Source organism: Salinivibrio proteolyticus, assembly GCF_001996165.1.
GTDB classification, from domain to species: domain Bacteria; phylum Pseudomonadota; class Gammaproteobacteria; order Enterobacterales; family Vibrionaceae; genus Salinivibrio; species Salinivibrio proteolyticus.
On record NZ_MUFP01000012.1, the window covers coordinates 57,672 to 98,166 of the forward strand.

General features: G+C 49.9%; 42 protein-coding genes and 1 pseudogene (1 of these 43 running past the window's edge). 18 read left to right on the plus strand and 25 right to left on the minus strand.

Features of this window, described 5'->3' with window-relative positions; translation table 11 throughout:
* Positions 1 to 872, minus strand: the beginning of a protein-coding gene (gene leuS / locus BZJ19_RS10520) for a leucine--tRNA ligase (RefSeq protein ID WP_077675599.1). 1,705 nt of this gene lie to the left of the window's left edge; 872 of the gene's 2,577 nt are visible here — the first part of the coding sequence; the start codon lies at positions 870 to 872; its stop codon lies beyond the left edge, outside the window.
* Between the two features lie 107 nt (positions 873 to 979).
* Between leuS and BZJ19_RS10525 the strand changes: the two genes are divergently transcribed.
* Positions 980 to 1,465, plus strand: coding sequence for a zinc ribbon-containing protein (locus BZJ19_RS10525; protein WP_077675600.1), 486 nt, complete (start codon positions 980 to 982; stop codon positions 1,463 to 1,465).
* A 55-nt stretch (positions 1,466 to 1,520) separates the two neighbouring features.
* Here the strand turns inward: BZJ19_RS10525 and BZJ19_RS10530 are convergent, their stop codons facing one another.
* From BZJ19_RS10530 to bepA, 4 genes are read right to left on the minus strand one after another with little or no spacing between them, the layout of a single operon-like run.
* Positions 1,521 to 1,931: a DUF2069 domain-containing protein gene (locus BZJ19_RS10530; protein WP_077675630.1), complete on the minus strand. Its 411-nt coding sequence runs from the start codon at positions 1,929 to 1,931 to the stop codon at positions 1,521 to 1,523.
* 36 nt (positions 1,932 to 1,967) lie between these two features.
* Positions 1,968 to 2,558, minus strand: coding sequence for an NAD(P)H:quinone oxidoreductase (gene wrbA / locus BZJ19_RS10535; protein WP_077675601.1), 591 nt, complete (start codon positions 2,556 to 2,558; stop codon positions 1,968 to 1,970).
* The gene (gene arsC / locus BZJ19_RS10540) at positions 2,555 to 2,911 is read right to left on the minus strand and encodes an arsenate reductase (glutaredoxin) (RefSeq protein WP_069587416.1); all 357 of its coding nucleotides are present in this window, start codon (positions 2,909 to 2,911) and stop codon (positions 2,555 to 2,557) included. Before arsC ends, wrbA begins: the two co-directional genes overlap by 4 nt.
* Positions 2,912 to 2,935: 24 nt before the next feature.
* Positions 2,936 to 4,450, minus strand: a complete 1,515-nt coding sequence (bepA, locus tag BZJ19_RS10545; RefSeq protein ID WP_077675602.1) for a beta-barrel assembly-enhancing protease — start codon at positions 4,448 to 4,450, stop codon at positions 2,936 to 2,938.
* A gap of 132 nt (positions 4,451 to 4,582) precedes the next feature.
* Between bepA and BZJ19_RS10550 the strand changes: the two genes are divergently transcribed.
* The 3 genes from BZJ19_RS10550 to BZJ19_RS10560 all read left to right on the plus strand — a co-directional run bounded on the left by BZJ19_RS10550 (position 4,583) and on the right by BZJ19_RS10560 (position 7,435).
* On the plus strand, positions 4,583 to 4,804 hold the full coding sequence (locus tag BZJ19_RS10550; RefSeq protein ID WP_077675603.1) for a sulfurtransferase TusA family protein: 222 nt from the start codon (positions 4,583 to 4,585) through the stop codon (positions 4,802 to 4,804).
* 10 nt (positions 4,805 to 4,814) lie between these two features.
* Positions 4,815 to 5,894: an AI-2E family transporter gene (locus BZJ19_RS10555; RefSeq protein ID WP_069587414.1), complete on the plus strand. Its 1,080-nt coding sequence runs from the start codon at positions 4,815 to 4,817 to the stop codon at positions 5,892 to 5,894.
* Between the two features lie 104 nt (positions 5,895 to 5,998).
* Complete coding sequence (locus BZJ19_RS10560) at positions 5,999 to 7,435, plus strand: FAD-dependent oxidoreductase (RefSeq protein WP_077675604.1); 1,437 nt, start codon at positions 5,999 to 6,001, stop codon at positions 7,433 to 7,435.
* A gap of 81 nt (positions 7,436 to 7,516) precedes the next feature.
* Here the strand turns inward: BZJ19_RS10560 and bcp are convergent, their stop codons facing one another.
* The gene (gene bcp, locus BZJ19_RS10565; RefSeq protein ID WP_077480223.1) at positions 7,517 to 7,987 is read right to left on the minus strand and encodes a thioredoxin-dependent thiol peroxidase; all 471 of its coding nucleotides are present in this window, start codon (positions 7,985 to 7,987) and stop codon (positions 7,517 to 7,519) included.
* 271 nt (positions 7,988 to 8,258) lie between these two features.
* On the opposite strand from bcp, the gene dapA reads away from it, so the two are divergent.
* The 3 genes from dapA to purC are packed head-to-tail and all read left to right on the plus strand — an operon-like array spanning position 8,259 to position 10,957.
* Positions 8,259 to 9,137 carry a 4-hydroxy-tetrahydrodipicolinate synthase gene (dapA, locus tag BZJ19_RS10570; RefSeq protein ID WP_069587411.1) on the plus strand — a complete coding sequence of 293 codons (879 nt, stop codon included), beginning with the start codon at positions 8,259 to 8,261 and terminating at the stop codon, positions 9,135 to 9,137.
* 15 nt (positions 9,138 to 9,152) lie between these two features.
* The gene (gene bamC / locus BZJ19_RS10575) at positions 9,153 to 10,184 is read left to right on the plus strand and encodes an outer membrane protein assembly factor BamC (protein ID WP_077675605.1); all 1,032 of its coding nucleotides are present in this window, start codon (positions 9,153 to 9,155) and stop codon (positions 10,182 to 10,184) included.
* Positions 10,185 to 10,243: 59 nt separating this feature from the next.
* Positions 10,244 to 10,957: a phosphoribosylaminoimidazolesuccinocarboxamide synthase gene (gene purC / locus BZJ19_RS10580; RefSeq protein WP_077675606.1), complete on the plus strand. Its 714-nt coding sequence runs from the start codon at positions 10,244 to 10,246 to the stop codon at positions 10,955 to 10,957.
* Between the two features lie 31 nt (positions 10,958 to 10,988).
* Here purC and BZJ19_RS10585 read toward each other — a convergent pair whose 3' ends face one another.
* Genes BZJ19_RS10585 through BZJ19_RS10600 form a run of 4 tightly spaced genes read right to left on the minus strand, consistent with a single transcriptional unit; the run spans position 10,989 to position 13,403 of the window.
* On the minus strand, positions 10,989 to 11,201 hold the full coding sequence (locus BZJ19_RS10585) for a DUF2897 family protein (RefSeq protein WP_077675607.1): 213 nt from the start codon (positions 11,199 to 11,201) through the stop codon (positions 10,989 to 10,991).
* On the minus strand, positions 11,189 to 11,887 hold the full coding sequence (locus BZJ19_RS10590; RefSeq protein WP_102136131.1) for a M15 family metallopeptidase: 699 nt from the start codon (positions 11,885 to 11,887) through the stop codon (positions 11,189 to 11,191). The genes BZJ19_RS10585 and BZJ19_RS10590 overlap by 13 nt, the downstream gene beginning before the upstream one ends.
* Positions 11,884 to 13,017: a succinyl-diaminopimelate desuccinylase gene (gene dapE / locus BZJ19_RS10595; RefSeq protein WP_077675608.1), complete on the minus strand. Its 1,134-nt coding sequence runs from the start codon at positions 13,015 to 13,017 to the stop codon at positions 11,884 to 11,886. The genes BZJ19_RS10590 and dapE overlap by 4 nt, the downstream gene beginning before the upstream one ends.
* Before the next feature lie 38 nt (positions 13,018 to 13,055).
* A complete protein-coding gene (locus BZJ19_RS10600) occupies positions 13,056 to 13,403 on the minus strand; it encodes an ArsC family reductase (RefSeq protein ID WP_077675609.1) in 348 nt (115 codons plus the stop codon).
* 233 nt (positions 13,404 to 13,636) lie between these two features.
* Here BZJ19_RS10600 and BZJ19_RS10605 point away from each other — a divergent pair, with 233 nt between their 5' ends.
* Entirely contained in the window at positions 13,637 to 13,915 is a 279-nt protein-coding gene (locus BZJ19_RS10605; RefSeq protein WP_025740011.1) for a winged helix-turn-helix domain-containing protein, read from the plus strand.
* Here BZJ19_RS10605 and BZJ19_RS10610 read toward each other — a convergent pair.
* Together BZJ19_RS10610 and BZJ19_RS10615 are read right to left on the minus strand one after the other, a co-directional pair.
* Positions 13,912 to 14,283, minus strand: a complete 372-nt coding sequence (locus BZJ19_RS10610; protein WP_157891181.1) for a DUF1499 domain-containing protein — start codon at positions 14,281 to 14,283, stop codon at positions 13,912 to 13,914. The two genes, BZJ19_RS10605 and BZJ19_RS10610, sit on opposite strands and share 4 nt — an antisense overlap.
* A gap of 71 nt (positions 14,284 to 14,354) precedes the next feature.
* Positions 14,355 to 14,702 (minus strand): DUF2956 domain-containing protein, encoded by a 348-nt coding sequence (locus BZJ19_RS10615; protein WP_077661844.1) that lies wholly within the window; start codon positions 14,700 to 14,702, stop codon positions 14,355 to 14,357.
* Between the two features lie 120 nt (positions 14,703 to 14,822).
* Here BZJ19_RS10615 and BZJ19_RS10620 point away from each other — a divergent pair, with 120 nt between their 5' ends.
* Both BZJ19_RS10620 and BZJ19_RS10625 read left to right on the plus strand, forming a co-directional pair.
* Positions 14,823 to 15,326: a DUF2919 domain-containing protein gene (locus BZJ19_RS10620; RefSeq protein ID WP_077675611.1), complete on the plus strand. Its 504-nt coding sequence runs from the start codon at positions 14,823 to 14,825 to the stop codon at positions 15,324 to 15,326.
* On the plus strand, positions 15,323 to 16,246 hold the full coding sequence (locus BZJ19_RS10625) for a Dyp-type peroxidase (RefSeq protein ID WP_077675612.1): 924 nt from the start codon (positions 15,323 to 15,325) through the stop codon (positions 16,244 to 16,246). Before BZJ19_RS10620 ends, BZJ19_RS10625 begins: the two co-directional genes overlap by 4 nt.
* A 58-nt stretch (positions 16,247 to 16,304) precedes the next feature.
* Here BZJ19_RS10625 and crr read toward each other — a convergent pair whose 3' ends face one another.
* The 5 genes from crr to cysZ form a co-directional block, all read right to left on the minus strand.
* Complete coding sequence (gene crr, locus BZJ19_RS10630; RefSeq protein WP_069587401.1) at positions 16,305 to 16,814, minus strand: PTS glucose transporter subunit IIA; 510 nt, start codon at positions 16,812 to 16,814, stop codon at positions 16,305 to 16,307.
* A 39-nt stretch (positions 16,815 to 16,853) separates the two neighbouring features.
* On the minus strand, positions 16,854 to 18,581 hold the full coding sequence (gene ptsI, locus BZJ19_RS10635) for a phosphoenolpyruvate-protein phosphotransferase PtsI (protein WP_077455596.1): 1,728 nt from the start codon (positions 18,579 to 18,581) through the stop codon (positions 16,854 to 16,856).
* Between the two features lie 50 nt (positions 18,582 to 18,631).
* The gene (locus tag BZJ19_RS10640) at positions 18,632 to 18,889 is read right to left on the minus strand and encodes an HPr family phosphocarrier protein (RefSeq protein WP_069587399.1); all 258 of its coding nucleotides are present in this window, start codon (positions 18,887 to 18,889) and stop codon (positions 18,632 to 18,634) included.
* Positions 18,890 to 19,207: 318 nt separating this feature from the next.
* On the minus strand, positions 19,208 to 20,176 hold the full coding sequence (gene cysK, locus BZJ19_RS10645; RefSeq protein WP_077455597.1) for a cysteine synthase A: 969 nt from the start codon (positions 20,174 to 20,176) through the stop codon (positions 19,208 to 19,210).
* Between the two features lie 191 nt (positions 20,177 to 20,367).
* A complete protein-coding gene (cysZ, locus tag BZJ19_RS10650; RefSeq protein ID WP_077675613.1) occupies positions 20,368 to 21,126 on the minus strand; it encodes a sulfate transporter CysZ in 759 nt (252 codons plus the stop codon).
* Between the two features lie 262 nt (positions 21,127 to 21,388).
* Here cysZ and zipA point away from each other — a divergent pair, with 262 nt between their 5' ends.
* The 3 genes from zipA to gltX all read left to right on the plus strand — a co-directional run bounded on the left by zipA (position 21,389) and on the right by gltX (position 25,958).
* Positions 21,389 to 22,303 (plus strand): cell division protein ZipA, encoded by a 915-nt coding sequence (gene zipA, locus BZJ19_RS10655; RefSeq protein WP_077675614.1) that lies wholly within the window; start codon positions 21,389 to 21,391, stop codon positions 22,301 to 22,303.
* Positions 22,304 to 22,418: 115 nt separating this feature from the next.
* The gene (gene ligA / locus BZJ19_RS10660; protein ID WP_077675615.1) at positions 22,419 to 24,428 is read left to right on the plus strand and encodes an NAD-dependent DNA ligase LigA; all 2,010 of its coding nucleotides are present in this window, start codon (positions 22,419 to 22,421) and stop codon (positions 24,426 to 24,428) included.
* A gap of 105 nt (positions 24,429 to 24,533) precedes the next feature.
* Entirely contained in the window at positions 24,534 to 25,958 is a 1,425-nt protein-coding gene (gene gltX, locus BZJ19_RS10665) for a glutamate--tRNA ligase (protein ID WP_077455601.1), read from the plus strand.
* A 64-nt stretch (positions 25,959 to 26,022) separates the two neighbouring features.
* Here the strand turns inward: gltX and BZJ19_RS10670 are convergent, their stop codons facing one another.
* The gene (locus BZJ19_RS10670) at positions 26,023 to 27,273 is read right to left on the minus strand and encodes a uracil-xanthine permease family protein (protein ID WP_077675616.1); all 1,251 of its coding nucleotides are present in this window, start codon (positions 27,271 to 27,273) and stop codon (positions 26,023 to 26,025) included.
* A gap of 251 nt (positions 27,274 to 27,524) precedes the next feature.
* Here BZJ19_RS10670 and BZJ19_RS10675 point away from each other — a divergent pair, with 251 nt between their 5' ends.
* Positions 27,525 to 28,679: a DUF2066 domain-containing protein gene (locus BZJ19_RS10675; protein ID WP_077675617.1), complete on the plus strand. Its 1,155-nt coding sequence runs from the start codon at positions 27,525 to 27,527 to the stop codon at positions 28,677 to 28,679.
* 92 nt (positions 28,680 to 28,771) lie between these two features.
* Here the strand turns inward: BZJ19_RS10675 and BZJ19_RS10680 are convergent, their stop codons facing one another.
* The 6 genes from BZJ19_RS10680 to miaB form a co-directional block, all read right to left on the minus strand.
* Positions 28,772 to 29,350 (minus strand): lipid-binding SYLF domain-containing protein, encoded by a 579-nt coding sequence (locus BZJ19_RS10680; protein ID WP_077675618.1) that lies wholly within the window; start codon positions 29,348 to 29,350, stop codon positions 28,772 to 28,774.
* Positions 29,351 to 29,421: 71 nt separating this feature from the next.
* A complete protein-coding gene (gene lnt, locus BZJ19_RS10685) occupies positions 29,422 to 30,987 on the minus strand; it encodes an apolipoprotein N-acyltransferase (RefSeq protein ID WP_077675632.1) in 1,566 nt (521 codons plus the stop codon).
* Positions 30,983 to 31,855, minus strand: a complete 873-nt coding sequence (corC, locus tag BZJ19_RS10690) for a CNNM family magnesium/cobalt transport protein CorC (RefSeq protein ID WP_069587389.1) — start codon at positions 31,853 to 31,855, stop codon at positions 30,983 to 30,985. Before corC ends, lnt begins: the two co-directional genes overlap by 5 nt.
* Positions 31,856 to 31,873: 18 nt before the next feature.
* The gene (gene ybeY, locus BZJ19_RS10695; RefSeq protein ID WP_069587388.1) at positions 31,874 to 32,344 is read right to left on the minus strand and encodes an rRNA maturation RNase YbeY; all 471 of its coding nucleotides are present in this window, start codon (positions 32,342 to 32,344) and stop codon (positions 31,874 to 31,876) included.
* Positions 32,341 to 33,417: a PhoH family protein gene (locus BZJ19_RS10700; protein WP_077675619.1), complete on the minus strand. Its 1,077-nt coding sequence runs from the start codon at positions 33,415 to 33,417 to the stop codon at positions 32,341 to 32,343. The genes ybeY and BZJ19_RS10700 overlap by 4 nt, the downstream gene beginning before the upstream one ends.
* Before the next feature lie 54 nt (positions 33,418 to 33,471).
* Complete coding sequence (gene miaB / locus BZJ19_RS10705) at positions 33,472 to 34,896, minus strand: tRNA (N6-isopentenyl adenosine(37)-C2)-methylthiotransferase MiaB (protein WP_077675620.1); 1,425 nt, start codon at positions 34,894 to 34,896, stop codon at positions 33,472 to 33,474.
* Between the two features lie 304 nt (positions 34,897 to 35,200).
* On the opposite strand from miaB, the gene BZJ19_RS10710 reads away from it, so the two are divergent.
* From BZJ19_RS10710 to BZJ19_RS10725, 4 genes and pseudogenes are all read left to right on the plus strand, one after another.
* A complete protein-coding gene (locus tag BZJ19_RS10710) occupies positions 35,201 to 36,361 on the plus strand; it encodes a 2-octaprenyl-3-methyl-6-methoxy-1,4-benzoquinol hydroxylase (RefSeq protein WP_077675621.1) in 1,161 nt (386 codons plus the stop codon).
* A 27-nt stretch (positions 36,362 to 36,388) separates the two neighbouring features.
* Positions 36,389 to 37,000, plus strand: coding sequence for an HAD family hydrolase (locus BZJ19_RS10715; protein ID WP_077675622.1), 612 nt, complete (start codon positions 36,389 to 36,391; stop codon positions 36,998 to 37,000).
* 452 nt (positions 37,001 to 37,452) lie between these two features.
* Entirely contained in the window at positions 37,453 to 38,382 is a 930-nt protein-coding gene (locus BZJ19_RS10720) for a DUF2971 domain-containing protein (RefSeq protein WP_077675623.1), read from the plus strand.
* A gap of 52 nt (positions 38,383 to 38,434) precedes the next feature.
* Positions 38,435 to 38,614 (plus strand): annotated as a pseudogene (locus BZJ19_RS10725) (IS5/IS1182 family transposase); the annotation flags it as partial.
* 106 nt (positions 38,615 to 38,720) lie between these two features.
* Here the strand turns inward: BZJ19_RS10725 and BZJ19_RS10730 are convergent.
* Entirely contained in the window at positions 38,721 to 40,274 is a 1,554-nt protein-coding gene (locus BZJ19_RS10730) for a helix-turn-helix domain-containing protein (protein ID WP_077675624.1), read from the minus strand.
* Positions 40,275 to 40,495: the final 221 nt, after the last annotated feature.

Below are 40,495 nucleotides of genomic sequence, written 5' to 3' on the forward strand. Positions count from 1 at the left end.
GCAACCTTGGTGTTACGGCACTCCTGTACAAATTCAGCCAACGCTGGATTTTGTTTGGAAGCGGCATCCGCGAGTGGGTGACCAGCGGCAATGCCAACATAGGTGACGCCCATCAGGGTATCAGGACGCGTGGTGTACACATCCAGCGCAGGATGATCGCCTTCTACGTCAAAGGTCAGTTCCACCCCTTCAGAGCGGCCAATCCAGTTGCGTTGCATGGTTTTAACCATTTCTGGCCAACCATCCAATTTATCGATGTCTTGGAGCAGCTCTTCTGCATAGTCGGTGATTTTAATAAACCACTGCGGGATTTCTTTTTGCTCAACCGGTGTGTCACAACGCCAACAGCAGCCTTCGTGTACCTGCTCATTGGCCAAAACGGTTTGGTCATTCGGACACCAGTTTACCGACGAGGTTTTCTTATATACCAAGCCTTTGTTGTAAAGCTTGGTGAAGAACTCTTGTTCCCAGCGGTAGTAATCTGGACTACAGGTGGCGACTTCACGGTTCCAATCGTAACCAAAGCCCAGCATTTTCAGCTGGCCTTTCATGTAATCAATGTTTTCGTAGGTCCAAGGTGCCGGTGCGGTTTTGTTTTTAATCGCCGCGCCCTCAGCGGGTAGGCCAAAGGCGTCCCAACCGATAGGCTGCATCACGTTTTTACCTTGCAGGCGCTGGTAGCGTGAAATGACGTCACCGATGGTGTAGTTGCGCACATGTCCCATGTGCAAACGACCACTGGGGTATGGGAACATAGAAAGACAATAAAATTTTTCTTTGTTAGGGTCTTCATGAACCACAAAGGTTTTATTTTCGTCCCAATGGGCTTGAACTTTTTGTTCAATATCTTGCGGGCTATATTGTTCTTGCATCGATGGCTTCCGAGATTCTGTGAGAAAGGTAAAACCTGAAAGAGAAATATCGTCATAGAATAACGAAAGGCAAAGACCGCAACAACACTTGAATCAGGAGCAGGACGATGAATAAAGAGAAAGATACCCAACAAAGCATCATCGAGCGCGTTAAAGAGGCGCTGGAAAACAGTCCTGAATCCCTTGCGCGCTGGGTGGAGTTGTCGGAGCAATACCTTAAGGCCGCAGCGGATTTAACCAAAGATGAGTGGGCATTGATTGAGGCGTATTTCAAACGTGATGTGAGAGCGTTTGGCGCGCAATATGACAAATCACAGGCCGATGAGATAGACAGTGAGGTTTTTAACGACCTGATTGCTGACACCATTTGGGAACAACTGGCGGAGATCACCGACCGAACGCAACTGGAATGGCGTGAAGTGTTTGATGATTTGCAGCATCAAGGGGTGTATGAAGCTGGGGAGATTGTGGGGTTAGGTATATTGCAATGTGAACAATGCCAGCACCAGACCCGCCATAATCGCGTGGATGTGATTCATCCTTGTGTGAAATGCGGGCATCGCTTTTTTACCCGTCGCGCTTACCCAGCCTAAATCAAAAGCGGGCCGGCAATCCCGGCCCTCGCGTTATCAACGCCCCGAAGCAGACTTATTCTTCACTTTTTTTGGCACCTTCAAAGCGTGCTTTTTCTTCTTTCTCAACCTGTGATAATCGAGGCAACTTGAGTCCTTGCGCTTTTCCCATCCAGCGAGCAAACACAATATTGCTCCAAAATGCACAGCTGACCAGCACAAGCTCGGCTACCGCTAGCCAGCGTTCGCCTTCATCGACATATATCAGGGTTAGGGCATGTAAAAAGTAAAACATTAAAATAAAGTTGGCCCAGGCGTGGGTGAACGCTTTGCCCTTAATCAATCCAGGCAGTGGCAACAGCAAAGGCACCAGCCAACCGATCGTGACCGCCCACGCGTTTAAGTGCGGGTGAGGAGACAGGTAGGCGTGCCAAATCGCTACCCAAGCGATTAGGCCAAGGTTGCTGGCAAGCGAGAGTTTACGCATCAATGCAAGACGAGGGTCAGTCACTGTGATGTCCTTTTACGAGCAAGTGGAGTTGAGCGTGCGCGCGAGTGAAGCGAGCCGTTGGCCGAGCGCATTGGCTATTTTTTTCTCATCGGCGAGCAAAGGGGTTTGAGCGTTGCTCACACTCGAGGCACCATAGGGCGAACCACCGCCTTGGGTGGTGTGCAGTGCGCTTTCACTGTGCGGCACGCCAACAAGAATCATACCGTGATGTAGCAGGGGCACCGTCATGGTGAGCAGGGTGGTTTCTTGTCCTCCATGAAGCATAGAGCCGGCCCCAAACACGGCGGCAGGTTTATCGATTAAGGCCCCAGATAGCCACTCGGCACTGGTACTGTCGATAAAATGCTTGAGTGGCGCGGCCATATTGCCGAAACGCACCGGACTCCCCAAGGCTAACCCATCACAGTCGACCAAGTCTTGGCGAGTCACAAAAGGATCGCTGGCTGAATCGGCCGGTGTTTTTCCGTCTGTGTAACTCGGCAATTCTGGTACCGTACGTAACACGGCCTCCACGCCCTGAGATTCAATGCCTCTTGCTAGCTGTTGCGCTAATTTGCGGGTATTGCCTGAGCGACTGTAGTAAAGCACCAGTACTTTTGTCATGCCAAAAGATCCAAAACGTTTTCCGGTGGACGACCAATAACGGCACGCTCAGCCTTAACAGCGATAGGGCGCTCAATGAGTTTAGGGTTGTTGACCATCGCGTCGAGCAGTTGCGCTTCCGTCACGCTGGCATCACCCAGCTGCGCGGTTTTATAGTCTGCTTCCTTGGTTCGCATCATGTCGCGAAATGAGCGGATGCCGAGCTTATCTTTCAAGGCGGTCAGGGTGTCGGCAGACGGAGGCGTTTCCAGATACTTAACGATGTTTGGTTGCACGCCATTAGATTCGAGCAGTGCAAGTGTTTCACGGCTTTTGGAACAACGCGGGTTGTGATAAAGCGTAATAGTGGTCACGACAGATATCCTTATTTGAATGAATTAACGATCTTTTAGGGCGTTAAAGCGCGCTTGCTGATGACGAAGCTGATCAAGCCGCGCATCATAGCGTGCTTGTGCCAAGCTTCCCAACTCGACAAGTTGGCTGGCTTGGGTGTAATTACGAATGGCTTTTGACCATTGACCACGCAACGCGTAGCGCTCGCCTTGGGCGGCAAGCTCGCCATCCCGATGCGTACCGGTACTCTCGTACGCTTGTTGTAACAAAAACCAGCCGTTACTGTCATCGGGATATTGGTGGGTATAACGCTCGAGCGCCGGAATCGCATCCTGACCACGTTGGGCTTTGACGTAGGTATAAGCACGGTTCAGGAGTAGGACGCGGTTGTCGGGCTGATTGGCGAGTGCATCATTCAGCCGTGAAAGTGCTTTGTCAAAGTGCTTCTCGCCGATATCAAGATCTGTCATTGCATCGATAAAAAAGCGATTGTTCGGTTGCGCTTGGATAAGTGGCTTCAGCAAAGCGCGTGCTTCATCAAAGCGGTGCGCATCAATGTGCAAGAGTGCCACGCCATAGTTGAGGCTTTGTTTTTCCGCCGGTGATGCTTTTTTCAGCTTACGCTCGAACCAATCCATTGCCGATTCAGCGGCGATGCCGCTATAACGGGCCACAATGCGAGCTCGTGCCAAGTGGTAGTCGGGCGACAGAGGCACACGCTTTTGAGGATATTGCAGCGCTCGAGCCCGAGAGTCGGTGATACGTGATTCGGGTAACGGGTGAGTGCTGAAATATTCCGGCATCTTGCTGGCGTAGCGATACTCATCGGCCAGTCGGGTGAAAAAGCGAGGCATTGCGCTGACATCGAAGTCGGCGCGAGCTAAGGTGTCGATGCCGATCCGATCGGCTTCTTCTTCGTTACGGCGCGTATAATTGATACGGCTTTGAATGGTGCCTGCTGTGGCAGCATGGGCAGCGGCAATACCGGCCTCTGGTGCGGCAATGGCGAGCATCAGCGACCCCACCAGTGCGGCCACTGTCAGTGGGGATTTCTTGGCTTGGTCTTCCATGCTGCGGGCCAAGTGGCGTTGGGTCACATGGGCGATTTCATGCGCCATGACGGACGCAAGTTCACTCTCGGTATTGGCATGCAAAAACAAGCCAGAATGCATAGCGACATAACCGCCGAAGAACGCGAATGCATTAATGGCTTGGTTATTAATGAGAATAAATTGAAACGGCGTGCGCACATCATTGGCATTGGCGACAAGACGATGGCCGAGCGCATTCACATACTCAGAAAGCAATGGGTCGCTGATAATGGGTTTACTGGCGCGCAGCATCCGCATATAGGCATCACCAAATTCCTTCTCTTGCGCAATGGTCAGCGTTCCCGCAGCGGCGGTGCCGATATCCGGTAAATCGAATCCATATTGCTCGGTGCTGGCGGTAGCGGGGGCGGTAGCCAAAAGGCCCGCTAAAAGATAGACCAACAAGCGGCGACCCGACCGTTTAGACGGCAGAAGAGAGTGTGAATGGCGCAAAGCACGTAGCGGCATGATAGCGTGAACCTTTCGTTAGCAAACGGAATGTAACCTAGGATACAGACCAATAAAATGCGTGTGGGTTTCGTTGGCGTTCTGTCTAATGTCCATTACAATGCAGGCGATAATACCTACCGGTGAGACAGAATGGAATGTCAAACGCTTGATTTACGTGAGCATGTCTGCCCGATGGCATTACTGCTTGCCAAACGTGCTACCGCACAGTTAGGACATGGTGATCAGCTTATCATTTTGCTGGGGGATGCTGGCGCGCAACAAGACATTCCGCGCTATTTTGAACAGCAAACCTTTACCATCGAGTGGCTGGATAGGCCGCAACAGGCGCGCTTGAAAGTAACCAAAGAATAACGGATCGATTATGTTTGATATGTTAAACCGCTGGTATCGGCGGCGCTTCTCCGACCCACATGCAGTGAGCTTGGTTGCCATCTTGCTGGTTGGCTTTATCACTATCTATTTCTTTGGCAATTTGCTGGCGCCGTTACTGGCTGCCATTGTGATTGCTTACTTACTGGATTGGCCTGTTAATCGCTTAACCCGTATTGGTTTGCCGCGCACCTTGTCGGTGATGGTGGTCAGCACCCTGTTCGTGGGCATGACCATGATGGCGGCCTTTGGTTTGGTGCCGACCATTTGGAACCAAGGGGTGAACTTGGTGGCGGATGTGCCCAATATGTTTAATAACGTCCAGGCGCTGATGCTGAGCTTGCCTGAACGCTACCCTGAATTGATCAAGCCTCATATGATCAACACCTTTGTCGATACGCTGCAAAATAACGTGCTGCGCATGGGCGAAACCTTGGTGAAAGGATCCCTGTCTTCGTTAGTGAACTTGGTCGCTTTGGCGGTGTATCTCGTGTTAGTGCCGCTGTTGGTATTTTTCCTGCTCAAAGATAAGCAAGAAATGTTGGCCATGTTTAAAGGTTTATTGCCCCGTAATCGACGCTTAGCCTCGCGTGTGGGTCATGAAATGAACCAACAAATCTCCAATTATATTCGTGGTAAGGTCACGGAAATTTTGATCGTAGGCAGCGTGAGCTATGTGACGTTCAGCGTGTTGGGGCTCGAGTATGCCGTGCTGCTTAGCGTAGCGACCGGGTTCTCAGTGCTGATCCCCTATATCGGCGCGGCGGTTGTCACCTTACCGATCGCAATTGTGGCGCTGTTTCAGTGGGGGCTCACGCCTGAGTTTTGGTACGTCATGATTGCTTATGGCGTGATTCAAGCGCTTGATGGCAATGTATTAGTGCCTGTGCTGTTTTCTGAGGCTGTTAACTTGCATCCCGTTGCCATCATAATAGCCGTACTGGTTTTCGGTGGACTCTGGGGCTTTTGGGGCGTATTTTTTGCTATTCCATTGGCGACCTTGGTGAAGGCGGTTTGGCAGGCGTTGCCTGTGATTGAGCTTGAGGACGATCCGAAACCTGATGCTCAGTGATCCATCCCACGTTCGCCGCTCTAATAAACAAGGTTGAGCGGGGAAGCGCGTGCCTTTTCCGCACCAGTTTGGCCCAGAAAAGCAGTACATAGAAAAGAGTTGGCATGGAACAACAAAGGCAACAACAAACACAGGTAAATCGGTTTCGTGTCGCGGTCATTGGTGGCGGTGTCGCGGGAACAACGGCGGCGATGCGGCTGGCAGAGCGTGGCATCGACACCCAGTTGTTTGAAGCAGGCACTGGGTTAGTGAATGGTCCACCTATCTGCCACTTGCATGCAGGGGGTAACCTCTACCGCGAGATTTCACTCGATCAGTGCTTAACCTTGCTCGAGCAGTCCATCGCGACAGTGCGCATGTATCCACACTCAGTCAACCGCCGTCCTACGGTTCTGGCAGTTCCTCAGCAAGATAAGGGTTCACTGGATAGCGTGGTTGCGCGCCTAGAGACCCTTCAAGCACGCTACGCACAACTTGTCGAGATGGATAATGCTAACAAGGTGATGGGCGAGCCCGAAGATTATTTTCGCCTCTTCCATCAAGCCGATTTAGCTGCGCTGAAACAGCGAGACTATGAAAGCTTAACCGACGCGGCCGAACGCTGGATGTGGCCCGTTGCACAGTCCTTGCGCCTCGATAGCATGAAGTATCCGCTGGTATTGGTACAAGAGTATGGTTTGAGTGTTTTCCGCCTTGCCGCTGAAGCGCAACTCGCCCTTGCCGATGTTTCGCACTGCCAGCTCGCGTTTAATCATAAAGTGATTAACACCCAAGCAAATGGCGCGGGGTGGACAGTCACCTACCAAGATGCACACGGGCAAGTTCAATCAACGGATGTGGATTATCTGATTAATGCGGCGGGTTTTAGAACCGGCACCATTGATGATCAAGCGGGCTTTGCGCGTCGTCGTCTTGTCGAATACAAAGCGGCTTACATTGCCCATTGGCCAAGCAGTACTTGTCAGTGGCCAGAAATCATTGTTCACGGTGAACGCGGTACGCCACAAGGCATGGCGCAGCTGACGCCGTATCCTGATGGCTTCTTCCAGCTCCATGGCATGACTAAAGACATTACTTTGTTCGAAGGGGGCTTAGTCAGTAGCACCCACGACTCGGCGCAGCCGGCTGTGGCTGCCGAGTATGTGAAAAACATCGATCAAGGTTGGTCATGGTCACATGCCTGCGAGCGCACCGAGCGGGCAATTGCGCACTTCGCGCAGTGGCTCCCTGATTTTCAGGGCGCTGAAGTGGGGGGGAAACCACTGTGTGGCGCACAACAGATCCCCGGAGAGGATCCGTCTTTGCGTGCCTCTGATGTGTCGTTCGACGGTGAGCGTTATGCACGTTTAGAGATTGTTAAAGCCTCTTCGGCACTGACTGCTATCAACAAGGTCCTCTCGCACTTTGAAGATGTTGGATGGCTTTCGCCTGACGCCACCTATCCTTTGCCGCGTCCGAGYCACGCGCAGATTGTTGCGACCGCGTGTCAATTAGCGACGGAGCGGGGCTACCCAGAAGGATTAGCCAAACCCGTGGGTTAATGGCGTATTGGCTCCCAAAAAAAGAGCATGGCTTTTGCCATGCTCTATGTCTTTAAGGGAAATGGACGGTGGTAACCGCTATCAGGCTTGCTGTAAGTAGTCCAACACAACTTGGTGATGGTCTTTGGTTTTAAACTTGTTGAACACATGTTCAACATTGCCATCTTTGCCAATCAAAAAGCTGAGGCGATGAATGCCATCGTACTCTTTACCCATGAATTTCTTCGGTCCCCAAACACCAAAAGCATCCGCGACAGCGTGGTCTTCGTCGCTTAACAAGGTGAAATTCAGTGAGTCACGCTCAACAAAGCGCGCCAGTTTTTTTACCGGATCGGGGCTTATCCCCAACACCACGGTGTCCAACGCATCCAGTTCTGCTTTGGTATCACGCAGTGAGCAAGCTTGCGTCGTACAGCCCGGGGTCATGGCTTTTGGGTAAAAGTAAACCAGAACACGCTTGTCGCCTTTGAATTGGCTAAGCGTGACCGTATCGCCATTTTGATCTTGTAGTGAGAAGTCAGGCGCGGTGGCGCCAGCAGTCAAGGTTTGCATGCGAGAGGTTTCCTTTTTGTTGTTCGCGAGTTATTCAACGATGATAGGGACTTGACGAATTTACGCAACCCGCTGATGTGGCGATCACTGTGCGCTGACATCCTTTGACCGGAAATTAACCCCATGGTGGTCACCTTGAATGGTACCTTAATCACACGGTCTGGCAGCGACGAAAAAATTTTCTGCTAATCCTGTGTTGCGCGTAGGGTTGTTCTTGTGTTTGCCAGACGCCAAAAGTAACATTGCATCATTAACACGAAGGGAGACAAACATGGTTTCTGGAAGCATTGTGGCGCTTGTCACACCAATGGATGCACACGGCGAAGTTGATTACGTTAGCCTGAAAAAACTGGTCGAGTTCCATATCCAATCGGGAACCGATGCTATTGTCGCAGTTGGTACGACCGGTGAGTCGTCGACTGTTACGGTTGACGAACATATCAAGGTCGTTTTAAAGACCTTGGAATTCGCCGATGGCCGTATCCCTGTTATCGCGGGTACGGGGGCCAATGCCACTCATGAAGCTATTACCTTCAGTAAAATGTTTGCAGGCTCAGGCGTTGCAGCTTGTTTGAGCGTGACCCCTTACTACAACAAGCCCACTCAAGAAGGCTTGTTCCAGCATTACAAAGCGATCGCCGAAGCAAGCGATTTACCACAAATCTTGTACAACGTGCCTGGGCGAACCGCCGTTGACTTACAACCCGAAACCGTGGCGCGTTTGGCACAGTTTGACAACATCATCGGCTTAAAAGATGCCACCGCAGATGTGAGCCGCGTAGCCATTCATAAGGAACTTTGTGGCGACGACTTCCTCTTATTCAGTGGCGATGATTTAACAGGACTCGATTTTGTGCTTGCAGGGGGCCACGGTGTGATCTCCGTGACCAATAACGTTGCTGCGGCACAGATGGCGAAAATGATCCAACTCGCCCGTGCCGGAGAGGCTGACCAAGCACACGCGATTAACGAAACCTTGATCCCATTGCATCGCCACCTCTTTGACGAGGCCAATCCGATTCCTGTGAAATGGGCAGTCCGTGAAATGGGCTTGATTGAGGATGGCCATCTACGTCTGCCATTAACCGAATTAAGCGAACACTTGCGCCCCACCGTGCGCGAGGCCATGCAGGTTGCAGGTGTTGTTTAAGCTGTTGGAGTGCGAATGAAACCAGTATTTAGGCTCGGCCTTTGTGCCATCATGGTAACCGGATTGGTTGCTTGCAGTGGTGGCGCCGAGCAACGTCGTCAGGCGAAAGATGATTTCGACTATTTAAACACGACCCCGCTTTCAGAATGGCAAACGTTGCCAGACCAAGCGCCCTATTTTTCAACCAACTACCAAATCCCATCACAAGGTTTTGAGGGAGAGGTGGGCAAAGACGTAGACATTCGTCCGCCGCGTCAGGTGTTGGAGCTTGTGCCCGGTGCACGCATTGAGCGAGATAGCCGCGGGGTCACCTTAGCGGTGGTGAATGAAAAGCAGCTGTCGTCACTTTGGCAAACCGTGGAGCGCTTGGCGGATGACGGCACCATCCCGGTTGCTCAGCGCGAAGAGAATCAGCTCGAGACGGGCTGGATTGCGTGGGAAAAAGAAGACAGCGAGCATCAGGCGCGCTTTCGTATTGCCCGCCTAGAGCAGGGCCGTCGTTTCGCCCTCGGTGTCAACTTGATTGAATGGCGTGCGCAAAAAGGTGAGCAACCGCTGACCCCCGCGCTAAGCGAGCGTTATAACACCCTGATGACTAATTTGATCACTGTTAGTCATGACGCTGCCTTGCGTGCTGAGGCTCGTCGTATCGCGCAGCAGCAGCAGTCTGATATTCCAATCAGCTTTGGCACTGATCGCAGCGGTTTGCCGGTTATTATTGCCCGTGCGCCGTATGATGTGGTGTGGGAAAAGCTGCCAGCGATTATCAAGCCGCTCGGTTTTTCGATTGAAAGCCGCAATCAATCGCAAGGCACTGTGAAAACACGCCACGTCGCGCCCAGCGATGAAAGCTGGCAAGCGTTGGGCGTTGCGCCAATTAGTTTAAGCGATAATAGCTATACCTTGCTGTTAGGTGATTTGGGGAACCGAACCTCAATCAACGTGACAACCAGCAAAGGGAAACCAGTGAAAGAGGAAACGCTCCAAGCTTTGAGCCCTGCACTGAAAGCGGTTATTGCCCAGCTTGGCAATGCGCCAACCCCATAATCACCCAGGGACGCCTTATGGCGTCCCTCGTTTTTAGCGCCTAATGGAGAGTATAGGTAATGGAAAAACGTGCTGAGTTGTATCGCGGCAAAGCGAAGTCTGTGTATGCAACTGATGATGAAAACCGCTTTATTCTGCACTTTCGTAACGACACCTCTGCGTTTGACGGTGAGCGAGTAGAGCAGCTAGATCGCAAAGGGGAAGTGAATAACAAGTTTAACCACTTCATCATGCAAAAGCTGGAAGCGGCTGGCATCCCGACCCAAATGGATCAGCTACTGTCTGATACCGAAGCGGTGGTAAAAAAACTGGAGATGATCCCAGTAGAATGTGTGGTCCGCAATATTGCCGCCGGCTCTTTGTGTCGCCGCCTAGGCGTTGAAGAAGGCACTGCGTTGACGCCACCGACATTTGAGCTGTTTCTTAAAAATGATGCGTTGCATGACCCTATGGTCAATGAATCGCTTTGTGAGTCGCTAGGATTTGCCTCGCAAGCACAACTGGAGACCATGAAAGCGCTGACCTATAAAGTCAATGATGTGCTTAAAGCCTTGTTCGCTGAAGGTGACTTGTTGCTGGTGGATTACAAACTCGAGTTTGGCGTTGACCATCAAGGTAACATTGTCCTCGGTGACGAGTTTAGCCCAGATGGCTGCCGCTTGTGGGATGCCAACACCCGAGAAAAGCTGGATAAAGACCGCTTCCGTCAAGGTTTGGGTGGCGTTGTTGAAGCCTACATCGAAGTGGCGAAGCGTATTGGCCTGAACCTGTAATTTTTTGGCTTAAAAACGCAAACGTTTGCGTTTATTTAAGAGAAAATAGCGCCATGATGGCGCTATTTTTTGTCGATGGTGTGTTGTCGGGGTGTGTTTCGTCAGTGTCGGTTTTATCGTCAGGTTTATCTTTATATTTAAGCCCAAACTTAGCATTCGCTGTGTACTTAAGCGCCATAATATTGCTGACCACGACCGCGACCACAATCGCGATAATCACATAAGGATTGGTTAGCCATTCCATGAGTGCACCTCGCAGATGTTGGTGACATAGGTTGAATATATCCAATCTAGTTGTTCAAGAATAGCCTGCTGTCCCAGAATGGGCGCTTGCGCAATCACGCGATGCAAGCCATCTAAGGTCAAGGCATTAAGCAGAGGTTGGCTGGTGGTGATATGGCTAATGTGCCACGGCTCGCGAGCGACGCCTCCTTGGTCCTGCGCATAGGGGAAGAAAAATCCGTAGCGCGGCGCATGAGCGTGCAGCCAGGTTGCGAATCGGGCCTGAGGCCCATGATCGTATTCTGCTTGTGTCAGCGCCAACGATTCACCGAGTGCCAATGCCTGTTGGTCAAACACATCCAAATCCGTACCCCAATGGTGACGGCTGGTGCCCGGTAGGGCAGACCAACGCAAGATTGCTCGCACTCGCTCGGTATCCGTGAGGGTGTGAACGTCAATCGGTTGGCCGTGGTCGTCTAAGACCGGCTTTTCGCCTCGGTATTTGCCATTCCAAATTGCCAGTTGTCTGTCAAAAGACCGATGAGCACTGGCAATGGTTAGCGTAAAGCCGGCTTTTTGCGCACTATGGCGCAACGCCTCAAGGTGCTCAAGCACCTCGGGGTGCAAACAAGGCGCATTCGGCCGGGCATTGATAGGCACGAGAAATTGCATATCTTGCCCGGTTAATTGTGCAAGACTTAAGGTCAACGTAGGGCTTTCTCCAGCACTTTTTGGTACATGTCGGTGAGCTTTTCAAGATCGGGAATGCTGACGCACTCGTTCACTTTATGAATCGTGGCATTCACCGGACCCAGTTCAATCACTTGTGCTCCCATTTTAGCAATAAAGCGACCATCAGACGTGCCGCCCGTGGTTAACAGCTGGGGCGTTTGATGATTGACTTCTTCGACCGCTTCGACCACCGCATCGAGTAGGGTGCCTTTGTCGGTTAAAAAGGGATCGCCGCTATGAGTCCATTCAACACGATACTCCAACCCGTGAGCATCAAGGATGGAGTAGACCCGTTGCTTGATGGTTTCGCTATCAAGCTCGGTACTAAAGCGGAAGTTAAATTGTGCATGACACTCGCCCGGGATCACATTCGCAGCCCCAGTCCCCGCTTGAATGTTGGGAATTTGAAAGCTGGTCGGCGGGAAGAAGTCATTCCCGTTATCCCACACTGTTTGCGCGAGCTCAGTCAGGGCTGGCATAGCCTGATGCACGGGGTTATTGGCTAAGTGAGGATAGGCCACATGCCCTTGAGTGCCTTGCACATACAAATCGCCGGTGATCGATCCGCGACGGCCATTTTTGACCACATCCCCCACATGATGGGTACTCGAAGGCTCACCAACAATGCACATATCAATGATTTCATCGCGTGCGACCAGTGTATCAACCACGCGGGTCGTACCATTGATAAATGGTCCTTCTTCATCCGAAGTAATCAAAAAGGCAATCGAGCCGGGGTGATTTGGGTTTTCAGCGACAAAACGCTCAACTGCCACCACCATTGCTGCCAGTGAACCTTTCATATCGGCGGCGCCGCGACCATGGAGATGATCGTCAATCACCACTGCTTCAAACGGTGGCGTGTGCCACTGATCGCGCGGTCCGGCGGGCACCACATCGGTATGACCAGCAAAGGCAAATAATGGTCCTTGGGTGCCACGGCGTGCCCACAGGTTGGTGGTATCTTCAAAGACCATCGGCTCAATGGTAAAGCCCAATGCTTTTAAGCGTGCAATCATTACATCTTGGCAGCCCGCATCCTCTGGGGTGACTGATTCACGGTTGATCAAATCTTTTGCCAAAGACAGGGTAGCACTGTCAGTCATCTTAGTTTCCTTACAACGAGAATGAACGGAATATCACATTACGCAAAAATGTCAGCGTATTGGTTCTCTTTAAAGCCGAGATAGTAGCTACCCTTGTGTACGAGTAGGGGGCGTTTAATGATCGCAGGGTTATCGAGCATGATGGCTATCGCACTGGCTTCATCGAGGCTGGCTTTTTGCCCATCGCTTAGTTGGCGGTAGGTCGTGCCGCGTTTATTCACCAACGCTTCCCAGCCAAGTTCAGCAACGAAGGTGCGCAGCAGCGGTGCGTCTAAGCCATCCTTGCGATAATCGTGATACTGATAGTCGATGCCTTGGTTATCTAACCATTTCAGCGCTTTTTTTAGGGTGTCGCAGTTTTTAATGCCAAATACAGTTGTCATGATTTTTTAGATCGTGTTTTTGCGTGATTAAAGAGTGACACTGGTTGAGAGTGAACGCAATACCTAGCGCGGGATCGATGTGCTGATGAATATCAAGGTAGAGATCTCGCGCAGACTGTGAATTCTCCCGCTAAATACGCCTGCAGCACGTCGATTTGATGGCGTTTTGATCGAACGCAAAACCTCCTATTACCCGACATGAATAATGGGATTAATCAGAACTTTCGGAGGTTCGTATGGAACTAAATCCTGTGTTTGCACGGCGCTTGTATCTCGCCGCGCTTGTTGAAGAAATGGAACGTCCTAATGTACCACGCTTAATTGAAGCGACGGGCTGGCCACGTCGCACCATTCAAGATGTCTTAAAGTCGCTATCGGGCTTGGGAATCGATATGACCTTTATTCAAGATGGCAAGCGCCATAATGATGGGTACTACCAGCTAAAAGACTGGGGCCCCTTCCGCCGCGACTGGGTTGAAGATAAGAAGCGCGATATTCGCTCTTATATCAACTAAGGCGACGGTGTAATGAGTTTGCTATCGCGTAACGCCTGACGAATTGCGTCAGCGCGTCGTCGATTGGCACCAAAATCATAGTAGCCAACACGAGATGCGGATCGCAGCGCCAGTTCTGTGCCGTGCACTGATATTTCGACGTCGTCGACAAAGCGCAGCACTGGGGTCGTGAAGGTTAAGTGGGCATAGCTATCTTGTTGAGAGATAAGCTTCGCGCCCGATAGACTGGCAATGGTGTTGACGATATCGTCAAACCGGACAGACTCACTGGTCAGGGTGAAAGTTGATAATGCAAACTTGGGTCGAGTATCCTTGCTTGATACGCAGTTAGGGCTGTCTCCACAGGCGGTAACCGGCGGCTGTTTCATGATCTTGTCTCCTGTCGAGCACCCTGTAAGCGTCAATGCCACGAGTAACCCCAATGTCAGTGTTCGTATCATTATCCCACCCATAGGTAACTAATAAAGCCAATCCAACTGATCACCAATAATAGCCAAGGTAGACGGCTATCGCTGCGATCGCGCGCAGATGTTGTCGGTTGTGGCGGTGCGCTAGCAGTGACAGTGTCGGTATGCTCACTCGCTTGTTTTTGTTTTTTCTTCCGAGCTTTGTCGTGTGCGCGCGCTTTGGCTTTTTGCTCTTTCTTATATTGCGCAATGCCTTTTTCGATGCCTTGGGCAATCAGTTTGGTTTGGGCTTTGGTTTGTCCTGGCTTTTGTGTCGCTTTGGCTACACGCATGGCTTCTTGCTGTGTTTCAGGCGAGACAGCGTCTGCTTGTTTCCCCATGTTTGCTCCGTACTGCGGATGATATATCAGGTGAATAGAGTAACAAATTCTCATTGGGATCTTGCAGTTTTTCGGTGTGCGCGTCATGTTGGTCAATAGCGCAATAATATTGGCATACACATGGATACACTTCACCATTATGACGAGAAGGGCTTTTTAAAAGCGCCCGTGACTTATCTGATCTGTCTTATTTTATTAAGCCGTGCATGGTGGCTACTCGCGATGGCAGGGGTCAGTCGACAGCAAGGCAGTGAATTGCTGGCACTATTTTATCCGGACAAACCTGCCCTGTACGCCAGTTTGGCGGTGGGCGTGTTGCCTCTCATGCTTCTGTTGTTGGTTGGCAATTGTCACCGTGCACCTTGGTGGGCTCAGCGCCTTTGGCACTGGGGCTATGCCTTAATTTGGCCGGTCTGGGGGTGGGAAGGGGCGCATGTGCTTAGGACATTAATGGCTACTGACGGGCAGTTTGATTGGTTGATTGCATGCCACGGACTATGGGTGGTGTGGGGGAGCTTGTATTGGTTAAGAAGCCGACGGGTGAAACGTTTTTTTTACCAGTTTATCCGTGGCTTACATTTAAGCGCCACAGACAACAATAAGTACAAAGGAGAAGTAACATGACACAGGCACAGTCCGCGATTGTCCCTGATGGTGGACCCTATGCATTGTATGTGATGCTTAAGGTCACTGACGATGCCGCCTTGGTGCTACAGCAATGTCAGCGGTTGGCTGAGATTGCTAAGCAAACGCAAGAGGTCTTCGGTGATGCTCAGATGGGTGTGGCGGTCGGATTTAGCCCTGCTTTTTGTCGTGCCCACGGGTTAGCCTATCCGGAGGACGTGACAGACTTTCGTCCCCGAGAGAGTCGCAAACATCGGGCTCCTCACACTGACTGTGATGTTTTTATTCATCTTCATGGTTTGCGGCACGATTTGAATTTCTATGTTTTTCAGCAATGGTTAACCCGCATTAAGAAAGTCGTGGATGTGGTGGATGAAACAGCCGGGTTCCGCTATCTCGATGCGCGTGATATGACAGGCTTTATCGATGGCACGGAAAATCCGCAAGGTCTTGCGCGTGAAGCGGTTGCTGTGATCCCAGACGGACCGTTTACTGGGGGCAGTGTGGCTTTGGTCCAACGCTATGTCCATGACCTACCGGCTTGGGAGCGGTTACAGCAAGCGGCACAAGAAAAGGTGATTGGACGCACCAAGCCTGACTCCATCGAACTTGAGGACATGCCGGATACATCCCACGTTGGGCGTGTGGACATCAAAGAAAACGGGGTCGGCCTGAAAATTCTTCGTCAGAGCCTGCCATACGGCAGTGTCAGTGGCGAGCATGGGCTATTGTTCCTTGCCTATTGCCAACAGCAACATCCGTTGGATGTGATGTTAGATAGCATGTTTGGTGAACGCGATGGCAAAACTGACATGATGTTAAGCTTTACCCAAGCGGTGACCGGCGCCATCATGTTTATGCCTTCACAGACCACGTTAGCGCAATATGTGGAGCGTCTTAGCCAACCCGGTGTTGCATAACGGGCAATAAAAAACGCAGCCCGGAGGCTGCGTTTTCTTATCGTCGACCAAATTTGAATTACTTGGTCACGCGCAGTACAGGTGTTTCACCCACAGTGACGGCACCAGAAAGCTTAGTCAGCTCTTTGATCTCGTCCATGTTAGAGATAACAACCGGTGTTAGCGTTGATTTAGCTTTTTCTTCCAGCATGCCCAAGTCAAACTCGATCACGGTGTCGCCCGCTTTCACTGTTTGGCCTTCTTCTGCAATACGCTTAAAGCCTTCGCCTTTCAGCTCAACGGTATCAATACCGAAGTGAACGAAAAGCTCAACGCCATCTTCAGACTCGATAGAGAAAGCGTGGTTGGTTTCGAAAATCTTACCGATAGTACCGTTTACAGGTGCTACCATTTTGTCGCCTGAAGGCTTGATCGCAATGCCATCACCGACGATTTTCTCAGCAAACACAACATCAGGCACGTCTTCAATGTTGACGATCTCACCCGATAATGGGGCGATAATTTCAATAGCACTTGCGTCGTTGCTGTCTTCAGACACCAACTTCTTCAGTTTGTCGAACAGACCCATAGTGTTGCTCCTAAGCAGTAATTCTTTGCTGATTGTATATTAGCAGACGGTTTTTTCCGCAATAAATTTTTCGACATAGGCTTCGATTTCTGCCGCAGTTGGCAGATTGAGGGCTGTGTCGGCCATCGCTTTCACATCAGCAAAGTTGGCATTACGGATAATCTTCTTGATGCGAGGGATAGAGATGGCACTCATACTGAACTCATCCAGGCCCATACCCATCAATAGTAACGTTGCTTTCTCATCCCCTGCAAGTTCTCCGCACATTCCGGTCCATTTACCTTCGGCATGTGAGGCATCAATCACTTGCTTGATGACCGTCAATACCGCAGGTGACAGTGGATTGTACAGGTGAGAAATCAGTTCGTTGCCACGGTCGACAGCCAGGGTGTACTGGGTCAAATCGTTGGTTCCGATGCTGAAGAAGTCAACTTCTTTAGCAAGGTGATGAGCAATGGCGGCGGCCGCTGGTGTCTCTACCATCACACCGATTTCTAGTGACTCATCAAAGGTGAGGCCTTCTTCACGCAACTCAGCTTTGTAGGTCTCTAGCGCGGTTTTCAGCTCACGGATTTCTTCAACAGAGATGATCATTGGGAACATCACGCGGACTTTACCGTGTGCAGATGCACGTAAAATAGCACGGAGTTGATCACGCAGAATTTCACGACGATCCAAGCTGATACGCACTGCACGCCAACCCAAGAATGGGTTCATTTCGTCAGGCAGATCCATGTATGGCAGATCTTTATCACCACCAATGTCCATGGTACGGATGATCACTGGATGACCATCAACTGCTTCAGCGACCGCTTTATACGCTTGATACTGTTCTTCTTCGGTGGGCAGTGAATCACGGTCCATGAATAAGAACTCGGTACGATAAAGACCGACACCTTCACCACCGTTACGGTTGACACCGTCACAGTCTTTTACGGTACCTACGTTGCCGCAGACTTCAACTTGGTGACCGTCCAGCGTAATGGCAGGCAAATCTTTCAGTTTCGCCAGCTCAGCTTTTTCCGCTTGGTACTGATCGCGAATGGCTTTAAATTTCGCCAATTCGTCTTCAGATGGGTTCACAACAATCTTGTTGTTTACGGCATCCAGTACCAGCATGTCGCCATTTTTGATTTTCGCGGTCGCATCGTTAGTACCCACCACGGCTGGAAGCTCAAGCGAGCGTGCCATAATCGAGGTGTGAGACGTACGTCCGCCAATGTCTGTGATAAAGCCCAGCACATGGTTCAGGTCGATTTGCGCCGTTTCAGAAGGCGTTAAATCGTTGGCGACCAAGATCACTTGCTCGTTAATTGCACTGAGAGACACCATGTTGATGCCTAGCGCGTTTTTCACAAAGCGTGAGCCAATGTCACGAATGTCTGCGGCGCGCTCTTTCAGATAATCGTCGTCGAGTGACTCAAGTGTCACCGCTTGTTCTTCAATCACGCTGTAGATGGCGTGGTCGGCGGTTGCTAGGTTTGACTTGATGAAGCTGACAATTTCTTCTTCCAGCTCTTCATCTTCTAGCAGCATGATGTGACCTTCGAAGATGGCTTCTTTCTCTTCGCCGAAGGTTTCCCTTGCTTTGTCTTTGATCGCTTCAAGTTGCGTCTTAGACTTTTCGCGAGCATCCAATACGCGCTGAATTTCTTGATCGACTTGAGACGCGGCAATCTTGTTTTTATTGATTACAACGTCTTCTTCTTGCAGCAGCAGTGCTTTACCGAAAGCAATACCAGGTGATGCCAGGATGCCTGAAATCATAGCTTTACCTTACGTTTACCAAACTTAAAACCGATAGAAAAAGAGCCGGATTACTCCAGCTCGCCCATCAGTTTTACTAGGTGATCAACCGCTTCTTGTGCTTGCGCACCTTCAGCAGAGATAGTCACCATGGTGCCTTTGGTCAAGCCAAGGGTTTGAAGTTTGAACAGGCTTTTTGCGCTCGCGCTTTTACCGTTAGACTCAACAGTGATGTCAGCATCATAGGCTTTCGCATCTTTCACGAACTGCGCTGCTGGACGAGTGTGTAGGCCGTTTTCTGCAGTAATTTCAACTTGCTTCTTATACATGATTCACCCCGTATCTCTATTTTTTTAAATCTATGTATTAAATCTAAGATTAGCTTAACCGCTGACGGGCATTTTCGCTATCCGTTGGCGTTAACCTAACCAAGAAATTGACCGTATAGCTTAATCCATGTCAATTTCCTGTCATCTTTTTGCCGTTTTTGACCTTCCGCTCATCAGGTGATGTCGCTTTTATTTTGATGCGGAAAATAAAAAGGCAGACGTTTTTTACTAAAGCTTAATATAAAAATCAAACAAAAAAGGCCCGATGTGGGCCTTTTGTCAGGGGGAGGTAAATGTGCTTTACGCACTAACCTGCTGTTACTGTTCGTTTTCTAGCTCGGTAAACATGCCTGCGAACAGCGGTGAGCTGAGATAACGTTCTGCAGCACTTGGCAAAATTGTGACGATCTTCTTGTTTGCAAACTCAGGAAGCTCAGCAATTTTGTTGGCAGCGACCACAGCCGCACCTGATGAAATACCGGCCAAAATGCCTTCTTCTTCCATCAGACGACGTGCCATTTCGATGGCTTCATCTGAGGTGACGGAAACCACTTTGTCGATCAGGCTGACATCCAAGTTTTTAGGAACAAAGCCCGCGCCAATGCCTTGAATTTTGTGAGGGGCAGGTTGCACATCGTCACCGGCCAAAGTTTGTGCAATCACAGGCGACTCTGCAGGCTCAACGGCGACGGTCGTGATCGCCTTACCTTGGGTGTTTTTGATGTAGCGGCTAACACCGGTCAGTGTTCCGCCGGTACCGACACCCGCAACAAACACGTCAATCTCACCATCTGTATCGTCCCACAGCTCAGGTCCCGTGGTCTTTTCATGAATTTCAGGGTTAGCAGGGTTATCGAACTGTTGCAGCATTAGGTATTTGCCGGGCTCTGCGGCCATGATTTCTTCTGCTTTTGCGATCGCCCCTTTCATGCCTTTCGGCGCTTCGGTCAGCACCAGCTTCGCGCCCAGCGCTTTAAGCAGTTTACGACGCTCTAAGCTCATCGATTCAGGCATCGTTAGGGTGAGTTTATAACCACGTGCGGCGGCAACATAAGCGAGTGCAATCCCCGTGTTACCACTGGTCGGTTCAATCAGCTCAATACCGGGTTTCAAGGTGCCTTTTTTCTCGGCGTCCCAAATCATGTTGGCGCCGATTCGGCACTTGACGCTGAAGCTCGGGTTACGCGCTTCGATTTTGGCGAGCACGTTTGGCTTAGCTACGCGATTGAGGCGAACCAGCGGGGTATTACCGATAGTTTGTGTGTTGTCTTCGTAAATCTTACCCATTGTATCGTTCCTTCATGACACCGATTAGTTTGGCTATAAGCATATCTCTGATGCCTGTTTTGAAAAGGATCAGTTGGTTATATCTTATTGTGACATCGACCAATATATGATTGGCAAATAGAAGAAAAGCCCACTGAAATTGTGAGCTTTTCTCTCTGAGCGTAGAGGCTTTTGGGTAAGGTCACAACCAGCTAGTAACGCCCGAGTCGTGACTTATAAGTGTCGACCCACAATGCAGTGGCGCCACATACGGCAGCAGGCATAACTAACAGGTTCAGGACTGGCGTCATGGTAAACAACATCACCACAGCCCCAAAGCTGAGTGATGTGCCTCTGCGTTGTTTCAGGCTGTCGCGCATGGTGGGGAAGGCCACCTTGTGGTTATCAAACGGATAGTCACAATATTGAATGGCCATCATCCAAGCACTGAATACAAACCACAACACAGGACCGAGTGTTTGGCCTAAGGCGGGGATCCATAATAGCAGCAGCAACCCCAGCGCCTTGGGAATGTAGTACATCAGTTTTTGCCATTCGCGTTTCATTACCCGTGGCAGATCTTTAACCACATCGAGCATGCCGTCATTGGGCGAGGGGGCGCCGGTCAGCTTGGCCTCTAAATGTTCCGCCAATAAACCGTTGAATGGTGCTGCAATCCAGTTAGCTAAAGTGCTAAAGAAGTAGGAAAACACCACTAAGATAGCAATCACGACCAGCGGCCAAAGTACAAACGACAGCCAAGATAGCCATTCTGGGAGGGTCGTAAGCCAAGTATCAATCCAATCGCCAAATTGAGACAACAAATAAGCAAATGCGCCGCCCATCAATAACACATTGACGATAATCGGGATCACGACAAAACGCCGTAATCCCGGTGTCAGCATTAGTGAAAAACCTTGTAACAAATAGCCAGCCCCGCTTCGAGGCTGAGGATGAACACGGTGGGTCATGACATCTCCTTTTTGATTTGTGGTTATACTACTGGCCCAACCGAGGTGCTGACAACGGTCAAATGCGTGGAAACTTTACGCATTTCTGTCGCTGTATTCGTTAAATTCTCCCCAACTTTTGATACAGTTAACTAAGTTGACCGATTACGCATTGCGTTAGTCAATGTGGCCCGCTTATGATCGACAAAGCGTTTGCGTATCTGCGCACGCTATGCCATAAGCTAATCAATACGCTGAACAAACACAGATTTGAGAATCGACGATGCAGGAATTGCGCCTTGTACTGATTGTTTTGGGAGCATTAGCAATTGCAGCTTTGCTGTTGCATGGCCTCTGGACCAATAAGAAAGAAAAGAGCACCAAGTTTGGTGAAAAGCCGCTGGGAAAATTGGATGACAGCAAAGACGACCAAGGGTTTGATCAAGRCGGGATAGGCGCAGTCCGAGTCGTCAAAAGCGCCTCTGGCGACAATCCGAAACCCAGCCGCAAAGAGCCTGCGGTTAGTTTTGGTGATAAGCCCGATGTCGACCCTTTGTTTGCCGACGAATCGGCGAAGACAGACCCCGTCGAGCCTGCTTTTCCATCCATGTCGGCAGCTGACGATGCCCCTGAGCCTGCCGCTAGCGAGCAATCCGCCGCGCCCTTTACCGCCCATCAAGCAGAAGACGGTGAGGATACTGCGCCGGTCAGTGATAACACGCCGCAACCAGACACTGCCGAGCATGACGCTGAGCAAAATGAAGCTGAAGCCGCTGAGACGGAAGATGAAACTGAAGTGCTTGTTTTGCATGTTCATGCCAACAACAATGCCATTTTCAACGGTCTTGAGTTAACCAACAGCCTTGAGCAGCATGGTCTGCGCTTTGGTGATATGGGGATTTATCACCGTCATTCCGATCCGTCAGGCACGGGCAAGGTGCTGTTTAGTGTCGCGAACATGGTAAAACCAGGCACCTTTGATATCGGTCATATTGATGGCTTTGAAACGCCGGGAATTAGCTTCTTTATGACTCTGCCTTGTTACGGTGAGCCAGAACAAAACTTCAAACTGATGCTACAAACCGCACAGCAGATTGCCGATGAGCTTGGCGGGCTGGTGCTTGACGATGCGCGCGCCATGATGACGCCGTCTCGCCTTGACGAGTACCGAGAGCGGGTTAAAGCCTTCTCTGCATAGGTCGAAGTTGGTCGGTGATTGTTCATCGGCCAACCACCTGCTCGCACACATCTCCATCTTCGCCGTTAATACGTATATACTTGCCTGTCACTCAATCAGTCACAACAGATCAATCATGGCTTACAGCAAAGAACAACTGGATGCGTTGAAGCATCAGCTTAACTACCATGCCTATCGCTACTATGTCGAAGACAGCCCTGAGCTGCCGGACGCGGAGTACGATCGTTTAATGCAAACGTTGCTGGCCATTGAAGCTGAGCATCCTGAATGGGTGACGGCTGATTCGCCGAGTCAGCGTGTAGGTGGCGCACCGCTTAGCGCGTTTGAGACAGTGACCCACGAGTTGGCGATGTTATCTTTGGGCAATGCCTTCAGTGATGACGATCTGGCTGACTTTGAACGCCGCGTTAAAGACAGACTCGGTGATGGCGAGCCGGTCACCTATACCTGTGAGCCAAAACTTGATGGCTTGGCGGTTAGCTTGATTTACGAAAATGGTGTCTTGGTCCAAGCTGCGACCCGAGGCGATGGCACCACAGGTGAAAACATCACCCACAATGTGAAAACGATTCGTAACGTCCCGTTGACGTTGCAGGCGGGAGATTGGCCGACGCGCCTTGAGGTGCGCGGTGAAGTCTTTATGCCTAAAGCGGGCTTTGAAGCACTGAATGAAGCGGCCCTCAAGCGAGGGGATAAAACCTTTGCCAACCCGCGCAATGCGGCCGCTGGTAGTCTGCGTCAACTGGATCCTAAAGTTGCCGCCAGCCGTCCGCTTAGTTTTTACGCCTATGCCGTTGGCATTATGTCGACACCGTTTGGCGAGGGGCAGTTCCAACGCCTGCAAAAGCTTAAACAGTGGGGGCTAGCGCTTAGCCCTGAAGTCAAACAGGTGACGGATTTAGCTGGCGTCAAACGCTACTACCAAGACATCTTAGCCCGACGTGATGCATTGCCCTATGAAATTGACGGGGTGGTGATAAAAGTCGACAGCATTGAAAGCCAGCAAACCTTAGGCTTTGTTGCGCGCGCTCCCCGCTGGGCGATTGCTTATAAATTCCCAGCTCAAGAAGAAATTACCACCCTCAACGATGTTGAGTTCCAAGTGGGACGGACAGGAGCCATCACACCGGTCGCAAAACTGGCGCCTGTTTTTGTCGGGGGCGTGACGGTCAGCAATGCGACCCTACACAATGGCGATGAAATTGAGCGTTTAGGCGTTCATATCGGTGATACCGTGGTGATCCGTCGCGCGGGTGATGTGATCCCACAAGTGGTCGGTGTGGTAGAAAGCCGCCGTCCTGAACATGCGCAGCCGATTGTTTTTCCAACAGCCTGTCCTGTCTGTGATTCTGCGGTCACTCGTGTTGAGGGTGAGGCCGTGGCGCGTTGTACCGGCGGGTTAATTTGCCTTGCGCAACGTAAAGAAGCCATCAAGCATTTCTCCTCGCGTAAGGCGATGGATATTGATGGCCTCGGTGATAAAATCGTTGAGCAGCTGATTGAAAAAGAGCTGATTCATACCCCCGCTGATCTGTTTCGCCTCACGGCGGGCCGTGTCACCGCCTTGGATAGAATGGGGCCAAAATCAGCACAAAATCTGATTGATGCGCTAGAAAAAGCCAAAGCGACCACCTTGCCTCGATTTATCTATGCGTTGGGGATCCGTGAGGTTGGCGAAGCCACGGCACAAAATCTGGCCACACATTTTAAAACCCTCGACGCGCTGCGCGCCGCGGATGAAGAAGCCTTGATTGCTGTCCCTGATGTTGGGACGATTGTGGCGGGCCATATTGTTCGCTTCTTTGCCGAGTCCCACAACCAAGATGTGTTGGATGCACTGTTGGAAACTGGGATCCACTGGCCGGAAGTGGCCCAACAAACGGATGCGCAAGCACAGCCTTTGGCGGGAAAAACCATCGTGTTGACTGGTACCTTATCGCAAATGTCGCGCACGGATGCAAAAGCCGCGCTGCAAGCGTTAGGGGCTAAAGTGACCGGAAGCGTCTCGGCGAAAACAGATATCTTGATTGCCGGTGAAGCCGCTGGCTCGAAACTGACCAAAGCGCAAGATTTAGGTGTGACCGTGTTAGATGAAGACGGCATGCTGGCACTGATCAACCAATAAATACCGCGAGGCTTCGGGGGAATCCCGTGGCCTCGATTGTGGAATTTACCTGTACTGGTAAACTAACTGTCACTCATCATTCTCACCACTGGGATAGGGATCCTAATGACTATCAAAACCCGCTTTGCCCCCAGCCCAACCGGCTTTTTGCACGTGGGCGGTGCGCGTACAGCACTCTATTCTTGGCTAGCAGCACGCAGCCAAGGCGGTCAATTTGTATTGCGTATTGAAGATACTGATCTTGAGCGTTCAACCCAAGAGGCCATCGACGCCATCTTAGAAGGGATGGAATGGTTGGGTTTAACGTGGGATGAAGGTCCATATTATCAAACCAAGCGTTTTGACCGATATAACCAGCTTGTTGACCAACTTTTGGCGGAAGACAAAGCCTATAAATGCTATGCCCCGAAAGAGCTGCTCGATGAGATCCGTGAGCAACAAAAAGCAGACGGTCTTAAGCCACGCTACGACGCTGATCATCCAAAAGTGATTGAAGCGAATCAAAACGCCAAGGCGGATGACCCGCATGTGATCCGTTTCCGCAACCCGAAAGAGGGTAAGGTTGTCTTTGACGACAAGATCCGCGGCCGTATTGAAATTGCGAACAGTGAACTGGATGATCTGATTATCCGCCGTACCGACGGCAGCCCAACCTACAACTTCTGTGTGGTTGTGGATGACTGGGATATGGGGATCACCCAAGTTGTGCGTGGTGAAGACCACATCAACAACACACCACGTCAGATCAATATCTACAAAGCGCTGGGCGCACCGGTTCCTGAGTTTGCGCATTGCTCGATGATCCTTGGTGATGACGGTGCGAAACTGTCTAAGCGCCACGGTGCGGTCAGCGTTATGCAATATCGCGATCAGGGCTTCTTGCCTCATGCGTTGCTGAACTATTTGGTGCGCTTGGGCTGGTCACATGGTGACCAAGAAATTTTCTCGCTCGATGAGATGATTGAACTGTTTAGCCTTGAAGCGATCAGCAAGTCAGCCTCAGCGTTTAACACTGAAAAGCTGCTGTGGTTGAACAACCACTACATTAAGCACGCCGACCCGCAAGAGGTCGCGCAGCACCTGCAGTGGCACCTCGATCAAGCTGGTATCGACATTAGCCAAGGCCCGGCCATCACCGACGTGATCCAGCTGGTCGGCGAGCGTTGTCATACCTTGGTAGAGCTGGCGGAGCAAAGCCGTTACTTCTATCAAGACTTTGATGAGATCGATCCAGCAGCGGCGAAAAAGCACCTGCGTCCGGTGGCTCTAGAGCCATTACAAGTGGCGAAAGGCAAAATTGAAGCGCTGCAAGACTGGAGCGTGGATGCCTTAAAAGCGGTGATCGCCGATACCTGTACCGACTTGGATGTGGGCATGGGCAAAGTGGGTATGCCATTGCGTGTTGCGGTCACTGGTGGTGGTCAGTCGCCTTCTGTGGATGCGGTCATGCACCTGATTGGTAAAGACCGTGTGGTCGCGCGTATTGAGCAAGCGATTAAGCTTGTTGAAGCGCGTGCGGCGCAAGGTTAATCAACGCAACCACCTTAGGTGGGAAAATCCAAAAGGGCGCTAGGCGCCCTTTTTCGATCGGGGGTTAGTGCGAGCCTTCTTCCATCTGCGCACTGTCAACAATATGGTTTTCGCCCATTTTACGTGGCAACACAAGGTTGAGCACAATCGCGACCAGACCACACAGGCTAATGCCTTGTAAGCTAAAATCGCCAATGCCGAATGCCATGCCGCCAATACCAAAGACCAAGGTTACGCCGACAATCGCGAGGTTGCGAGAGTCATGCAGATCGACTTGATTGCGGATCAGGGTATTTAATCCCACCGTCGCGATAGAGCCGAATAATAAGATCATGATCCCGCCCATCACAGGCAAAGGAATGGTCAGTAACACTGCGCCCAGCTTGCCGACAAAGGCCAACACAATTGCCGTTAATGCTGCATAGGTCATAATCACTGGGTTAAATGCTTTGGTGAGCATCACGGCTCCGGTGACTTCGCTGTAAGTGGTATTGGGTGGCGCACCGAATAAAGATGCGGCAATGGTAGCGGCACCGTCACCTGCCATGGTGCGGTGAAGACCGGGTTTTTTCAGGTAGTCTTTGCGGGTGACATTTGAGATAGCCAGCATATCGCCCACATGCTCAACAGCGGGAGCGATCGCCACGGGGATCATGAATAAGATAGCGTTGATATTAAATTCAGGCAGTGTAAAGGCGGGCATGGCGAGCCAGCTTGCTTGAGTCACAGCGCTGAAATCGACCACACCCATGATAAGGCTGGCGATATATCCCACCACGATACCCGCCAAGATTGGCACTAACTTAAAGAAGCCTTTAGCAAACACACTGATCACTATGGTGGTCAGCAGCGATAGCAACGAAATCCAAATCGCCACATCACCGGCGATAATTTGCGTGCCGCCATCGCCGCTTTTCCCCAACGCCATATTGACCGCGGTTGGCGCAAGCCCCAGACCAATCACCATAATGACAGGACCCACCACCACAGGTGGCAACAACTTGTGAATAATGTCGACGCCTTTGACACGGATAATGCCGCCCATAATCAGGTAAACCACCCCAGCCGCCATTAGACCGCCCATAGTAGCGGGAATACCAAAGTTGTTAACACCGTAAAGAATGGGAGCGATAAAAGCGAAAGAAGAGGCGAGGAAAATGGGGACGGAGCGACGGGTGATAAGTTGAAAAATCAGGGTTCCAATACCGGCACCAAAGAGGGCCACATTGGGGTCAAGCCCGGTTAATAATGGCACCAATACCAATGCGCCAAATGCAACAAATAGCATCTGTGCGCCTTGTAAAACTTGCATCATAGTCTCACCTCCAAAAAAAATCGCGAGATGTTAGCACAAAGCCAAGATGTGATGCTTGTCATATTTATCAATGTGAGATCGGTAGCAAATAATCGATGTAACGGATTTCATTCTAGTGGCGAGAGGCAGCGTGGTGAGAGGGCTATGTGAACCAACGGTCAGGAATCAGGTCTTTTTTAGGTAAGAGCATTGCTGAGAGAGGACAAGAGCGCTTATGATCCCAACATCCCATCAATCAATGTGGAAAAACTATGATCCGATTTGTAATGGCCGTGATGGCTATGCTGTGGCTACCCAGCGTCTTTGCCAATAATTTGTACCATGCAAGCGTACCATTAGATAACGGCGCTCAAACGTCGCAACAAGCGGCTAAGCAACAAGGCTTGCTGGACGTGTTGGTCAAAGTCTCGGGACAACGTGACATTGCCGATAATCCCAGTGTGCAGAATCGTCTTAATGATGTGGATGGTTTGATCACCCAGGTAGGATATGGTGAAACGGCGCGTACGGAGAACAGTGAATCGGTACGGACCCTTGAAGTGGGCTTTGATAGCCAGCAAGTGCAAGCGCTGCTGCGTGATGCGGGGTTGCCTTTATGGGGTACGCCGCGTCCGTCCGTTTTAGTATGGCTGGTGGACGATCGTGGTGCTGAACGCGAGATTGTGTGGGAACAAAGCGATGTGGCTTTGGTTGACGCCTTGCGAGACAGTGCGGCCAAGCGGGGTCTGCCTGTACTGGTGCCGGTGGGCGATTTTGATGATCTGATGGCTATCTCTGCCAGTGATCTTTGGGGAGGCTTTATCGGCCCGGTTAGCGACGCGAGTCAGCGCTATCAAGCGGACGGTATTGTGATTGCCAAACTGACCCCGCAGGGCATACGTTGGCAATTCTTCCCCGATGCGAGCGACTTGCAATCCGATCAACAGCGCGGGCAAGGCGACAGTGCGGCTATGATCAATGCAGTTGCCGATTATTATGCGACCCGTACTGCCGTGGTGTTTGATCAAGATGATGACAGTCAAGCGGTGACGTTGGCGATTGCAGGCGTGCAAGGTGGGGATGATTACGTCCAGCTAGAGCGCACATTAGCGGGATTAAATGCGCTACAAAGCGCACACCTTGCGGAGCTCGAGGGAGATACGTTGCGATTTACGGTGCGTTTAGCCGCGTCACAACAAGCTCTGATTAACGAGCTGACCGCGAATCGCGAAATCCGTCTGATGACTCCGCAAGAACGGCTCGATTATGCAGGTAGTGAGAAGATGGAAACGTCACCACAGCAGCCAGCCGGTTCAGCATTAGATAGCTCGGACGAGGGCGTTCGACTCAACAATGAGCCGACACTCGAAGGAGATGTTTTGGCTGAGGATGACACGACACTGTGGTTTGTTTGGCAGTCTTCGTAACCGCATGCGACACACGAATAGAAAGGCCAGCGTATGACGCTGGCCTTTTTCGTTTGGCTGTCCCGTTTAAGATAGATGGTTCATCGCTGCGACTACCAGTTGGCCGGGCTAAATTGCTGACCTGCAAGTGCCGCTTCGACCATCAGGCCACCCTTAGCATGGGTAAAGACAGTCAGACCATTAACGTAATAGGCTTTTGATTGACGGTTGCTGGCTGACGCCGAGGTGCCTGCGGTGCCGGCTTGCGCAGAGGCGCCTTCGGTTAAGGCAGTTGCGGAGGCTTGTGCGCCCAGCTCTACTTGTCCTTTCATAAAGCGGTCATACGCGGCTTGATCTTCAAAAAAGACGATTTCGCTGAAGGCTTGTCCGCCAAAAGTAAGACCGACCGACACTTGCTTTAACTCAGCTGCACTGACCGGCTGACCTTGGCGGTAGACCACGCCCTTACCGTATGCGCCGCCCACCCAAAAGCCGCCTTTACCGACTGAAGGAAACACGGCATAGCCATAGGCGTTATCAAAAAACGGTTGGGTTTGCGGATATTGATAAAACTGATCGCGTGCCAGGTTTGCTTGGCTAATTTGATCCCGCTGAGAATGGGTAGCACAGCCCACTAGGGCGGTCAGTGCCACTAACGCCATGCTCAACCATACATAAGAACGACGTAACATGTTTTTATCCCTCTTCGTCATCAAAGTGAGTCTTTCACATCACACGGTACGTCAGTTTAGGCGGACAAATGTCAGGCGCGTGTGGAAATTTTCCGTGGGGTGCGATGACAAGGCTGGCCGCGATATCGCCAACCAACAAGCCCACTTATCACCACCCAAATCCAAAGCGGGGTATTACCCCATTGGCGATAGGGGGTGAGACCCACAGTGCTGGTGACGGTGGTGGTAAGCACACCGGTTTCAAATTGTGGGAGGGATTGCTGAATATTGCCGCGTGCATCCATAATCGCAGTCACACCATTATTGGTGGCACGAATGACCGGCAAGCCAAACTCACGCGCGCGCATCCGCGCAATTTCTAAATGCTGCAATGGGCCAATTGAGCGGCCAAACCATGCATCATTCGACAAAGTGATAATCGCGTTACTGTCCGGCGTCAAGTTGGCGCGAATTTGCGCTGGAAACGCAATTTCGTAGCAAAGCGCCGTAATGTAGGCCAAGCCATTGGCCGGTAATGCCGGTTGTATGGCCTCGCCCGGTGAGAACGAAGACATGGGCAAATTAAATAAAGGCGCAAGCGGACGCAGTAACGACTCAAAGGGAACGAATTCACCAAACGGGAGCAAATGATGCTTGCTGTATTGCTTCGGCGCGGGATACTGATAGCTAGGCGTATCGGCGCCAACCGCAATCACATTATTAAAATATTGCCCTGCCGCATTTTGGTCTAACACGCCGGTAATGACCGTGGTGTGGTTATTTTTCGCGGCGGTATCTAATTGCTCAAAAAAGCGAGGTAAGTCACGCTCCAACGCCGGAATGGCCGCTTCTGGCCAGATCACCACATCGCTATCCCAATGTTGGCGGGTGAGATCTAGGTACTTCATTAAGGTTGGCCAGCGTTGATCGGGACGCCACTTTAACGCTTGGGGAATATTGCCTTGGATGAGTGAAACCGTTTGTTGTTTCTCAGGATGTGCTTCAACCCATTGGATGGTGTTAAGTCCGTAGGCACACGCGGATAGGCCAGCGATCGCCGCGAGACCAGCTAACTGCTTGCGTCCTTGCCAAGCGCCCCATTTGGGCGTGATTAAAGTCGCCAACCCTGCCATTAGCACCAGCAGCCAAGTGATGCCTTGCACACCGAGCACTGGCGCCACGCCAGCTAAAGGACTATCAATTTGGCTGTAGCCGGGCCACAGCCACGGGAAACCGGTGAAGACCCAGCCCCGTAACCCGTCGGCCACGAGCCATAGGCTAGGCGCAAGAATTAGCCATTTAATCGCGGCATGGCGTACCGAGCAGCGCGCTAACACACCGGCGAATAACGCGGGATACAACGAAAGGTACATTACCAGCAGCGCCATTAAGGACAAGCCTGCTATGGCGGGCATACCTCCAAAATGATCAATACTGACATACACCCAGCTGACGCCGGTGGCAAATTGACCGAGCCCCCAGCAAAAGCCGAGCAAACTGGCCTTTTTGGGAGAGGCGGATTGGAGCAACAGGAATAGACCCCAAAGCGATACCGGCATTAGCAGCCAGTAAGAGAAGGGGGCAAAGGCAAGGGTGGCACTGGCACCAAGCAGGGCAGCCGCGAGGGGCTGCCCAATTTGACGCACAATGTGATTAATCGCTTTCACTTTGAGGTTCGCTACTGTCAGGAATGGTGACTTGTAGCTGAATGATACGACGGCTGTCTGCCGAGGTCACCTTAAAGTGGAAATGTTCGATATCCACTTCCTCGCCGCGATCGGGCAGATGGCCAAAGCTGGTCATAACCAAGCCGCCAATGGTGTCTACCACATCGTCTTGGAACTGACTGCCGAAGTGTGTATTAAAGTCTTCTAACGTGGTCAGTGCTTTTACCGCAAAAGTATGGCGGCTTAGCTGACGGATTTCTTGTTCGTCGTCCTCGTCGTACTCATCTTCGATTTCGCCAACGATTTCTTCCAAGATATCTTCAATGGTGACCACGCCCGATACACCGCCAAATTCATCGATCACGATCGCCATGTGGTAGCGTTCTTCTTGGAACTCTTTGAGTAAGCGGTCAACGCGTTTACTCTCAGGTACCACCACGGCAGGGCGTAACACCTTCTCGATATCGAAGTTTTCGGCATCTGGGCGCAAATAGCGCAGCAGATCTTTCGCAAGTAAGATGCCTTCAACATGGTCTTTGTCATCGCTGATCACAGGATAACGCGAGTGTTGGGCATCAATGATGATATTAATGATCGCTTCCAAAGACTGCGATCGTTCAACGGTTACCATCTGCGAGCGGGGGATCATGATATCTCGAACACGCATGTCGGAGATTTGCATGACACCTTCCAGCATGTCTCTTGTGTCATGGTCGATCAGGGCGTTTTGCTCTGAATCGCGGAACACATCCACCAGTTCCTGTCTGTCTTTAGGATCAGCTTGGAAAAACTGTCCTAGCCGCTCGAAGAAGGTCTTCCTACTCGGACCGTCTGCGTTTTGCGAATTATCGTCGTTCATTCAAATTCATTCAGTTAGTTAACGCTCAATGAAGTCGTTCGCATAGGGATCTGGCACCCCCATGGTAGCTAAAATGTCACGCTCTAAGGCTTCCATTTGCTCGGCTTCATCATCCTCAATATGGTCGTAACCAAGCAGGTGTAAGCTGCCATGCACGACCATGTGTGCCCAGTGATCCATCAGTCGCTTGCCTTGTTGTTCAGCTTCACGCTCAACCACTTGGCGGCAAATGATCAGATCGCCGAGCAAATCAATGTCGATACCGGGAGGGGCATCGAACGGAAACGATAACACATTTGTGGGTTTATCTTTGCCACGATAATCGCGATTCAAGCTCTGGCTCTCACCTTCGTCAACCAGACGAATCGTGACTTCCGCTTGTTCACGCGCGTTGCGTACGGCGTGTTCAAACCAAGCTTGGAGCTGATCATCACTGGGCAACCCGTCAGTATTATCACACGCCAGCTGAACATCCACGTAATAACTCATGATTGTTCCTGCGATTGGCTGTGTTCAGTATTCATTTGTGCTTCGCGTGCCTCACGACGACGCGCTTCGGCTTCTTTGCGTGCGCGCGCATCTTCCGCTTCCCATTTATCATAGGCTTGAACAATACGCGTCACCACGGGGTGGCGAACCACGTCGTCAGCTTGAAAGAAGTGGAAGCTGATTTCTTTGACATCAGAGAGCACTTCAATGGCATGACGTAAGCCTGATTTCGCGTTGCGTGGCAAATCCACTTGTGTCACGTCACCGGTGATCACAGCGCGCGAATTAAAGCCAATCCGAGTCAGGAACATTTTCATTTGTTCCACCGTCGTGTTTTGGCTTTCATCGAGAATAATAAAAGCGTCATTGAGGGTACGGCCACGCATATAGGCCAGCGGCGCGACTTCAATCACGTTACGGTCAATCAGCTTTTCAACGCGCTCAAAGCCAAGCATTTCAAACAAGGCATCGTACAAAGGGCGCAGGTAAGGATCGACTTTTTGGCTGAGATCGCCGGGCAAAAAGCCCAGTTTTTCACCGGCCTCTACCGCAGGACGTGTCAGCAAAATACGGCGAATTTCTTGGCGCTCAAGTGCATCAACCGCCGCTGCGACCGCCAAGTAGGTTTTACCGGTTCCCGCCGGACCAATACCAAAGGTAATGTCATGGCTAACCATGTTGGCAATATATTGCGCTTGGTTTGGCGTACGCGGTTTGATCACCCCTTTTTTGGTTTTGATATTAATCTCTTTACCGTATGGGATGCTTGATTCGGTGGTTTGCTCGAGTACGCCCGATTCTTTGATTGCCAAGTGAATGGCTTCCGGCTCAATGTCTGGGTAGCTGCCACGCACTGGGGCAGTATCAACATACAAATGCTTGAGAATATCTACCGCGGTATTAGCGGTATGTGGCTTGCCAACAATCGAAAACGCATTGTGTCTGTGATTAATTTCCACACCCAAGCGGCGTTCTAATTGTTTGATATTGTCGTCAAACGGGCCACAAAGATTGGCAAGTCGGGTGTTATCGGCTGGCTCTAAAGTAAGATCAAGAGTGATAATTTTAGACAAGGTTATCCTCGCTTTAGGCGCCGGCTTCCCGGCGCCTTTGAATCGATGAACTCCTTAAGGAGTATATACACCAACGCCAAGCTCGTTTTCATTACGTGTTTTCGCCATGATTTCGGTTGGCGAGACGGCGACACGCAGGTCCATATCTTTTTCAGTACGAACCAGCTCACCGCGGAGCGAGTTTGGCATCACTTCAGTAATTTTGACGTCAACAAATTGGCCAATCAAATCGACAGAGCCTTCAAAGTTAACGACACGGTTGTTTTCGGTACGGCCGCGTAGCTCCATCAGATTCTTACGAGATGGGCCTTCAACCAGAATACGTTGCTCCGTGTTGAGCATCAGGCGTGAGTAACGCATCGCTTGGCTGTTAATTTGTTGCTGCAGGCGGTACAGACGTTCTTTTTTCACTTGCTCTGGGGTGTCGTCAGGCATATCGGCGGCTGGCGTCCCAGGGCGTGGTGAATACACAAAACTAAAGCTCATATCGAAGTCGATATCCGTGATCAGCTTCATGGTCGCTTCAAAGTCTTGGTCCGTTTCACCCGGGAAGCCGACGATAAAGTCAGAGCTGATGGTAATATCAGGGCGCGCTTGACGCAGCTTACGAATTTTCGACTTATATTCGATAGCGGTGTGCGGACGCTTCATCATAGTCAGAATACGGTCCGAACCACTTTGCACCGGCAAGTGGAGGAAACTCACCACTTCTGGCGTATCACKATACACCTCGATGATATCGTCAGTAAACTCAACCGGATGGCTGGTGGTGTAGCGAATACGGTCAATACCATCGATCGCGGCCACATAACGCAGCAGTTCGGCAAAGGTACAAATCTCACCGTCGTGCATTTCACCACGATAGGCGTTCACGTTTTGTCCCAGCAGGTTCACTTCACGGACGCCTTGCTCGGCCAGTTGGGCAATCTCAAACAGGACATCGTCGAGCGGACGGCTCACTTCTTCACCACGCGTATAAGGCACCACGCAGAAGGTACAGTACTTCGAGCAGCCTTCCATAATCGAAACGAAAGCGGTCGGTCCTTCTGCACGCGGCTCGGGAAGACGATCGAATTTCTCGATTTCCGGGAAGGTAATGTCCATCACGGGCGCATGATCTGAGCGTGATTGTTTGATCATCTCAGGAAGGCGGTGCAGCGTTTGCGGGCCAAAAATTACATCCACATAAGGTGCGCGCTCACGGATGTGGTCGCCTTCTTGTGTTGCTACACAGCCACCAACCCCGATCACCAAATCTGGATTTTTGTCTTTCAGTGTTTTCCAACGCCCGAGTTGGTGGAAAACCTTCTCTTGCGCTTTTTCACGGATAGAGCAGGTGTTTAGGAGGAGAACATCTGCTTCTTCTGGTTGCTCGGTCAGCTCGTAACCACCGGAAGCATTGAGCAGATCTGCCATTTTGGATGAGTCATACTCATTCATTTGGCAACCCCAGGTTTTAATCAGCAGTTTCTTAGCCATGTAACTTTACGCTCGTTTTTAATCTTATGGTCGACATTACCCCTCAAGCTGTGTGGTTTTTAACCAGTCAATCAGCTTGGCAAGCCGCGTATTGTACTGCTTTCCAATAACGCTGACCAGATCACAGGGCCGATGAAATGATCCTCAGAACCTTCAATCTTGGTAAGGCATTGACAAAGGACACAACCTGACTCGCATTTATGGTGGTTACTGCCAAGAACATTGACGCAATTTGATCTGATTTAGGTCGAATTCTCGTTAACCTTCAGTAGAATGCCCTCATTGCTGGTAAAAAGAGATAGTCATGAACCCATTTGAAATCATTATTGTTGGCGGTGGCATGGTGGGTGCAGCCACTGCGTTGGGATTAGCGCGTCAGGGGCGTCAGGTTGCATTGATTGAGCGCCAAGTTCCCCAGTCATTTTCGCCCTCACAGCCAATGGATCTTCGTGTTTCGGCTATCTCTCATGCGTCGGTGGCGCTACTGTCCGATTTAGGGGCATGGACGGACATTGAAGCTATGCGTGTGTGTCCATATCGCCGCCTAGAAACGTGGGAAGCGGAAGACAGCCGTGTCTGCTTTAGCGCAGAACAACTCGACTTACCCCAACTGGGATATATGGTCGAAAACCGTTTGATTCAACTCGGACTCTGGCAGCAATTCTCACGCTATGACAACTTGCACGTTTTCTCGCCCGCGTCGATTACATCAATGCATCAAAAAGGGCAGCAACACTATGTTGAGTTAGACAACGGCGACACACTGACAGCGTCGTGGTTGATTGGTGCGGATGGCGCGAATTCTCGAGTACGAGATTACGCCAAGATTGGCATCACCAGTTGGGACTATCGCCAACATTGCATGCTGATCAATGTCGAAACCGCGTCGCCGCAGCAAGATATCACGTGGCAACAATTCTTCCCTTCAGGGCCGCGCTCCTTCTTGCCGCTATGCGGCCAGCAAGCCTCCTTGGTGTGGTACGACAGCCCTCAACGTATTCAGCAATTATGTCAGTTAGATGCGGCGCAGTTAAAAGCAGAGATTGTGGCAAATTTCCCCGCCGAAGTTGGAGAGGTAACGCCTGTTAACTGGGGCGCATTCCCGCTGACGCGACGCCATGCGCAGCAGTACCATCGTCATGGCGTTGTAGTGATTGGTGATGCTGCCCACACCATTAACCCACTCGCAGGACAAGGGGTGAACCTAGGCTTTAAAGATGTAGCGGCCCTGTTGGATGCCTGTGCCGATGCAGGCAAACACTGGCAGGATGATGCGACATTAGCAGCTTATGAGAAAGCACGCCGCACCGATAACATGATGATGCAAACCGGCATGGATGTGTTTTATGCCGCGTTTAGCAATCGAATTACGCCTTTAAAACTAGCGCGTAATGCGGTGTTCAAACTGGCCGAACACAGTGGCCCAGTGAAAAAACATGTATTGAAGTATGCGTTAGGGCTTTAATCTTCGCGACAAGAGCAAGGACGCGATATGGTGAACTACCAGACGATTATTTTTGATATTGGCAATGTGATGGTGCGTTGGTCACCGGAAGAAATCATCCGTCTAACCTTAGGGGACGCGGCGGATGCCCACGCGTATGCCAATCAAATCTTCCCCAGTGACACTTGGCAAGCGCTGAACCGTGGCACGCTCACCGAAGCGCAAGCCAAGCAACGTTTTGCCAAAGAAACGTCGCTAAGTCCTACGCAGCTTGAGGCACTGTTTTATTACATTAAACAGACTCAAATTTGCCTTTACGGTAGTGTCGAGTTACTTCACTCGGCCAAACAGGCCGGATACGATGTCTATGCGTTAACCGATAATGTGCGCGAAATTGTTGCGTTCTTAAAACAGTGCTATGCGTTTTGGTCGCTGTTTGATGGTGCCATCGTGTCAGCCGAAGTAGGGTACCTAAAACCCGAGCCTGCCATTTATCAACGCTTGTTGGATGACTACCACCTCGATCCAGCCTCTTGTGTGTTTTTGGATGACAGGGTCGCGAATGTAGAAGGTGCCAAAGCGCTAGGCATGGCGGGGATCCCCTTTACCGATGCACAGCAATGCCGCGCAGAACTCGCCAAGCTGGGAATCGTGGTGTAGCGGGTTCAAAATCCGTTTCCTTTGGGTGTAGCGGTTCAAGTCCGCCCACCGGTAACATACATAGAAAGGTCGCTTCTATAGCGGTCCTTCGTCGTTTTAAGTACTGATAAATATTCTACTTTTTAGGTTTTTTCCTCAGTTTCCCTTTTTCGTTGTCACATCTTTTTCGCTCCAATAGGCTCTTTATCCTCCTTAAAATTTCTCCCATGGTCCATATATGGTTCATCGCATGACGATTCTGTGCGCAAGGGAATCCTAGTAAATCCAACAAATGCAAAAAGCAGCCGTCGAGCAAGCTAGTATTAGCAAGTGCTCTGAGCTACCAGAACCGTGATACGACAACAGTAACTTTAAAGTGCTATGAGTACATTGTTTTGTACAAGGTCACTGTGTATCGAATAGTTTTGTGCTCTAATCATCTTTAATTACTAAAAGTGGAGAAGGTTATAACAATGGGAAGGAAAGTATACAAATATATGGGATCTGATGTGCTACCACTTGCTTTTGACGAGGAGGGAAGTGTTAGTATAAAGTTTTCTTTCCCAAAAGATTACAATGATCCGTTTGAATTATTCTTATCAATCGATCCTTCACAAACAGAGCCGGAGATTTTGGCGTTTTATAAGGATATAGTACAAGAAATTCCACAGCGTCCTACCACTTGCTTTTCCAAGTCCCCTATTGTCACTCCTATGTGGGCTCATTACGCTTCAAATTTAACAGGGTTTGTTCTTGAATTTGATGAAATGCTACTGATGGAGTACCTAAGTGACTCATATGTAGAGGATGTAAATTACCTCAGTGAAACCTCTCCAGAAATTCGTAATCAACTGAATAGAGCTTATTACGTTGGAAAGCCTAGACACGCGATATGGTTGAATAAAGCAGCAAACCATATTGCCTATTTTAGTAAGCATGATTGCTGGGGTTACGAGAAAGAAAGACGATTGGTAGTTAATAGTGATGATCTAGATAAAATAAATGAAAATATGTTGATGCACGTCCCGATGGAGTGTGTGACAGCAATTGTCGCTGGTGCCAGAGCGAATGAATATTCTTTCAATAAGAGCATAGATCTAGCCAATGAGATAGGTTGTAAACACTATGATCTATTTATTGGGAAGAGCTACAAACAACCATATTTTAAAGATTCATCCGGACATAGTTATGTGTTTGATGGTGAGAGTATTGTTGGTTCAGAGTCTTATTGTGATGACTGTAAGGAGCCCTTATCAGACTCACATCAAGAGTTATGTGCATGGTGTGCGATTGATGAAGTACATCAACATGATGCAATGATTCGAAATCCTTTGAGAATGCTTAATAGAATAGGAAATCTCGAAGAGTACATTCGCGGATTCAATGCAGTAGGTAAGAAATGATATCAATTGGATAATCGTTTGRGTTCTAGTCGAATAAGCCAACCTCCATAGAGAAGAGGATTATAACCAACGCTCTCTGTCAGAAACAGGCATGTCCCGATACAAAACGTTACTTAGCCCTAAGCTGACTCTGCGTAATTACAATGCACAAGTTGGCGAAGCATTAGCCAACGTGAAAGTGATGAACAAAGTCATAAGACTCGGTATGCCTGTTAGCTATCGAGTTGATTGATAGGATAAATCCTATTGGGATCAGTGCGTTAGGGGAATGATTTGATCAACAACGCCTACTCAGAGTGATAAGCACGCGTGAAGTTGCGTGCTTATCGTTTTCACCTCTACCCTAGAACCTCGACGTCGCTGAACATGTAGCCGTGTTCTAGTAGTGATTGCTTCGCTGACTCTTTGATATCGGCATCAATATGAGTGAGTAATTCTTCTGCTGCTAGTTTGGGTTGTATTGTTAAGATTTGTTGGTCGCAAATACGAGCTTCTTGTAGAAGAACCAGATCATTATTATTTAACGAATATATCAAAGTCTTCCCTTTGGTTTCTCTTTCTTTAGAGAAGACTAATTGACCACCTATTTGAACGGGATGGATGATTGGCTCTGGCGTTAGATCATTGAGCATTTCTTCTAGTCCGTTTAATAGCTCTAATTCATGTTTTTTCCCATTTAAAGCTATTGGTAGTTTGTCACATTTCAAAATGCTGTCTGCAAATACCGCTAGGTTGCTCAGACGAGCGTCTTGTATACCAAGTTCTTTACCAGATGCTAGATCTTCACAAGCCTTTTGGTGGAATGTTTTATCGCTATCCAACTTGGAACAGAGTCCGAGTTCTTTCTCTTTGAGTTTGAAAAGATCAGAGTAACGTTCCTGTTGTTCTTCTATGAATTTTTCAAAGTTGCTTTGAAGATTTTTAGCAGAATCAATTGCGAACTCGATATCTTCAAATTCGATAAAACCTTCTGGTTTTTTAATCGAGTCAGAGAAATAGGTATCACGACTTTCTAGTCTTAGCGAACCGTACTTTGGACCAAATTGACTGTCATCGAGAAATTGAGCAACTCTCTCCATAATGCTCACGAGTTCTGCTAGTGGGTGGGTGAAGTACGTGCCAGTGTGGTTAAAATCTTGTATGGCTCTTTCTAAACTGTCTAGAAGTTCTTGTTTGATTATTTCAAGATTTTCATTTGGCTTACTATGAAACGAAAAGTTTCTTTGTAAGCAATTTGAAACTGAATACTCAATCGTACTTTTAAAAATATCTTTATTCTTCTGTTCACGATGATTTTTGCTTTCTATCTGTTCCTCTGCCTGTTGAATCGCCTTTTTAAGCTGTTCGAGTACGGATTGCATAGTATTTTGGTAACTTGAAGGTAATACACCAAATGGTTTTACATATGGAGATATTTGACCAAGAAAGTGCTCTGGGCGTTTTTGAGAATTAATATCTAAATCAACCTCTTTACAAACGTATGCGTGATGTTGGTCCGTGATAATCTTATTTAATGATTCTAATGACTCGACACTGTAGAACTTCTCTCGCAGCTCCAACGAAAGTGAAGGTAGCTCTCGTACAAAGCCTTTAAGCTGATTAACTAGGAACAGGTCTAAATCTTCTTTAGCTAAAGCCAAACGCACCGATTTGGAAACCTTGAATGTTGTCGCTTTTTGGTTTGGTAAGCGGAGGTTTAACAATGCTCTTAGCTTTTGAAGATTTTCACTACCCGCTTTTTCTCCATTTTCCCAGCCATTAATTCTGGACTGATTGACCCCACATCTGCGGGCTATTTCTGACCTAGGGATATTCAAAGATACTAGTTGCTCGACAATGCTTTTAGCGCAGTCCTTATCAAGCTTTTGATTGTGGGTTATTGACTCTGACATAGACACCTCTTTTGGGGTTAAGTTTTAAATGACTATAAATGCATATGAGAATGAAATGAAAGGAAAACTTACGGAAATTTTATTTTATAAATAATTGAAATTAAAGGTAATTTTTGTTTTTTAAGGAATTAATAAAGAAATTTTGCATGTTTTTAAGGTGCTTTTGGATGAAAGATACCTTGCCATTCGTTACTTTTGGGAGATTTTTCACATGAGAGGAG

Coding starts and splice junctions, on each gene's coding strand:
- bepA (WP_077675602.1), bottom strand. CDS start 4,450: ATGCCGCTACGTGCTTTGCGCCATTCACACTCTCTTCTGCCGTCTAAA.
- BZJ19_RS10620 (WP_077675611.1), top strand. CDS start 14,823: ATGGATACACTTCACCATTATGACGAGAAGGGCTTTTTAAAAGCGCCC.
- BZJ19_RS10555 (WP_069587414.1), top strand. CDS start 4,815: ATGTTTGATATGTTAAACCGCTGGTATCGGCGGCGCTTCTCCGACCCA.
- BZJ19_RS10530 (WP_077675630.1), bottom strand. CDS start 1,931: ATGCGTAAACTCTCGCTTGCCAGCAACCTTGGCCTAATCGCTTGGGTA.
- dapA (WP_069587411.1), top strand. CDS start 8,259: ATGGTTTCTGGAAGCATTGTGGCGCTTGTCACACCAATGGATGCACAC.
- corC (WP_069587389.1), bottom strand. CDS start 31,855: ATGAACGACGATAATTCGCAAAACGCAGACGGTCCGAGTAGGAAGACC.
- BZJ19_RS10550 (WP_077675603.1), top strand. CDS start 4,583: ATGGAATGTCAAACGCTTGATTTACGTGAGCATGTCTGCCCGATGGCA.
- BZJ19_RS10610 (WP_157891181.1), bottom strand. CDS start 14,283: ATGAAACAGCCGCCGGTTACCGCCTGTGGAGACAGCCCTAACTGCGTA.
- gltX (WP_077455601.1), top strand. CDS start 24,534: ATGACTATCAAAACCCGCTTTGCCCCCAGCCCAACCGGCTTTTTGCAC.
- BZJ19_RS10715 (WP_077675622.1), top strand. CDS start 36,389: ATGGTGAACTACCAGACGATTATTTTTGATATTGGCAATGTGATGGTG.
- ybeY (WP_069587388.1), bottom strand. CDS start 32,344: ATGAGTTATTACGTGGATGTTCAGCTGGCGTGTGATAATACTGACGGG.
- purC (WP_077675606.1), top strand. CDS start 10,244: ATGGAAAAACGTGCTGAGTTGTATCGCGGCAAAGCGAAGTCTGTGTAT.
- BZJ19_RS10670 (WP_077675616.1), bottom strand. CDS start 27,273: ATGATGCAAGTTTTACAAGGCGCACAGATGCTATTTGTTGCATTTGGC.
- ptsI (WP_077455596.1), bottom strand. CDS start 18,581: ATGATTTCAGGCATCCTGGCATCACCTGGTATTGCTTTCGGTAAAGCA.
- BZJ19_RS10675 (WP_077675617.1), top strand. CDS start 27,525: ATGATCCGATTTGTAATGGCCGTGATGGCTATGCTGTGGCTACCCAGC.
- cysK (WP_077455597.1), bottom strand. CDS start 20,176: ATGGGTAAGATTTACGAAGACAACACACAAACTATCGGTAATACCCCG.
- BZJ19_RS10605 (WP_025740011.1), top strand. CDS start 13,637: ATGGAACTAAATCCTGTGTTTGCACGGCGCTTGTATCTCGCCGCGCTT.
- BZJ19_RS10680 (WP_077675618.1), bottom strand. CDS start 29,350: ATGTTACGTCGTTCTTATGTATGGTTGAGCATGGCGTTAGTGGCACTG.
- bamC (WP_077675605.1), top strand. CDS start 9,153: ATGAAACCAGTATTTAGGCTCGGCCTTTGTGCCATCATGGTAACCGGA.
- BZJ19_RS10710 (WP_077675621.1), top strand. CDS start 35,201: ATGAACCCATTTGAAATCATTATTGTTGGCGGTGGCATGGTGGGTGCA.
- crr (WP_069587401.1), bottom strand. CDS start 16,814: ATGGGTCTGTTCGACAAACTGAAGAAGTTGGTGTCTGAAGACAGCAAC.
- ligA (WP_077675615.1), top strand. CDS start 22,419: ATGGCTTACAGCAAAGAACAACTGGATGCGTTGAAGCATCAGCTTAAC.
- BZJ19_RS10720 (WP_077675623.1), top strand. CDS start 37,453: ATGGGAAGGAAAGTATACAAATATATGGGATCTGATGTGCTACCACTT.
- BZJ19_RS10615 (WP_077661844.1), bottom strand. CDS start 14,702: ATGGGGAAACAAGCAGACGCTGTCTCGCCTGAAACACAGCAAGAAGCC.
- dapE (WP_077675608.1), bottom strand. CDS start 13,017: ATGACTGACAGTGCTACCCTGTCTTTGGCAAAAGATTTGATCAACCGT.
- BZJ19_RS10640 (WP_069587399.1), bottom strand. CDS start 18,889: ATGTATAAGAAGCAAGTTGAAATTACTGCAGAAAACGGCCTACACACT.
- bcp (WP_077480223.1), bottom strand. CDS start 7,987: ATGCAAACCTTGACTGCTGGCGCCACCGCGCCTGACTTCTCACTACAA.
- cysZ (WP_077675613.1), bottom strand. CDS start 21,126: ATGACCCACCGTGTTCATCCTCAGCCTCGAAGCGGGGCTGGCTATTTG.
- BZJ19_RS10730 (WP_077675624.1), bottom strand. CDS start 40,274: ATGTCAGAGTCAATAACCCACAATCAAAAGCTTGATAAGGACTGCGCT.
- wrbA (WP_077675601.1), bottom strand. CDS start 2,558: ATGACAAAAGTACTGGTGCTTTACTACAGTCGCTCAGGCAATACCCGC.
- BZJ19_RS10625 (WP_077675612.1), top strand. CDS start 15,323: ATGACACAGGCACAGTCCGCGATTGTCCCTGATGGTGGACCCTATGCA.
- BZJ19_RS10525 (WP_077675600.1), top strand. CDS start 980: ATGAATAAAGAGAAAGATACCCAACAAAGCATCATCGAGCGCGTTAAA.
- BZJ19_RS10585 (WP_077675607.1), bottom strand. CDS start 11,201: ATGGAATGGCTAACCAATCCTTATGTGATTATCGCGATTGTGGTCGCG.